The organism is Rathayibacter sp. AY1C2, assembly GCF_002931195.1.
Classification (GTDB): Bacteria; Actinomycetota; Actinomycetes; order Actinomycetales; family Microbacteriaceae; genus Rathayibacter.
Genome location: NZ_PSWG01000012.1, coordinates 1 through 54689, shown reverse-complemented (window position 1 = coordinate 54689; position 54689 = coordinate 1). Strand labels below are relative to the sequence as shown.

Below are 54689 nucleotides of genomic sequence, written 5' to 3'. Positions count from 1 at the left end.
GGCGCTGGTGCCGTGGCTGCTCGACTCGTCCGAGCTGATCTACGGACGCCGCTCGCGGCCGATCCCCGGCCAGACGCGCCGCGGCGAGCCGGTGCGCCCGGTGACCCGCCGCCCGATCCCGCCCGCGTCCTCGCTCCCCCAGGGTGCCGCCGGCGAGGGCGCTCCGCGCATCCCGCAGCGCCCGGCCGCGCAGAACCGGCCGCGCTCGAAGCGGCGCTGAGGCGGCGGCCCGGAAACGGGTAGAGGGCCCGCGGCGTGTGCCGCGAGCCCCCGATTTCCCCTTAGTGCCTTCCCCCGAAGGCGGCCCGCCCCAACGGGCCGTGTCCGACGCTATCGGTGGGCTATGCACCGGCGCATCCTCCTCGCGACGGATGCCCGTGCTCCCTTCAGACGACAGGCTCGTCCTCCGTCGTCTCAGACGACGGCCCCGCGCACCCCTCGGCCGGTGAGCCACCAGACCGCCGCGACGGCGACCGCGGCCGCCGCACCGCCTCCCACGAGCAGGATCGCCGCCCGCACCACGTGCGCCCGGTAGGCGGCGTCGAGCGGATCGATGCCCGCCCCCGCCAGCACGATCCCGGCGGGAACCACCGCGGCCGCGAGCACCACGGCCGCGGCCGCGATGCGCACCGGCTGCCGGCCGTCGGAGCGGAGCTTCCGGGGACGGCGGCCGACGTACCAGACCACCGCGCCGATCCCGAGCCCGAGCAGCCCGAGCACGCCGCTCGCGTACTGCGCCCACCGGAAGCCGGGGAAGGGCCCGAGCTCCTGCTGCAGCAGCGGGATCGCCGAGACGAAGAGGCCGCCCCGGTGGGTGAAGCCGTCCCACATCACGTGGCTGGCGGCTCCGATGGCGATGCCGGCGGCCGCGAAGACGAGCACGCGGATCCACGCGGCGGCCCCGCGGGGCGGCGAGCGCCGGGGACGCAGGCGCGAGCGGACCAGCGCGGGCGCGAGGTCGCGCCAGGCCGGAGCGACGACCGAGCTCCACAGCGCGAGGCCGAGCATCCCGAGCAGCAGGTCGACGGTGACGACGCCGAGGAGGGAGTGGGTGGACTCGCGGGCGACGGCGATCGGGAGGTACATGCCGATGTCCGGGACCATCGCGCCGATGGCCACGGCCGCGGCGGGGATCCGGCCGTTCGAGAACGCGAGCGCGACGACGGCGTGGCTCGGCGTGAAGGGCATGACACGCACGCTATCCCGGCAACGCGGCCGGCGAGTGTCCGCGTCGCGAAGCGCGCGTCACCGATCGCGGTCCGGCTCCTGGGCTCCGCTCCGGCGCGTCGGCCTCCCGGGGCCGGCGGTCAGCCCGAGGAACGTGATCCCCAGGACGAGGAACACCGGCCAGACCGGATTCCCGAGGACCGCGAAGACCGCTCCCGCCGCGAGGAACAGCGGACCCGTGACCGCGTTCCAGCGCCGGGACGCCTCCTCCGACGACATCCGACCCGAACCCTTCCCGTCCTGTGCGCGCGCCATCCCTCCACGCTAGATCGCCTCCGCGGGGCCCGCCTCCCCCGTCCGGCGGAGCCGCGCGCTCGGGGAGCTCCGAGCGCGGCGACCGTAGAATCGTCCGGAAGTCCGGCCCTCCGGGCCCAGCGGCGACGGATCGGAGCGGGTGTGCGGAAGGCGTTCGCGATCCTCCGCCTGGCCCTCGCCGGGCTGGGCGCGGTCGGACTCGTCGGCGACTTCTTCTACACACTGGGCTTCCGCGCGTTCCAGATCGACAACTTCTTCGCCTACTTCACGACGCAGTCGAACATGGCCGGGGTCGTGGTGCTGGGCCTGTCCGGCCTGGTCGCCCTCGCGCGCGAGCGGGAGCCGCGCTGGCTCAGCACGGTGCGGGCGCTCGTGCTCACCTACATGGTCGTGTCGGGGATCGTCTTCGGGCTGATCGCGGTCGAGGCCAACAACCGCGGCGTGCGGGTCGACGTGCCCTGGTCGAGCGCGCTCCTGCACTTCGTGATCCCGACGCTCGCGATCCTCGACTGGATCCTCGGACCCGGCCGCCGCCCGGTCGCCTGGCGCGGGGCGCTGACCGTGCTCGGCTTCCCGATCGTCTGGGGCGTCATCACCCTGGTCCGCGGGGCCCTCATCGGCTGGTACCCGTACTTCTTCCTCGACCCCGGCCAGGTCGACGGACCCGTGATGTTCGTGCTCTACGACGTGATCGTGCTGAGCCTGATCTCCGGCATCGCCGCGTTCGTCCTCGCGCTCAGCCGGGTGCGGCCGCTCGGGGCGGCGCACGCGTCGGAGTGGCGGGGGCCGCTGGCGCGGCTCCGGGAGCTCGTCAGCCGGGGACGACGGCGAACGGCTCGAGCGCCGTCTGCGCGAGGGTGACCAGCTCGTCGTCGCTGAGGTCCTGCAGCGAGAGGGCCTGATCCGCTCCGACCAGCCCGACGAGCACCGCCTCGCCGGTCGACGGCTGGAGGTTGAGCCACTCGGTGATGCCCGCCTCGGAGCCGACGAGCGACCAGCGCGCGGGGGCGTCGGCCTCCCAGAACGCCTCGTCGAAGCGCAGCCACAGCGTCTCGACGACGCCGGAGCCGAGGGCCGCGACGGCCGCGCGCTGCGCGAACGGGAGCGGCGGGTCGAAGGCGATCGCGTCGGTCTGGAGCACCCCGATCGGCACGGTGACCAGCACCCGGTCGGCTGTGAACGACTCGCCGGTGCCCAGGCGGATGCTGACGCCGGTCTCCGTGTAGCCGATGCCGCTCACCACGGCGCGCAGCGAGACCTCGACGTCAGCGAGCAAGGTGTCGACCAGGGGCGCGAGCCCGTCGGTCAGCAGCGCGTCGCCGGAGTCGTCGCCCAGCTCCTCCGCGGTCGTGGCGGCGGAGGCGTCGCCCAGTCCGTACCAGGAGGAGAGCTCCTCGGGAGCGGCGCCGGTGCGCAGCGCAGTCGTCCCGGCGAGGTGCGCCGCCACGCGGGCGGCGTCGCCGTCGCCGGAGCCCGGCTCGGCCTCGGCGGGGTCGGGCGCTCCGGAGCCGGCGAACGACTCGGCGAGCGCCGGGTCCTCCGGCTGCTCCGCTCCCCACTCGAGAGCACGGGTCAGGGCGTCGGCGCCCGTGGTGCCGGTGTCGAGGGCCGCGCCGTCGGCGTCGCTCGAGCGGACGTCGGCGAGGTCGACCGCGGTCGTGACGACGCCCGCGTCCGCGATGCTCTCGCGCAGGGCGGCTCCCGCGCCGGTGAGGGCCCAGGCTCCGGTCTCGACGGCGATCGGCCAGCCGTCCGGAGTCGCGGTGGCGATGCGGCCGCCGGTGCGCTCGCGCGCCTCCACCACGGTGACGTCGAAGCCCGCGTCGGACAGGCGCCGTGCGGCGACCGCTCCGGCGAGGCCGGCCCCGACGATCGCGATCCGCTCGCCCTCGTCGGCGACGGCGCTGATCTCGGCGGCCGCGCGCACCCCGGAGTTCCAGGCGCCCTGGAGCGTGCCGGGCGCCTCCGTGTCGGTGGCCTCGCCCGCGAGGAAGACGCGGTCGAGGACCGCGGTGCCCAGGTCGGTGCGGTGCTGCGGCGTCGCGCCGACGGGCAGGTACGAGACGGAGCCGAGCGCGTACGGATCCTCGGCCCAGGCGGAGCGCACGAAGGCGGCCGGCGCGGGGACGGCGGTGGTGCTCGGCGTGGGCACGGGGGCCTTCGTGACCGAGCGGGTCGGCGTCGGACGCGACGGCGTGCAGCCCGCGAGGGCCAGGAGCCCGACTCCCGTGGCGGCTCCCGAGAGGAAGAGGCGGCGTCCGATCGTCATCCCGGACATCCTACGTTCTCGGCGTTCGGCCGGGGCGGCGCGGGCGGCGTGGTGCTGACGCCACCCTGGCACGCGGCCCGCTTCGAGGTGCGGGGTGACGGCGGGACGGCGAGCGGATAGCGTCGGGGCAGCGCGGACCGGGCCTCGGCGACGGGGGACGCGGCATGGACACGACTCGGACGCGGACCGCGACGACGACGACCGGGGCCCCTCCCCGCAGTCACCTCCATGCGGTGCTGCTCGGCGCACTGGGGATGATCGTGGCCCCGCTGCTCATCGTCCTCGCGACCACGGCCTGGTCCTCCCCCGGACCGGAGGAGTACGTCCGCATGGCGCTCGGCTCGGTGGTCGCGGCGTGCGTCTCGGTGGTCGGCGCCTGGTGGCTCGCCTTCGAGCGGCGCAGCGCCGGGGCACCCGGTCGCACCTGGTTCTGGGGAATCGCCTGCCTCGTCACGGTCAATGCGGTCTCGACCGTCGGAGCCGCCGCCGACCGCCTCACCGGCCTGATCACGGGCTGAGCGGGTGGACGTCCAGGCGCGGTCACCGCGCTCGCCTCACTCCTCGGCGACCGCCCCGATGGCCCCGAGTCCCGCCTCGAGCGAGCGGCAGCAGCATCGGCGCCGGTGATCGCCCCGACGAGACGACCGAGCGGCTCCGGCTGTTCCGTCCCGCCGAGAGCGATCTGGACGAGCTGTGGCGGCTGTACTCCGACGAGCGGATCGCGGCGGGCGACCCCCTCCTCCGACACGGCTCCGTCGAGCAGACCCGGGCGGTGCTCGCCCGCCGGACGGCGCAGTGGGAACGGGACGACCTCAGCAGCTAGGTCGTCCGGCTGCGGAGTCCCGAGGGCGGCGCGGACGGTGCGATCGGGATCGGCGGATGCACCCTCCTCACCGACACGGCCTGGAACGTCGCGTTCACCGTCCATCCGGACCACTGGGGCAGGGGGTACGCCCAGGAGGTCGCCTCCGCAGGGATCGCTCGGGCGCGGCGGCTCCGGCCGGAGCTCCCCGTGACCGCGGTCGTCACGGAACGGAACGAGCGATCGCACCGCACGGTCGCTCGACTCGGTCTCGAACGGAGGTGGGCGGGCCCCGATGCGCACAGCCCCGACCCCGCGGCTCGCATCGTGCTCTACTCCGACCGCCTCCTCTCCGAGGACGAGATCGGCCGCCTCACGAGCTGAAGGAGCCGTGTGTCGCGGATCGCCGCTGGCAGCAGCGGAGCCGAGACGCCTGCGCGAGACCGCGACGTCACGTTCCAATGCGCCTCCCGGCCCCATCTTTCTTCCCGGCGGGCGGCGCTGCGCACGAGTGGGTGGCTGGGCGGCGCGGCACTCGCGCCGACCCCTCTCGCGATCGCGCTCAGCGGCCGCCCGCGAGTCGGGGCAGGAGGGCGCGGAGGTACTCGCCGGACGGAGCATTCGAAGCCCGCGAGGGGCGTTAGCGTCGTCGGATGGCGAGCATCACGTACCCCGCGCCCCTCCGCGCCGGAGGCCGGGTGGAGGTGCCCGCGCCCTCGATGGGAGTCCCCGCGCACCTGCACGACCGGCTGCAGGACGCCGCGCGCCGACTCGGCTCGGCGGGCTACGACGTTCGGCTCAGGCCGCACGCCCTCCTCGGCGGACTCGCTCCGGCGTCCGCCGCGGATCGGGCGGCCGACCTGCACGACGCCTTCCGGAGCGGGGACGCGGTCCTTCCTCCATGGGGCGGCGAGCTCGCCGTCGAGCTGCTGGAGAGGCTCGACTGGCACGCCCTCGCGGAGGCCCGGCCCTGGTTCGTCGGCTGGTCGGACGTCTCGACGCTGCTCCTGCCCCTGACGACGACGACCGGGCTCGCGACGATCCACGGCGCCAACCTGATGGACGAGCCGTGGGAGCTGCCGGTCGGGTTCCACCGCTGGACGGAGGTCGCCGGCCTCGAGCCCGGAGCCGCGTTCACGCAGCACGCCGCGCCGCGACGCCGGAGCCGTCCGTGGGGTGCGTGGGCGGACGAGCCGCTCGACCGCGATCGGGCCTACGAGGAGCCGACCCGCTGGCGCTCGCTCGACGGGTCAGCGGACGCGGCGATGTCCGGCCGCTTGATCGGCGGATGCCTCGAGACGGTGTCCCTGCTCGCGGGCACGCCCTACGGCGACGTTCCGGGCTTCGCGCGCCGGCACGCGCCGGAGGGCACCGTCGTCTACCTGGAGGCGGCCGGGTCCGACTCCGTCTCGGTGCTCCGGATGCTCACCTCCCTCCGCCTCGCGGGGTGGTTCGAGCAGGCGACCGGCGTCCTGATCGGCCGGACCGAGGGCGCGTCCCTGCCCGAGCTGAGCCAGGAGGACGCGGTGCGGCGCGCTCTCGGCGACCTCGGTGTGCCGGTGATCCTCGACGTCGACACCGGGCACCAGCCGCCGCAGATGCCCCTGGTCAACGGCGCGCTCGCCGAGATCGCGCTGAGCGGGCCGACGGCCTCGATCACGCAGCAGCTCGTGCCCTGACGGCGCGTGCGGAGAGATCCCGTCGAGCAGTGCCACCTCGCGGCACGGCCGCCGCCGCTCCCGGCCCTCCTCCGCCCGCCGAGCGCAAGGCCGAGCGGCGGGGAGGCGCCGAGTGGTAGACCTGGGGGCATGAGCAACGACATCCGCGCACTCGCCGAGGGCGAGAGCTACCTCGCCTTCTTCCAGGGTGGGCCGTTCGACGGCCAGACCGAGAACCGCGTCAGCACCGAGGGGGGCTACGAGAAGGAGGTCGACGTCTACGCCGCCGTCGACGGCCAGGAGACGCACCTCGTGTACAACGCCGTCTCCGCCAAGGAGGTCGGCGAGGCGGTCCACGTGACCTACTCGATCGACACTCCCGACTCCGACCCGATCGAGGACCCGGAGGACCGCGGCGGCGGATTCCAGTAGTCCGCACCACCCTTCGGATGCCGCTCCGGCGTCGCGCTCAGCGCGGCCGGGGCGGCATCGGCATGTGAGGACGCGCCACTCCGGGGACGACGCCTCCCGCCGCTCCTAGGATGATGGTTCCTCACTGTCTCGGCCGATTCAGGTCCGCGTTCCTCGGGAGCCGCCGTGTCCGATCCGCTGATCCACCCGATGCCCCTCCGCGGCGACTCCGCCCGGCACTGGCTGCGGGCCCGCCACGCCGAGGCCGGGCCCGACCCCGCCCTCGCCGTCACTGGGCAGGAAGCGGCCGCCGAGGGCGTGCTCCTTCGCCGGATCTGGCACACGGCCGGCACGATCGACTTCCGCCCGAGCCCCCGCGCCGACCCGGGGTCGGTGGTGCTCCTGCTCCCGCTCGAGGGCGCGTTCACCGTCGCCAGTCGGGAGGAACGCGAGTTCGTCGGCCGCGGCACCCTCGCGGTGCTGCCCGCCCGATCGGGAGCGACGATCAGCACGAGCGCTCCCAGCTCCCGGCTCGTCCTGGTCGTGCGGCCCTCGGGCGACACGGATCCGCCCGCCGGCCTCACCGTGGTCTCCTCCCCCGCGGCACCGGTGCTGGTCGCCGCCGCGAACGCCGTGCTCGACGCCGGGCTGCCCATGAGCCCCGGGCTGCACACCGCGCTGCGGGGCCTCGCCGCGGCCGTCGTCGCGGAGTGACGGGAGCTGTCAACCCTCCCCGCCCCGGCCATCCGCTCGCAGGGACGTCCTCGAACATCATGTGACGCCGATCGTCGGCGCCGGAAGGAGCACTCGCCATGGCCGAGATCACCGCCCACCACGGACTCTTCAAGGACACGGACCTGCACGTCGACGACACCGGCGGATCGGGCCGCCCCGTGGTCCTCATCCACGGCTGGCCCCTCTCGGGCGAGTCGTGGAAGGAGCAGGTCCCCGCGTTCGCCGAGGCCGGCTACCGCGTCGTCACCTACGACCGCCGCGGCTTCGGGCGCAGCGACAAGCCGCTCACCGGCTACAGCTACGACACGCTCACCGAGGACCTGCACACCCTCCTCACCGAGCTCGACCTGCAGGACGTCACCCTGGTCGGCTTCTCGATGGGCGGCGGCGAGGTCGCCCGCTACTTCACGAAGTACGGCGCCGATCGCCTGCACAGCGTCGTCTTCGCCTCGGCCGTCCCGCCGTACCTGATGAAGACGGACGACAACCCGGACGGCCCGCTCGAGAAGGCGCAGGCCGCGCAGATGACCGCGGGCCTCACGAAGAGCGAGGACGACTTCTACGACCGGTTCACCACCGACTTCTTCTCGGTCGACGGCGTGCTGAAGGTGACGGAGGAGCAGCGCCAGGAGGCGATCGCTCTGGCGAAGCAGTCGGCCAAGCACGCGGCCCTCGCCTGCATGACGGCGTTCGCGACCACCGACTTCCGCGAGGACCTGCCCAACGTGTCGGTGCCCGCGCTCGTCATCCACGGCGACGGCGACGGCACGGTTCCGTTCGAGGGCTCCGGCGCCCGCACCCACGCGGCGATCCCAGGCTCCGAGCTGCACGTCGTCCACGGCGCCCCGCACGGAGTGACCGTGAGCCACCCGGAGGAGTGGAACCGCGTCGTCCTGGAGTTCCTCGCGAAGTAGCGGCGGCACTCCCGCATGCTGGTCGAGCAGCCCCGCAGGGGCGTATCGAGGCCCGTCGCACGGACACGGATCTCGATACGCGCCCTGTGCGCTGCTCGATCAGCAGGAACCGGTCACCCACGCGCGATGCTCGCTCAGCAGGAGCCGGAGCCCCCGCGTCAGCCCTTCTCCGCGCCCCCGGTTGTGTTCATGATCCGCCGCTGGAAGACGAAGAACAGCACGGCCACCGGGATCGACATCAGCACCGCGGCCGCGAGCTGCAGCGGGTACTGGTTGCCGGTGCCCAGCTGCTGCCCGCTCTGGAGGCGGCGCTGCGCTGGCTCCGCGACGACGGCGACCCGGACGGCGACGGGTTCCTCGAGTACGTCGACACCACGGGGCACGGGCTCGCCAACCAGGGCTGGAAGGAATCGGGCGACTCGATCCAGTGGCGCGACGGCACGCTCGCCGAGGGTCCGATCGCGCTCTGCGAGGTGCAGGCCTACGCCCACGAGACCATGGCAGGCGGAGCGGCGCTGCTCGAGCACCTCGGCCGTGACGGCTCGGAGTGGCGCGAGGCGGCGTCGACGCTGAAGGCGCGCTTCGCGGAGGCGTTCTGGATCGACGACGCCGACGGCGGCTACCCGGCGATCGCGCTCGACGCGGCCGGGCGCCCGGTCGACACGATCACCAGCAACCTCGGCCACCTCCTCGGCACCGGCATCCTCTCCCCCGAGCACGCCGCCCGGGTCGCCGAGCTGCTGGTCTCCCCCGGGCTCGACTCGGGCTTCGGCCTGCGCACCCTGGACACCGGCTCGGGCGGCTACTGGCCGCTGTCGTACCACGGCGGCTCCGTCTGGGCCCACGACACCGCGATCGCCGTCACCGGGCTCGCCCGGGAGGGCTTCGGGGCGGAGGCGACGACCCTCTCGCGCGGACTGATCGCCGCGGCCGAGAGCTTCGGCTACCGGATGCCCGAGCTGCACTCGGGCGACCCCGCCGCCGAGGTGCACGCGCCGGTGCCGTACCCGGCGGCCTGCCGACCGCAGGCCTGGTCGGCGGCCGCCTCCGTCGCCGTGCTGTCGGTGGCGCTGGGGCTCGCTCCCGGAGGCGACACCCTGGTCGTCGCGCCGCTCTCGCCCGCGCTCGCCGGGCGGATCCGCGTGGACGGGATCCGCTACCGCGGCTCGGTAGTGCCGGTGGACTGGGACGGCAGGATCTGAGGCGCCGCGCCGCTCAGGGCGGACCGGCTCAGATCAGGCCGGCTCAGGGCAGGCGCGCGCTCAGGGCAGACGCGCCACGACCGCGCGCGCGATGCGCCGGCCCGAGCGGTTCGCCCCGATGGTGGAGGCCGTCGGGCCGTAGCCGGCGAAGAAGACGCGCGGATCCGTCAGCGAGGCTCCGTCGGCGACCGCGATGCCGCCCTCGCGCTCGCGCAGCCCGAGTGGAGCGAGGTGGCGCAGCTCCGGCCGGAAGCCCGTCGCCCAGATGATCGCGTCGGCGCGCGTGAAGGAGCCGTCCGGCCAGCGCACGCCCTCCTCCTCGATCGACGAGAACATCCCCCGCTCGTGCAGGAGCCCGCGCTCGATCCCGGCGACCACCCGGCGGGTGCGCTGCACGCCCGTGCCGCCGACGATGCTCGGGAGGGGCAGCCCGGCGCGGGCGGCGCGGTCCTGCTCGGCCACCGCCTCCACCGCCGACTCCATCGCCAGCTGCTCGCCGTCGTGGTAGACCACCGGTCGCCGCGTCGCCCACGTCAGCGAGCGCGCCACCCGCTCGAGCTCCAGCAGGAAGCCGATCGCCGAGGTGCCGCCGCCGACCACGAGCACCTGCTTCCCGGCGAAGTCCTCGGCGCGGACGTACTCGGTCGGGTCGATCTGCACGCCGCGGAAGCGGTCGCGCCCGGGGTAGTGCGGGACGAAGGGCGATCCCCAGGTGCCGGTCGCGTTGACGAGCAGACTCGCGCGCTCGACCGCGCGGTCGGACTCGACGACGAGCGGCGACCCCGTGTCGTGCGGCGTCGCACTCGTGACGCGCCGCACCGACTCCGGACGGCGGATCTCGAGACCGAGCTCCTCCTCGTAGCGCCCGTAGTACTCGCGGACCACGTCCCGTGCCGGTCGCCGGTGATCGGCCGTGCGGAACGAGAACCCCATCCGCTCCATGCCCGGGAGATCGTGCACGCGGTGCGCGGAGCCGAGCCGCAGGGCCTCCCAGCGGAACTGCCAGGCCCCGCCGGGCTCCGGACCGCGGTCGAGGACGATCAGGTCGCGCCCTGGGACGAGGCCGAGACGGCGCAGGTAGTAGGCCACGGACAGACCCGCCTGGCCCGCGCCGATCACCACGACGGGACGCGGTGGGGCGACGCTGTCCACGGTGCTCCTGACGCGGTCGAGGATGGGCGGCCGTCCGGCAGATCGAGGCCCGGGGTGGCGTGTCCCCCGTCTGCTAAACTACCGCGTAGATTTCAACTTTCCCTGTCTGCTCTTTTCCCCAGCCGGCTCACTGCCCGTCTGGCCTGTCATCGTGAGGGGGTCACCCATGGGGCGCGGCCGTCAGAAGGCGAAGAACACCAAGATCGCCCGTGAGCTGAAGTCGTTCAGCCCGGCGGTCGATTACAGCGCGCTCGAGCGCGAGCTCAGCCACCCGGACGAGCCGGACTACTCGAAGTGGATCGACGCCGAGGACGACGGCGACGACACGGACCTCGTCGAGGAGCCGCACCAGAAGCGTGCGTGACTCCTCCCGTGAATCGGGGCCGCTCCCTCGGGGCGGCCCCGTTTCGCGTGCGGGCGGCGATCCGGCGGGTGAGGGACCCGACCTGGAGCGCGGGTCGCTCGGCTGAGCACGTTCTCCCGCTTTCCGCCACTGAGTGCAGAATGTCGGTGCCCCCTGGGACACTGACCCGATGAGCACTTCCCCGCCCGCACGGCTGCCCGTGTGGCAGTCGGAGCGTCGCGGGAGCGACCTCGACGAGGCGCGCGACTTCTACGCCGGCTCGTACAACGGCTCCGGCTTCCGGGCCGAGCGCTCGGTCGTGCCGTTCGCGTTCCGCTACACGACGACCGGGCCCGGGCCCGTCAGCCTCCACTCCGCCTCCTTCCTGGGCCGGGTGCGCGGCACGGTGGCCCCGAGCGACGTCTACGTCGCCCTCTGGCTGACCGCGGGGCGCGCCTCCCTCGACCTGGGGCGCGACGAGCACCGCCTCGTCGTCGGACGCCCGGCCATGTTCCCGAGCGGCCGGCCCTTCGGCTTCGAGGCCCTCGAGTACCGCGACGCGCTCGTGCACTTCGAGGCCGCCCACCTCGAGGCGATCGCCGCGGAGCTGCACGGCACCGAGCCCGGCCCGCTGCGGTTCGCCCCCGTGGCGCGCGACACGACCGCCTGGTGGGCCGCGATCCGGCTCCTGCGCGACACCCTCGCCTCCGCGCACACGCCCACCGCCCTGCAGCGCGACGGCGTCGCCCGCATCGCCGCGCTCGCCGCCCTGCAGACCTTCGCCCACCGCATCGCCCCGCTGCCGGCCGTGCCGCCCTCGGTCAGCGCTCGGCGCCTCCGACGGGCCGTGGAGTTCGTGCAGGCCAACGCCGATCTGCCCCTCGGAGTGGCCGACATCGCCGACGCGGCCGGGCTCACGGTCCGCGGCGTGCAGCTGGCGTTCCAGCGCGCCTTCGGCGAGACCCCGCGGCACTACCTGCGCGACGTCCGCCTCGAGCGCGCGCACGAGGAGCTCTCGGCCGGATCGATCGGCTCGCTGGTGGTCGGCGACGTCGCCGCACGCTGGGGGTTCATCAGCGGCGGCCGCTTCGCCCAGCACTACGCGACGCGGTTCGGCGAGCTCCCGAGCGAGACCCTCCGGCGCTAGCCCCGCCGATCCCCGACGACGGTTCCGCCGAGGGGCGTTCGGGCGTACTGTCCGAGGACCGCCCGCTGCCCCGCGGGCCGCGTCGATGGAGCCGCGAATGTTCGAACCCGGAGGATCCGCGCGGCCTGTCGCGCGGGTCGGCTACGTCACCGCCGCCCTGCTGGTCGGCGCGATCCTGGTGGGCGGCGCGGTCGGCGCCGCCGTCGCCCTGGTCCTCTACCTGCCCGGCGTCCTCGCCGCCGACGGACCGCCCGGGCTGGTGAGCTTCGGCCTGCTCATGGGAGCGGCCTCCGGCGCGGGCATCGGAGTCGTCGGAGGCGCGGGAGCGGTCGCCGGCATGGTCGCGGTGCGCGTCGCGAGCCGCCGCGACGGCCCGTTCGTGCTCGGCACCAGCGTGGGCGCCGGCCTCGGCGTGCTGGTCGCCTCCGCGAACCTGCTCGTCAGCCGCGACGCCCCGACCTGGGCGACCGCCCTGCTCGCCACCGCGGCCGCCTGCGCGCTCTGCGCGGCGGGCTCGTGGCTGCTGACCCGGCACGAGCACTCCTGGGAGCGCGCGCACGCCGTACCGCGCTGATCCGCGGCGCCTCCGGGGATCAGCCCGCGTAGGACCCGACCAGGCGGACCGCTCCGCCGTCGACGCCCTTCGCGCCCTGCTCGAAGCCCTCGAATGCGCGCGCGGCGGTCGAGACGCGGCCCGCGACCCACGACGGGACGCCCGAGCGCTCGAGGCGCGCGATCACGCCATCAGCCGCCTCCGCCGCGACGACGGCGAACATGCCGATGCCGAGATTCCAGGTGCCCTCGGTGCTCTCGAGCGTCGCGCCGGACATCCCGGCGAGCGCGCGGAACACGTCGGACGGGCTCCAGCTCGCCCGCTCGACCTCGACCCAGGAGCCGCGCGGCAGCACCCGGGCGAGGTTCGCCGCGATCCCGCCGCCGGTGACGTGGCTGATGGAGTGGACGGCCGGGCCGAGCTCGGCGTCGTCGAGCAGATCGAGGAGGGGCCGGGTGTAGAGGCGGGTCGGCTCCAGCAGCACCTCGCCGACCACTCCGCCCAGTTCCTCGGAACGGTCGGTGAAGCCGATACCTCGCTCGGCGAGGATGTGGCGCACGAGCGAGTAGCCGTTCGAGTGCAGTCCGGAGGAGGCCATCGCCACCACGACGTCGCCGTCGCGCACGCGGTCGGCGCCGCGCACCTGGTCCGCCTCGATCGCGCCGACCGCCGCGCCCGCCACGTCGTAGTCGTCGGGTCCGAGCAGGCCCGGGTGCTCGGCCGTCTCGCCGCCGACGAGCGCGGTGCCCGTCTCGGAGCAGGCGCGCGCGATGCCGGCGACGATGTCGGCGACGCGGGCCGGGACCACCTTGCCGCACGCGATGTAGTCGGTCATGAAGAACGGGCGGGCGCCGACCACGACGATGTCGTCGACGACCATGCCGACGAGGTCCTGCCCGATGGTGTCGTGCTTGTCGATCGCCTGGGCGAGCGCGACCTTGGTGCCGACGCCGTCGGTCGAGGTCGCGAGGAGGGGGGCGCGGAAGTCGCGGAGGAAGGAGACGTCGTACAGGCCCGCGAAGCCGCCGACCCCGCCGAGGACCCGGCTGTCGTGCGTCGCCGACACCGCCGACTTCATCAGCTCGACGGCGAGGTCCCCCGCCGCCGTGTCGACTCCTGCGCGGGCGTAGCTGCTCGTCTCATCACTCACGCGACGACCCTACCGACTGCCCTCTCCCGCCGCGGCGCGGATCCGGGTCCGCCGCACCGGCGGCTCCCGCTCCGCGCCCGCGGTCACGCGTCCCAGGCCACGTAGTGCAGCTCGGCGCGGTCGCGGCTGCGGTGGAGGTCGAGGTAGGACCGGGCGATGACCTCGGCCGCCGCGTCCGGGTGGCCGCCGTCGATGAGCGCGGTGATCGCCACGTGGGCGGCGTAGACGCCCCGGGGCTCGAGCGCGGAGTGGAGGTTGAGGACCCAGTTCCGCAGGCCCGCGGCGGCGATGTTGATGTTCGCCAGCGCCGCGTGCGGGGAGACGGAGCCGCCGCCGGTGGTGACGAGGATCGTCCCGCTGCCGGCGGCGATCATGTCCGGAACCACCTCGCCGACGGCGCGGAGCGCGCCCCCGAGGTAGAAGTCGATCTGCGGCTGCAGGTTCTCGGGCGTGACGTCCAGGACGCCGACCGGGGTGAGAGCGGAGTCGGCGGGGGAGAACTCGAGGACGTCGATCGAACCGAGGTCGGCACGGATCGCCCGCAGCACGGCGGTCAGGGTCTCGGGCTGCGCGATGTCGGCGGCGAACCCCGTCGCCTCGATGCCCTCCTCGGCGAGGCGGGCGGCCAGGCCGTCCAGCTTCTCCTGGTTCCGCGAGACGAGGGCGACGGTGAAGCCGGCCCGGCCGAAGACGCGGGCGATCTCGAGGCCGAGGCCGGGGCCCGCGCCGATGACGGTGAGAAGGGGCATGGGAGGTCCTGTCGTCGTGTGTCCCGGGGCGCGATGAGCGGGGCTGCTAAGTTGAGGTCAGCCTCAACACTCATCGGATCATAAGTTGAGTGGCACCTCAAGATCATCGGGAGGATCACGTGGACGAGCAGAAGGTCCTGCGCCGGGACGCGCAGCGGAACGTCGAGAAGCTGCACGCCGCCGCCCTCGAGGTCTTCGGCTCCCGCGGCCTGGCCGCCCCCCTCGAGGACATCGCCCGTCACGCCGGCGTGAGCATCGGCACCCTCTACAACCGCGTCGGCTCCCGTGAGGAGCTCATCGACGCCGTCGTCCCGGCCGTCGCCGGCGAGAAGCTGAAGGGCCTGACCGAGCGCGCTCTCGCCGAGCGGTCCTCCCGCGGACGCCTGGAGCGCTTCGTCTCCGGGATGATCGACCTCCAGCTGGAGGACCCCGCCCTCAACGACGCGATGCTGCGCCGCTTCCCCGACGCGGTCGCCCTCATCGAGGCCTGCGACCGCTCGATCGAGCTCGGCCGGGATCTCGTCGAGGCCGCCCACCGCGACGGATCCCTCTCCCCCGACTTCACCCACGACGACCTGATGGCCCTGCTCTGGATGGCGGGCACGACCAGCCGCGAGTCCGCGGCTCCGCAGGGCTGGCGCCGCGTCCTGGACCGCAGCCTCGCGGGAGCCTGGACGGCTCCGAGCAGCTGAGGGGCCGCGCGGCGCCCCGACCGTCCGCCCGGCCGATCCGCCGGTCGACGCCGCCCCGAGCACTCCCGCGACCACGGATCCGCCCACGGCGAACCATTAGGGGATGAGTCCCCCGCGTGCCAGGATGGACCGTCAAACCCCCCTGCTATCCCCTTGGGAGCCCCTCCGGCATGTGCGGAATCGTTGGGATCGTGTCCTCCGGACCGGTCAACCAGTCCATCTACGACAGCCTCTCCCTCCTGCAGCACCGCGGCCAGGACTCGACCGGCATCGCGACCGCCGACGGCAGCACCCTGCACATCAAGAAGGCCGCGGGACAGGTCCGCGAGGCGTTCCGCACCCGCGACATGCGCTCGCTGCTCGGATCCATGGGCCTCGGCCACGTGCGCTACGCGACGAAGGGCAACGCCGAGCGCGAGGAGGAGGCCCAGCCGTTCTACGTGAACGCGCCGTACGGCATCATCCTCGTCCACAACGGCAACCTCACGAACACGCGCGAGCTCACCGAGGAGCTCTTCCGCATCGACCGCCGCCACCTCAACACCACCTCCGACACGGAGCTGCTGGTCAACGTGCTGGCGAACGAGCTGCAGGCCTCGATGTCGGGCCGCGACCTCGACGCCGACGAGGTGTTCGACGCCGTCGCCCGCGTGCACGAGCGCGTCGAGGGCTCCTACGCCACCATCGCGCTGATCGCCGGCGTCGGGCTGCTGGCGTTCCGCGACCCCTTCGGCATCCGCCCGCTCATCGTCGGCCGCCGCAGCAACACCGGCGCGCCGGACGACTGGGTCGTCGCCTCCGAGTCGCTCGTGCTCGAGGCGCAGGGCTTCGAGATCGTCCGCGACGTCGCTCCCGGCGAGGCGGTCTTCATCACTCCCGACGGCCGGATGGCCAGCCGCCAGTGCGCGAAGGACCCGCGACTCATCCCGTGCTCGTTCGAGTACGTCTACCTCGCCCGCCCCGACTCCGTGATGTCGGGCATCTCGGTCTACGAGGCGCGCCTGCGCCTGGGCGACCGCCTCGCCGACACCATCGCGCAGTACACCCCGGGCGGAGCGATCGACGTCGTCATGCCGATCCCCGACTCCTCCCGCCCCGCCGCGATGCAGGTCGCGCAGAAGCTCGGGATCGAGTACCGCGAGGGCTTCTACAAGAACCGCTACGTCGGCCGGACGTTCATCATGCCCGGGCAGGCGGTCCGCAAGAAGTCGGTGCGGCAGAAGCTCAACGCGATGTCGAGCGAGTTCAAGGGCAAGAACGTCCTGATCGTCGACGACTCGATCGTCCGCGGCACCACCTCCAAGGAGATTGTCGACATGGCCCGCGCGGCCGGCGCGAACACGGTCACCTTCGCGTCCGCCGCGCCTCCCGTGCGCTACCCGCACGTGTACGGGATCAACATGCCCTCGCGCCAGGAGCTCGTGGCCCACAACCGCCGCATCCCCGAGATCTCGGAGGCGATCGGCGCCGACCAGCTGATCTACCAGGAGGTCGCCGACATGAAGGCGGCGATCCTCGAGGGCTCGGACGTCACCGACCTCGAGACCAGCTGCTTCACCGGCGAGTACGTCACGGGCACCGTCACCCCGGAGTACCTCGACTGGGTGGAGCGCACTCAGCTGAGCTGAGCTCTGCACAGCGCCGGGCGCGGCGCAACGGGTGCCGCGGATCCGTGCGCCGCTCCATGATCGGAGGGTGCGCGGCCCCGCGCGCATGCACCCGAGGAGTCCCCCGTGATCTACCGAATCCTGCCGTTCCTGCTCACCTTCGTGGCCAAGAAGATCTCGAAGTCGCAGAAGGCCAAGCGCGCCGCCGCCAAGCGCCCGACGTCCACCCCGAGCAGCAGCCGCCGCTCCTCGTCGCGCCGGGGACGCTGACGCCGCGGTCCCGTCCGCGAGCGCGAGCCGCGGGCGGGACCTTCAGCGCAGGGCGGAGTGCCGCGGCCGCAATGCGGCCCGCCTCCGCCGGCTAGACCCGGTCGGACCCCGTCCGCGGGTCGTCCTCGTCGGACGTCGTGCGCACGTCGGGCAGGGCCTCCTCGGCCACGGGCTCCTCGGCCGCGTCCTCGCGCTCGACGATCCGCTCGGCGGTGGTCCGGACGACCTTCCGGCCGACGACCCGGTCGAGCAGCACCACGACGAGCCCCGCGAGAGCGCCGAACAGCGTCACGAAGAGCAGCAGGCTGAAGCCGAAGACCTGCCCGCGGGAGAAGCCCTGCGTCTCGGGCAGCGCGAAGGTCAGCACGAAGGCCGCGATCGCTCCGAGCCCGACGCCGAGGGTCAGGATGCGCCAGACGCGCGGGGAGCGGCGGACGTCGACCTCTTCGCGGGTGACCTCGGGGCGGGCGGGATCGCTCATGCCTCCATTCTCCCCCGCGCGGGCGAGGGCGAGGCACCGTGATCGCTCAGAGCGCGTGCACGAGCCGGCCCGCCTGGGCGCGCAGCTCGCGGACGACGGTGCGGACCGAGAGCCGCTCCGCCCGGTCGGGCCGCATCAGCGCGACGATGTGCCGCACGGAGTTCATCCCGCGGAGCGGCTTCACCACCACTCCCGCGCCGCCCGCCGTGTAGCGCGGGAGCACCGCGATGCCCAGGCCCGCCGCGACGAACGCCTCGGTCACGCGGGTCGACGCGAAGCGCTGCTCCACCCGCACCGCCTCGCCGGACGCGGTCTCGATGTCCTGCATCACGCGCTCGAACGGGAACCCGTCCGGGACGCCGATCCAGGTCTCGCCGACCAGGTCCGCCGCCGAGACCGTCGCCCGGTCCGCGAGGCGGTGCCCGACCGGCAGGCCGATGTCGAGGGGCTCGACCATCAGCTCCGCCATCGCGAGGCCGCGGCCGGCCCAGGCGCTTCTGCCGGTGGGCGAGTGGGCGAGCACGATGTCGAAGTCGGCGGTCAGGTCGGCGAACTCGTCGGTGCCGGGGTCCGCGTCCTCGCACTGCACGACGAGTCCCTCGACGCTGCGGAGCGCGACCAGCGCGTTCGGGAGGAGCATCTGGCCCGCAGTGGGGAAGGTCGCGATGGTGACCTCGCCGATCGGGTTGTTCTTGAACGTCTGCCAGACGGCGTCGGCCCGCTCGAGCGCGATCGCGATCTCGGTGGCGCTCCGGGCGAGCTCGCGTCCCGCCGCCGTGAGCACCACACCGCGGCCGGAGCGCTCGATCAGCGGCACGCCGGCCTCGCGCTCGAGCACCTTGAGCTGCTGCGAGACCGCGGAGGGCGTGCGGTGCGTCGCCTCCGCCACGGCCGTGATCGAGCGGCGCATCGAGAGCTCGCGGAGCAGTTCCAGCCGTCGCACGTCCATGTAGAGAAACTACACGTCAGGGCAAGAACAGTTCGATTGTCCTACGGAACACGGGGCCGGACACTGGACGTTGTACACAGCATCCCGGCGGATGGATCACAAGCCGCCGCAACGAAAGGCAGAACACTCATGAGCATCGCAATCCTCGTCGTCCTCAGTGGCCTCGCCGCATGGGGCACGGTGTCGACGGTGCTCGTCGCCAGCCGCGACGGCTACCGTCAGGTCCCCGCGCAGCACTGAGCCCCGCCGCTCCGCGACAGCACCTCATCGCGTTCCGACGCCGTCTCCCGATCGGGAGGCGGCGTTCTCGCGTCTCCGGGGGCTGGTGCCGCTCCTCGGGAGCGCCTCCCCGCCGCGGCTCCCGGGGGTCGACCATCGGCTCGCCCCGCACACGACGACGGGCCCCCGACCGGAGTCGAGGGCCCGTCGTGCGCGCGGTGCGGCTACTTCGCGGCGGTGCGGCGGCGCAGGCGCGCGACCGTCATGCCCAGACCGAGCAGCAGAGCGGCGATCCCGGCGGCGAACGCGGGGGTCGCGTCCACTCCGGTCTCGGCGAGGTGGTGCGAGCCGGCGACCGGAGCAGTGGTCGGCGTCGGCGCGGGGCCCGTGGTGGGCGGCGTGGTCGGCGCGGGCGTCGGCTCCGTGGTCGGTCCGGGAGTCGGGGTGCCCGCTCCGGCGCCGGCCGCGACGGCGAAGCCGACGCTGATCTCGGTGCCGGTGGTGTCGAGCGCGAACGTCGCGGTGTGCGCGCCGCCCGCCAGACTCTCGTCGATCGGGACCGAGAACGAGGCGCGACCGGTCGAGTCGTCGGTGACGGCCCGGGTCGGATCGATCGTCGCGGTGCCGACGACGGTGCCGTCGACGCTCGCGGTCACGGTGGTGTCGGCCGCGGCTCCGGTGCTGAACAGGAGCGAGGAGAGGTCGACGGTCATCGTGTCGCCGACCGCGTACTCGCCCGAGTCCGGGACGTTGTCGGTCAGGCCGATCGTGCGCTGCACGGGGTCGGGGCTGACGGTGCCGAGGTCCTGGATGTAGCCGACGAAGGCGTCCAGGTCGATGCGGCCGGAGTCGGCCGTGCCGGTGCCCTCGGTGAAGGTGCTGAAGCCGTCGCCGCCGCTCGCGAGGAAGCTGCTGGTCACGACGGTGAAGGTCGCGGCCGGGTCGATCGGCTCGTTCTGGAAGAACACCTGCGAGATGCGCGAGCCCTCGGGCGCCGTGGCGTCGAAGACGTAGGTGAGGTCCTTCGAGGTGGAGAGGTTCAGCTGCGGGTGGCTGGAGCTGCCCACCCACTGCTCCTCGAGCAGGTCGGAGATCTGCTCGCCGGTCAGCTGCAGGGTCACCAGGGTGTTCGCGAAGGGCTGGGCGTCGGAGGCCTCGGCGTAGGTGACCACGCCGTCCGCGTCGCCGGGCTGGTCCGGAGTCGCGGTGTAGGAGAGGTCGTCGCGCAGGCCGCCCGCGTTCGAGAAGGCGATCTGCGTGCCGAGCTCACGGGTGGCCCAGAGCTGGGCGTCCGAGACGAGGTTGCCGAGGGTCGACTCCGAGCCGCGGTTGGTCGTGGTGCCGTCCGGGCGGTAGGCGCGCGAGATGTCCTCGGTGATGGTGCCGACCTTCACGCTGCCCTCGCGGACGGCGACGGCCTGGGCGTCGGCGACGATGGTCTCGACCTCGGGGTCGGGCTCGAAGGCGCCGACGACGATCGTCTTGGCCGGGTCGTCGGAGGTCGGGTCGTCGACGACCTTCGTCAGCGGCACGACCTCGCTGGTGAGCGACGTGAGCTGCTTGGTCGCCGGGTCGACGGTCAGGGACATGCGGCCGATGTTCTCGGCGTAGCTGCCGGTCTGCGACACGACGGTCGGGAAGGCCCGGCCCGCGTCGATGCCCGCGTCGTACTCCTGGTGGCTGTGGCCCGAGACGATCGCGTCGACGTTCGGGGCGACCGAGTCGACGATCGAGCCGAACTTGGGGTCCGCCTCCGGAGTGTTCAGCTCGGCCGCGTCGGCGTCGGCTCCCTCGTGCAGGAGCAGGACGACCACGTCGGCCTCGTCGTTGGCGGCGTCGCCGTCCTGGAGCTGCGCGGCGACCTCGTTGACGTTCTCGGCGATCGGCTCGACGGAGAGCGTCGAGATCGTGGCGGGGCTGACGAGCTTGCCGAGGTCCTCGGTGATCGCGCCGATGAAGGCGACGGAGACGCCGTCCTGCTCGGTGATCACGTACGGGGAGTAGGCGCGCTCGCCGGTCGCGGTGTCGTAGAGGTTCGCGTTCAAGTAGGGGAACGCCGAGGCGTCCACGACGCGGCCGTCGACATCGGCGCGGCCCTGGTCGAACTCGTGGTTGCCCAGCGTGCTGACGTCGAGGCCCATCGCGTTGAGCGAGTCGAGCGTGGGGATGTCGCCCTGCACCTTCGACACGAAGGTCGAGGCGCCGATGTTGTCGCCGGCCGAGACGAACAGCGTGTTCGGGTTGGCGGCGCGGTAGGAGTCGACGGCACCGGCGAGCACTGCGGCTCCGGCGACGGCGCGGTCGGCGGCGAGCCGCCCGTGGAAGTCGTTGATCGAGAGGATGTCGATGGCGACATCGCCCTCGGCCGCCGCGGCGGGCGTGGCGCCGAGGAGGGCCGCTCCGGCGACGGCGCCGACGGCGGTCGCGGAGAGGAGTCGGGTGAGGCCGCGTCGGCCCGGGGAAGTACTGCGCATCGTGAAGGGGACTCCAAGCATCGAGCGGTGGATCCGGAGAGGATTCGTGCCGCGTGAGGGGGTTATTCCCAGACAACCCGACGGCGGAGCCCAGGTCAAACGTTCTGACGACGGCTCGCCGCCGCGTTTACGAGAAGTTAACTCGCCGACGCTCAGCCGACGCGCAGGATGGGGAGGAACGGCGTGAGGTCCGCGCGCACTCCGGAGGCGTGGATCCGCCCGCTCGCGAGGCCCTCGCTCCACGGCAGGGAGCCGGTCGCGAGCGGCAGCCAGGTCGCCGCGTCCATCTCGATCACGTTCGGCGGAGTCCCGCGGGTGTGGCCCGGGCCCTCGACGCACTGGGCCGCGCCGAACGGCGGAACGCGCACCTCGACGCTGCGTCCGGGGACGTTCGTCTCGATGATCTGCAGGAGGAACCGCACCGCCGTCGCCGTCGTGTTCCGGTCCGCTCCTCCGGCGAGCGCCGCCCGCACCGCGGACTGCCCGCTCGCCTCGTCGATCCTGCCCTTGGCCATCCACCCATCCTGCCGCCGCCGCTCGCTCCCGGAGGCCTCCGCGGGGCTCCGCCCGGCGTGTCGGCGTCCGCAGCGCCGCCCTGCGGAGGAGGACGTCACAGGGACCAGCCCCGGCGCGGGGCGCCCTATCCTGTCAAGGTGAAGATCCTCGTCCTCGGTTCGGGTGCCCGTGAGCACGCCATCATCACGGCTCTCCTCGCGGAGGAGGAGCACCACGAGATCATCGCGGCGCCCGGCAACGCCGGCATCGCGCGCGACGTCGAGGTCATCCACTTCGACACGAACAGCCCCCGGCTGGTCAGCGACTTCGCGGTGGAGCAGGGCATCGAGCTCGTCGTCATCGGCCCCGAGGCGCCCCTGGTCGCCGGAGTCGCCGACGCGCTCCGCAAGCGCCGCATCCCCACCTTCGGCCCCGACCGGGCCGCCGCCGCACTCGAGGGCTCGAAGACCTTCGCGAAGCGCGTGATGGACATGGCCCGCGTGCCCACCGGCCGCGCGACCCGCGTCTCCACCCTGGTCGACGCCACCCGCGCCATCGACGAGTACGGACTCCCCTCGGTCGTCAAGGCCGACGGCCTCGCCGCGGGCAAGGGCGTCCTGGTGACGGAGTCGCGCAGCGCCGCGATCGCGCACGCCGAGTTCTGGCTGCAGTCCGGCGACGTCCTCATCGAGGAGTTCCTCGCCGGCCAGGAGGTCTCCCTCTTCCTCCTCTCCGACGGCCACGACGTCGTCCCCCTCTCCCCCGCGCAGGACTTCAAGCGCCTGAGCGACGGCGACGAGGGGCCGAACACCGGCGGCATGGGCGCCTACTCCCCGCTCCCCTGGCTCGCCGACCGCTGGGAGAGCGAGCGCGCCTTCGTCGACGAGGTGATCGACACGGTCGCCATCCCGACCATCCGGCAGCTCGAGCGCGAGCGCACCCCCTTCGTCGGACTCCTCTACTGCGGCCTCATCGTGACCGACGCGGGCCTGCGCGTGATCGAGTTCAACGCCCGCTTCGGAGACCCCGAGACCCAGGTCGTCCTCCCCCGCCTCGCCTCCCCGCTGTCCGCGCTGCTGCACGCGGCGGCCACCGGCGCGCTCGCCTCCGTCCCGTGGCCCGCGTTCACGGACGAGGTCGCCGTCACCGTCGTCCTCGCGAGCGAGGGCTACCCCGAGAACGCCGTCACCGGACGGACCATCACCGGACTCGACGCGGCGGCGGACGTCCCCGGCGTCACCATCGCCCACGCGGCGACCCAGCTGGTCGACGGGAGCTTCGTCGCCACCGGCGGCCGCGTGCTCAACGTCGTCGCACGCGGTGCCGACTTCGCCGAGGCGCGGGAGCGGGCGTACCGCGCGCTCGACCTGATCCACCTCGACGGCGGGCTGTATCGGAGCGACATCGCGGCGAAGGTCGCGAAGTAGAGCGACCTCAGCGTGATGTCAGCCACGCCGCTCCCCGCGCGGCGTGGCGCGGTCGACTCAGAGACCGGCCGGGTACTCGGAGAGCGGGGCGCGGTCGGCGCGTCCAGAACGCTCGGCACGCGTTCCGGTCGACGCCTCGAGGGTGGCCGGGGGTCGGTTGGATCCGCACTCGGACTCGGACCTCCGCGACACGGGCTCGCGGCGGAGGTCGGTCGCCTCGCGGGGGGGCGGGTCAGGCCAGGGTGCGGAGGGCCTCGGCGAGGTGGGGGTGCGCGAAGGTGAAGCCGGCGTCCTCGAGGCGGGCGGGCACGACCCAGCGGGACTTGAGCAGGAGCTCGGACTCGGTGCGGAGCAGGAGCGTCGCGGGTTCGAGGACGAAGCGCGGAGCCGGCACGCCGATCCGGCGGCCCACGGCGGCGCGGAGCAGCCGGGAGAGCTCGGTGTTGTCGCTCGGATTCGGCGACGCGAGGTTCACCGGCCCGTCGAGGGTCGACTCCTCGAGGAAGCAGATCGACCGGTGGACGTCCTCCACGTGGATCCAGCTGAAGTGCTGACGGCCGCGGGTGCGCCGGTTCTCGTGGTGCACACCGGCCTCGCGGCGCGCGCGCGTCGAGGGCCACGGCCCGTCGAACTGCGGACCGCCGAGGCCGAGCCGCGCCAGCCGCAGCAGGATCGCCGTCGCCGGACCGTCTCCGAGCACGATGGACATCCGCAGCGCCACGCGCCGCACGCCGGGCGTCTCCCCGGCGAAGAACTCCGACTCCCACGCCCGCGCCACGTCGACCGAGAAGCCCTCGCCGAGCACGCCCTCGTCCTCGGTGTTCGCCCGCTCCTCCTCGTGCCGGTAGATCGTGGCCGTGCTCGCGTTCATCCAGACCGGCGGAGGAGTCGCGGCCGCCGCGACCGCGCGGTGCAGCTCCGCGGTGGTCGCCACGCGCGAGCGGAGGATCTCGGCGCGGTTCGCCGCGGTGTACCGGCAGTCGACGCTCTTGCCGGCCAGGTTCACCAGGAGGCGCGCACCGTCGACGACCCGGGTGATGCCGGCGGTGTCGCCCCAGCGCGCGTCCGGCCCGGAGCGGCCGATCCTCCGCACCGTCCAGCCGTCTGCCGTGAAGCGGCGGGTGAGGTCCTTCCCGAGGAATCCGCTCGCACCGGCGAGGACGACGACGGGGTCAGCGGTGCTGCTCATCGCCCCATCGTGCCGCACGGCGCCGGAGTCACGGGGAGGACTCGTCGCAGGCGCGCTGCCGGTATGCGAGGTGGGTGGAGGCGGGTCTCGATCAGCCGCCGAGCGACCCCGCACCGCGGAGCAGCCGCGCCGCGGCGAGCGCCCCGGCCAGCCGCTCGGCGAACCCCGGCGGCACCTCGGCGGGCAGCGCGTCGACCGGCCACCAGGCCACGTCGTCGCTCTCGTCGCTGACCGTCACGGGAGCGTCCGGATCGGCGATCGCGCCGTAGCCCACGTCCCAGTGTCGGGAGCAGCGGCCGAAGCCGTCGCCGAGCGCGTGCCGGTCGAGGTCGAGGGGCAGGACGCCGAGCGGCTGCAGCCGTGCCGCTCCGCTCTCCTCCCGCGCCTCGCGGAGGGCCGCGTCGGCCGTGGAGTCGTCGCCGGGCTCGACATGACCGCCGAGCTGCACCCAGAACCGGCCCTTGCGGTGGAAGCAGAGCAGCACCTGCGCCAGATTCGGCGAGAGCACGAAGCAGCTCGCCGTGACGTGCTCGGGTCCGCCGTCGCGCTCGAGCGCCGACTCGCCGCGCTGCTCGAGGAACGCCAGGTACTCGTCCCGCAGGTCCGCGAGCGCGCCCGCGTCCCACTCCCGCAGCTCGCCCGCCAGCCGCGTCCCTCGCTCCCCCGTCACGCGAAGGACCCTACCTCCCCTCCGCGAGCTGCCCCTCCGGTGCGCGGCACGGCGTGCGTGGCGTACCGGAGCGGCGTCTCGCGGAGGGAGGAGGGACGGGAGCGTCAGACGGAGAGGCCGGAGAGGCCCTCGCGGTCGACGCGGCGGTGGAAGCGCATGCCGGCGAGACCGCCGAGCACGGCGCCGACCAGCGCGACGACCAGGGCGGCGAGCGCCGTCACGACCGCCGCGGCCGTGGCGTCGCCGGCGTCCAGGGGGATCGTCGGGAAGCCGCTCACCGCGGAGAGCGCCTGGCTGCCGCCGGTGATCGCCGAGACGATGCCCACGACGATCGCGACGACGACCGCCCAGGCCCACACTCCGACGCCCTGCTTCGCTCCGCTGAAGCGGGCCATGCGGCCGGCCACGTAGCCGCCGCAGTAGTAGGCGACGAGGAGGATGACCAGCAGGGCGATCGCGCCCGCCCAGCCGAACGCGGCGGGGTCGGCCGCGAGGTCGCCGGTGACGTCCTGGGTGCCGATGACGGCGGCGCCGATCGCGGTGACGAGGGCGGTCAGGAGGACGGCGAGTCCGGTGGCGGCGAGCCAGCCGAAGAAGGCGCAGCCGATCTTGAAGCCGCCGAAGCGGTCGCGCTCGCGCTGATGGATGTCCTTGCGCGCGGCCGCACGGGCCTGCTTCGCCTCGGCGGAGTCGGGGTCGACGGCCGCGCGGTGCTCGGGGGCCGAATGCGCGGAGTCGGAGCGGTCCGTCGAAGCGGAACGGTCCGGAGTCGCGGAGCGGTCCGTCGCCGCAGCCGCTCCCGTATCCCCCGCGGAGTCGATGCGCGCCGTGCCGCCCGCCGCCGAGCCCTCTGCCCGTCGCGGCAGTCCGCCGTCAGCCGGATCCCTGTCTGTCGTGCTCATGTCGAACCTCCTGGCCGAGCGCCCCGAAGAAGGGCGACACGCTCAGTCAAGACCCAGGGAGCCCTCGGTGTCGCGGGCTTGACGACACGACGGAGCGGTCCGGGCGTCAACCCCCTGCGCCCCCTCCCTCCCACCCGCTTGCATGGAGACACCGACCGACGACACGAGAGGGAGAGTCATGACTCCGGAATCCCCCGAGCAGACACCGCCCGGCACCGAGGCCGAGCTGACGCCGAAGGCCGACCACGGCGAGACCACCTACCGCGGCACCGGCCGCCTCAGCGGCAAGGTCGCCCTCATCACGGGCGGCGACAGCGGCATCGGCAAGGCCGTCGCGATCGCGTTCGCGCGCGAGGGCGCCGACGTGGCGATCTCGTACCTCGACGAGCACGACGACGCCGAGGACACCGCCAAGTGGGTCCGGGAGGCCGGCCGCGAGGCGCTGCTCCTCCCCGGCGACCTGCAGGACCCGGCGCACTGCCGCGCCGTCGTCACCGAGACCGTCGAGCGCTTCGGCCACCTCGAGGTGCTCGTCAGCAACGCCGCCTTCCAGATGAGCCGCGAGAGCGTCACCGACATCCCGGACGAGGAGTGGGACCGCACGATCGCGACGAACATCAGCGCCTACTTCCACCTCGTGAAGTCGGCGCTGCCCCACCTGAAGGAGGGCGCATCGATCATCGCGACGAGCTCGGTGCAGTCCGACCAGCCGTCGTACCAGCTGCTCCCCTACGCCGCCACGAAGTCGGCGATCCTCAGCCTCACCGCCTCGTTCGCGCAGGCGCTCGGCGAGAAGGGCATCCGCGCCAATTCCGTCGCGCCCGGCCCGATCTGGACGCCGCTGATCCCCTCGACCATGCCGGAGGAGGCCGTCGCGGAGTTCGGCGAGCAGGTCCCGCTGGGCCGCCCCGGGCAGCCGGCCGAGGTGGCTCCCGCCTACGTCCTCCTCGCCTCCGACGAGGCGAGCTACATCAGCGGGTCGACGATCGCCGTCACCGGCGGGAAGCCGATCCTCTGATCACGCTCCAGGGCACCGCTCACCCGCAGGATTCCGCGATAGGTTCCTGCGGGTGAGCGTCCACATCCGCAGCATCGAGACGGCGGTGCCGACCACGGTCCTGCGCCAGTCCGAGGTGCGCGACCTCTTCGCGTCCCAGCCCGCGATGACCCGGCTCGGATCCCGCCTGATCGGCGCGGCCTTCGACGCGTCCGGGATCGACACCCGCAGCACGGTGGTCGACGAGCTCAACCGGGTCGAGCGGGAGGGTGCGAGCGTCTTCTACGACGCGGGGAGCGGCCTGGTGCTCGACCCGGGGACCGCCGCGCGCAACGCCGTCTACACCGAGCGCGCTCCCGAGCTCTTCACGGAGGCGGCCCGCCGCGCCCTCGCATCCGCGTCGATGACGGCCGAGGACGTCACCCACGTGGTGACCGTCTCCTGCACCGGCTTCTACGCTCCGGGGCCCGACTACCAGCTGGTCCGCCGCCTCGGCCTCGCGCCCTCGACGCAGCGCTTCCACCTCGGCTTCATGGGCTGCTACGGCGCCTTCCCCGGCCTGCGCGCCGCCCGCCAGTTCTGCGAGGCCGACCCGGAGGCGGTCGTCCTCGTCGTCGCGGTCGAGCTGTGCACCATCCACCTCACGAGCTCCAGCGACCCGGAGCAGATCGTCGCGACCTCCGTCTTCGCCGACGGCGGTGCGGCGGCCGTGGTCACCGCCCGCGAGGCCGCGCCAGGCGCCCCGGTGCTCGAGCTCGACGCGCTCGCCACGACGCTCACCGACGAGGGCGAGACCGAGATGGCGTGGACGATCGGCGACCACGGCTTCTCGATGCGGCTGAGCACCTACGTGCCCTCGATCATCGGAGCGAACATCGAGGCGGCCGTCGCCCCGCTGCTGGCCGGCGCCGAGGTCGAGCGGAGCGACGTGCAGCGCTGGGCGATCCACCCCGGCGGCCGCAGCATCCTCGACAAGGTGCAGGCCTCGCTCGCCCTCAGCGACGAGCAGCTGGCCCCGTCGCGCGAGGTGCTGCGGACCAACGGCAACATGTCGAGCGCGACCGTCCTCTTCATCCTGCGGCGCCTGCTGCACGGCGAGGCGGCCGGCGGCGAGCGGATCGGCGCGATGGCGTTCGGCCCCGGCCTCACCGTCGAGCTCGCGCTGCTCACCAAGCGGGGCGGGGAGTGACTCCGCGAGCCCCTCTCGCGCCGGACCTGCGCCACCGCGAGGTCTCCGAGCAGGAGCTGATGGACGACCCGGACTGCGACCGCACCCTGCTCGACGCCACCTACGCCCGCTTCGGCACCGTGAACCGGCTGGTCTCGGGGTGGCGCGGCCTCTACCGCTCGCGCCTCCGTCCGCTGCTGCGGCCCGACGAGCCGTTCCGCCTGCTCGACATCGGATCGGGAGGCGGCGACGTCGCCCGGTCCCTCGCCGGCTGGGCCCGCGAGGACGGCCTCCGCCTGGCGATCACCGCCGTCGATCCGGACGAGCGCGCCTCCGCCTTCGCCACGTCGACGCCCGCGCCGCCCGGAGTCGAGTTCCGCCGCGCGAGCAGCGCCGACCTGGTCGCCGAGGGCGAGCACTTCGACCTGGTGACCTCCAACCACGTGCTGCACCACCTGTCGCCGGAATCACTCGCCGACCTGCTCGCCGACAGCGAGCGCCTGGCCCCGCGCGCCCTCCACAACGACATCGAGCGCTCGCGGCTGGCCTACACGGCCTACCTGCTGGCCACGCGACCGATCGCGGCCGGCTCGTTCCTCCACTACGACGGGTCGCTGTCTGTGCGGCGCAGCTTCACCGCCGCCGAGCTGCGGGCTGTGGCGCCCGAGGGGTGGCGGGTCGAGCGCGCGGCGCCCTACCGGCTGCTGCTCGCGCGGGGCGAGGTGTGAGGACGCGGCGGAGGGTGAGCGCTTCCGGTCCGCTCTGGCTGCGCGCCGCCGCCGTCAGCTACTCCGCCAACTGCGCCCTCGGCACCGCCGTCGCCACCGGCGCTCTCCGCACGGGCCGCTGGCACTGGATCCATCACGCGCTCTTCATCTGCACGTCGACGCTCACCGCTCTGGCCTGGGCGACGCTGCGGCGGTCGGACACCCGCGCCGCGTCCGCGCTGGCTCCCGCCGCCGTCCCCCTGACGGTGATCCCCTTCGCGGGGACGCACGGACGCCGGCACCCGGCGATCGCGCTGGCGGCGGCTCCGTTCGTGCTCGCCGCTCTCGGGCGGACGCGGCGGCCGGCGCGGCGCCGAGGCGTGCTCCAGCGTCTCAGGGCCGGGTCAGCCCTGCGTTGACGCGCCCCGGCTTCTAGCGCGGGGGCTCGACGTCGCGGTCGGGGTCGGAGCGGTACGAGCGCAGCGCCTGCCAGCCGGCGATCGCGAGGATCAGCGCGCCGCAGAGCATCGTCAGCAGGTTCGGCACCGAGAAGCCGCTGCCCACGACCGAGTTGATGCCCGCGCCGAGCACGAACACACCTCCGAGAAGGTAGAAGATGACCCTCGTCTTCACCGTTCCACCGCTTCCCTCGAGCCTGCACAGGACCCTCGATGCTACCGCGCGCGCCCCGGGCCGCCGCCGCTCCCCCCTCTGCGAGATCGATCGGGGCAGGATCGAGGCATGGAGTTCCTCGATGTCGTCCGGCGCCGGAAGACCACCAACGGCGCGTTCCTGCCCGACCCCGTCTCCGAGGAGCACCAGCGGCTCCTGATGGAGGTGGCCGGCCGGGCGCCCTCGCAGCTCAACAGCCAGCCGTGGCGGTTCGTGCTCGTCGAGGAGCGCGAGACGATCGACCGGATCGCCGCGATCAGCGGCGAGAGCATGACCACCGCGATGTCGAACGGCACGTTCTTCGAGCGCTACAAGCCCTACTTCCGCTTCAGCAGCGAGGAGATGGAGCGGCGGCGCGACGGGATGCTGTTCGACAAGCTGCCGGCTCCGCTCCGCCCCTTCACGAAGCAGGTCTTCACGAAGCGCGGGCAGTTCCTGATGAACTCCCTCCGCGTCCCGCAGACGCTCGGCGAGGAGAACCGCCGGCTCGTCGCGGGATCGCCGCTGCTGCTCGGGGTGATGCTCGACCGCTCCGAGTACCGGCCGGGCGAGCTCTCCTCCTTCTACTCGGTGTTCAGCATGGGCGCCGCGATGGAGAACGTCTGGCTGAGCACGGTCGAGCTGGGGATGGGCATCCAGTTCGTGTCGTTCCCGATGGAGGTGCCGGGAGCGTGGGCGCGGATCGAGTCGCTGCTCGCCGTGCCCGACGAGCTCGAGCTGATGGCGGTGTACCGGCTCGGCTACCTGCCTCCGGAGCAGCGGCGGCCGGCGATCGACTGGTCCTCGCACCAGCGGAAGCTGCCGTCGCAGTACGTCTTCCGCGGCACCTGCGCGACTCCGCAGGAGGGGTGGGACGCGCCGGCCGGGCCGTGACGGGGATCCGGAGCGGCGCGGCCGGCAGCCGGAGGTGCCCGTGCTCGCTCCCGGGCCGGCCCCGGCCGACGGGAGATCCGCGACGGAGCATCGACTCCGCCGTCACGCGTCGGCTATCGTGGCGCCCAGCACGCCCGGCAGTGATACGTCCCGCCCGCGGGACTGTCAATGGGGGTCCGGCGTGTCTCCCGCCCGATTCCCCGCACCGGGGTCCGAGCGGATACCGTCCCCCGAGGAGCCGTCCGCCAGGGCCGGCCCGATGAACGAAGGGGGCCCGTGGCCACGCTCATCTACGGACCGCAGAACCTCGAGATCGAATTCGAGGAGCGCGTCCTCGCGCACCTGAAGGTCGCCGTCCTCTCGAAGCTGCGCCGCAACGAAGCCTTCTCGCTCTCGTGGATGGAGGACGCCTCCACCGGACACGGCCGGAGCTCCGTCTGGCTGCACCCGTCGGTGCCGCTGCACTTCCGCTTCACCGAGGCGCACCAGCCCAAGCTCAACCGCGCGTGGATCGAGCAGATGCTCAGCGTCGCCAGCATGCACGGCGAGCTCTCGGTCCTGCCGGAGCCCGAGGAGCAGCGCCAGGGCTCCTGAGCTCCGCCGCTCCTGGGCCCCGCTGCCCCCTGATCGCACGGCCGTCAACCCCGTCCCCTCTGCGGGGGACGCGAAGTACCGTCGAGAAGACGTCCCCGGAACCATCGGCGGACGTCGACGGACGGAGACGACCATGACGGACACCGCGCGAGCGACCGGCCTGCCCACCCTCACCCCGGTGCGGACGCTCCGCAAGGAGCAGCCGATCGAGCCGCGCCGCGTGCCGGACTCCGTCTCCGTCGGCTCCCAGCCGGTCATCGGCTGCCGGATCGACGTGAGCGGCCGCTCCTTCGTCGTCGAGCTCGACATGGCCGGCATCTTCCTGCGCCAGGTGCGCCGGAGCCTGCGCGAGGGCGAGGGCGGCCTCGTGCTGCTGCGCCACGTCGACGGGATCGAGATGATCCCGTTCTCGCGCGCGACGCCGTTCGACGTCTCGGACATCGTCTGCCCCGAGGGCGTCGAGCCCGCGGACGCCCGCTCGGCCCTGGGGCTCCGCGACCGCTGATCCGCGACGGGCGGGGTGCTCCGCCCCGCGCCCGCCGCTGAGCGGGATCAGGCGGGGAGCGACGCCTCGATCAGGTCGACGATCCGAGGGTCGTCGGGCTCGACCGTCGGGCGGAACCGGTGGACCGTGCCGTCGGCCGTGATCAGAAACTTCTCGAAGTTCCACTTCACCCGGCCGGCCTTGCCGTTCTCGTCCTCCGCCTTGGTGAGCTCCGCGTAGAGCGGGTGCGCCGAGCGGCCGTTGACGCGGACCTTCTCGAACATCGGGAAGGTGACCCCCCAGGTCGTCGAGCAGTACGCCTTGATCTTGTCCTCGTCGCTCAGCTCCTGGAGGAACTGGTTGCTCGGGAAGCCGAGGACCGTGAATCCGCGCTCCCCGTAGCTCTTCTGCAGGGCCTCGAGCTTCTCGTACTGCGGGGCGAGGCCGCAGCGGGAGGCGACGTTGACGATCAGCCGCACGGGCGGGTAGTCGGCGAGGGTCGACGTGGTGCCGTCGATCGTGGTGAGGGGGATGTCGGCGATCGTGTCGGGCACGGAGGGCTCCTTCGGACGTGGTGCGTCGACGCTACTCCCCGCCGCCGAGGGAACCCCGAGTCGTGGAGGCGGCTCGCTGCGGGTTCCCGCGACGGTCCGGGGTTCCCTCGGCGCGCGCCTGCCTCCACCATGGGGGGATGGCCGCCTCGCAGCAGATCGTCTCGGTCGGCGGGCGGAGGCTGCGGCTGACGAACCTCGACAAGGTCGTCTACCCGGAGACGGGCTTCACCAAGGCCGATGTGCTCTCCTACTACGCCTCCGTCGCCTCCGCGATGCTGCCCCATCTCGCGCGCCGCCCGATCACCCGGAAGCGCTGGGTCGACGGAGTGGGCACCGCCGAGCATCCGGGCGAGGTCTTCTTCGAGAAGAACCTCCCCTCCTCCGCCCCCTACTGGCTGAGCCGGACCCGGCTCGCGCACTCGTCGCGCGACGTCGAGTACCCGCTGGTCGACGACGTCGCCGGGCTCACCTGGCTGGCGCAGCAGGCGGCGCTCGAGCTGCACGTCCCGCAGTGGCGGGTGGGCTCCGACGGCGAGCGCCGTCCGCCCGACCGCCTCGTGCTCGACCTCGACCCGGGCGAGGGGGCGGGCCTCGCCGAGTGCGCCGAGGTCGCGTTCCTCGCCCGCGACCTGCTGGAGGGGATGGGGCTGGCTCCGCTGCCGGTGACCAGCGGGAGCAAGGGGATCCACCTCTACTGCCCGCTGGACGCCTCCGCCTCCAGCGACCAGATCTCGGCGGTCGCGCACGAGCTGGCGCGCGTGCTCGAGTCGGACCACCGCGACCTCGTCGTCTCGGACATGAAGAAGACCCTGCGCGAGGGCAAGGTCCTCGTCGACTGGAGCCAGAACAGCGCGGCGAAGACGACCATCGCCCCCTACTCCCTCCGGGGGCGCCTCCGGCCGGCCGCCGCCGCGCCCCGCATGTGGGAGGAGCTGGGTGCCGACAACCTGCGCCACCTGTCGCCCGACGAGGTGGTGGAGCGGCTGCGGAGCGACGGCGACCTCCTCCGCCCGCTGCTCGCCGCCCGGGGTGCCGGGCTCGAGCCGACCCCGGAGCGGATGGCGGGCTTCGCCGCGACGGACGCCTCCTCCGACCGCCTGGCGACCTACCGCAGCATGCGCGACGCGTCGAGGACGCCGGAGCCGGTGCCCGAGGCGGGGTCCGCGGGCTCCTCCTCGGGCGACTCCTTCGTCATCCAGGAGCACCACGCGCGGCGCCTGCACTACGACTTCCGGCTCGAGCACGACGGCGTCCTGGTCAGCTGGGCGGTGCCGAAGGGCCCGCCGCTGGAGGGCGACCCGAACCGGCTCGCGGTGCAGACCGAGGACCACCCCCTCGAGTACGCGACCTTCGAGGGCACGATCCCGGCCGGCGAGTACGGCGGCGGCGAGGTGCGCATCTGGGACGAGGGCACCTACGCGCTCGAGAAGTGGCGCGAGGGGAAGGAGGTGATCGCGGTGCTGACCGGCCGCCCCGACGGCGGGCTCGGCGGCGAGCCCCGTCGCTACGCCCTGCTGCACACGGGCTCGAGGGAGGGCGCCGAGAAGAACTGGCTCCTGCACCTGATGGCGCCGGGTCCCGCTCACGGGCACGGGACGCAGCGACGGGGCCGGGCGGCCGCGTCCGCCGCGTCGCCCGCTCCCCGCCCCGCACCCTCCGCAGACCGCCCAGCCGAGGACTCCGCTCCGCGCCGCCACCGCCCCATGCTCGCCACGGCCGGACGCCGCGGCGACGTGGACCCCGGGGCCGCGATCGAGATGAAGTGGGACGGCTACCGCGCTCTCGTGCGGGTGCAGGGCGGCACCGCGACCCTCACGAGCCGCAACGGCAACGACCTGACCGCGGCGTTCCCCGACCTGCTCGCCCCGCTCGCCGAGGCCGCCGCCGACGCCGTGCTCGACGGCGAGATCGTCGCCCTCGACGCTCGCGGGCGCCCCGACTTCGGCGCCCTGCAGACCCGCGGCGGGCTGACGAAGCCGCGCGAGATCGAGGCGGCCGCCCGGTCCACTCCGGTGCACCTGATGGTCTTCGACCTGCTCGAGCGCGCAGGAGAGGACCTGACCGGGAGCGATTACGACACCCGTCGCTCGGCACTGGTCGAGCTCGTCGCCGAGAACGAGCGCGTGCACGTCCCGTCCGTGTTCGACGGCGACCTGGAGGAGGCGATGGCCACCAGCCGCACCCTCGGCCTCGAGGGCGTGGTCGCCAAGCGCCGCGACTCGCGCTACCAGGAGGGCAGCCGCTCGCGCGACTGGATCAAGCTCACCCACCACCGGCTGCAGGAGGTCGTGATCGTGGGCTGGCGCGAGGGCGAGGGCGGCCTCCAGGGGTCGGTCGGGGCGCTGCTGACCGCGATCCCCGGCGAGGACGGGCTCGCGTACTCCGGCCGTGTGGGCACCGGCTTCAGCGACCGCGAGCGCCGCGGCCTGGTCGACCGCCTGGCCGAGCACGCCACCGAGGAGCCCGCCGTCTCCGTCCCTCCGCTCGAGTCGCGCGGCGTGCACTGGGTGTCGCCCGTCCTGGTCGGCGAGGTCCGCTACCGCGAGCGCACCGCCTCCGGCACCCTCCGCCAGCCGGTCTGGCGCGGCTGGCGGGCCGACAAGGCCGCCGAGGACGTCCGCGTGGAGGAGCCGGGCAGCTGACCCTCCGGTCTTCCGACTGCGAGGCCCGGCATCGCCGCTCGCGCCGCCGATCCGCTGCGGCCCCGGGTACCTCAGTCCAGGCGCACCCCGCGCAGCAGGAGGAGGGTCGCGCCGACCGCGGCACCGGTGCCGATGAGGACACCGCCCGCTCCGGCCGCCGCCGCGAGGACGCCGAGGAGGCTGGGCAGGGCGATCAGCCCGAGGCGGTTCCCGGCCAGGCGCAGCGCGAGGGCGCGGCCGTGGCGGTCGGCGGGGGTGCGCTCGATCAGCCACGACATCGTGATGGGCTGGCCGATCCCGAGGCCCAGGCCGAGGGCGGCGACCGCGACGAAGAGGAGCACGGTCGGCGCGGGCAGGGCGACCAGCACCAGGCAGAGCGCCGAGATCAGGATGCCGCCCACCATCACCCGAGTGCGCCCGAGCCGGGCGGTGGCCGCACCGAGGAGGAGCCGCGAGGCCATCGACGCGAGCGCGCGCACGGTGAGGAGGGCCCCGACGACGCCGGCCGGGAGCCCTCGCTCGGCGCCGAGGGCGGGGAGGTAGACGACGGTCAGGTCGACGGCGGCGACGACGGTCGCGCTGGTCAGCAGGGCGCGCGCGAGGCCCGGCACCCGGAGGAGACCGAGCGTCGAGCCCGGAGCCGCCGCCCCCTCCGCCGCGGGTCCTCGCGGGGACGGGCTGCGGATCCCCGCCGTCGAGACGAGCAGCAGCACCGCGAGGATCCCGCCCACGAGGAACAGCGGCGCCGGGTCGGGCCGCACCGAGCCGCCCGCGAGCACCGGGATGAACGCGGGCCCGATCGCCTGCCCGAGCGACGCGGCGAACGTGTAGTAGCCGAAGCGGCTGTCGAGACGCGTCCCTCCGGTGCCGCCCGCGACGACGGTCTGCTGCCCGACCACGCAGCCCAGGTGCCCCGCGCCGAGCAGGGCGATGCCGAGGAGCAGCCCCGCGACGCTCCCGCCCGCCAGGAGCAGCACCGCGGCCGCTCCCACCGCGACGAGCGAGCCGACGGCCATCACGGCCCGGGCGCCGACCCGATCGACCAGCCCGCCCACCGGCAGCGCGATCAGCAGCGGCACCAGCGCGAACGAGGCGCCGAGCGCCCCGAGCGCCCAGGCCGGCACGTCGAGCCGGATCGCCTGGTAGACGGCGGCCGGCCGGAGCAGGAACGCGACGGCCTGGATGAGCACGGCGTGCGCGAGCAGGGACGGAGTCGCCGGGCGGTTCCGCACGCGCGCTCCTCCCCGCGGCGCTCGGCCGAGCACCCACTCCCCCATCCTCCTCCCGGTGCCGCCGCCGAGTCGCCCGGGAAGGATCGTCCTGCCCCCTCGAGAACGGGCCTTCTCGTGAGACTCAGCCCTGCGGCGGCGGCGAGGGGAGCGCGTGCGCGGGCAGGGTGCCGAGGCGGTGCCGGCCGCGGAGGAGGAACCAGGCCAGGCCGATCCCGACGACCGCGGCGATCACGACGACCGCGCTCCAGCGCAGCTCCTCCCCGTAGACCTCGACGCGCGGCCACGCGAGGTCGACCGTCATCGCCGCGCCCCAGAGCACCGCGACGACGTTCACCGGCAGGCCCGCGCGGCCGAGCGAGAAGCGCCCGGGCGCGGCTGCGGGCCACCGGCCGCGGAGCCGGGCGATCAGCAGCGGCACCGTCACCAGCAGGTAGGCGAGGTAGATCAGGATGACCGCCACGCTCGTCACGGCCGTGAAGATCGCCGGCGTCCCGATGTTCACGACCAGGATCAGCACCGCGAGCACCCCCACGACCAGCGCCGGCGCCACCGGTGTCCCGCGCCGCGGGTCGACGCGGGCGAGCACGCGGCTGCCGGGCAGGGCGTTGTCGCGGGCCATCGCGAAGATCAGTCGGATGCCCGCCGTGTGCACCGCCAGCGCGCACACCGTGATCGCGACGACCACGCAGAGCAGGAGGACCGTTCCGAGGGGGCCGCCGAGCACCTGCAGCACGATCCGCTGCAGCCCGCCCGACGCCTGCCCGAGCGCCGGGTCGGCGAGGTCGGGCGCCGAGAGGATGCCCAGGAGCAGGATGAGGCCGCCGAGGACGAAGGAGGCGGTCACCGCCCGCAGGATCGCCGTCGGCGCGGTCCGGCGCGGGTCGACCGTCTCCTCGCCGAGCGAACCCGCGGTGTCGAACCCGTACATCACGTACGCCGACGCGATCGCGGCGATGAGGAACGCGCCGGCGTACCCGCCCGGCGTGCTCCCGCCGTAGTCGCTGGTGTCGAGCAGCACGGTCGGCGGATGCACCACGTTCACCGCGAGCACCGCCACCAGCAGCACCGCCGCGACGAGCTCGATCAGCACGCCGACGCTGTTGATCCGGGCCATCAGGCGCACGCCGCGCGCGTTGACCGCGGTGGTGAACGCGATCAGCAGCGCTCCCCAGACCACCGCGCTCACCCCCGCGGAGCCGCCGAGCTGGAACCCGCTCCAGATCTGCGGGAGCGTCGCCTGGTACGCCAGCACGACGGCCGCGAGCGTGACCACGGACGCGGTGGCCATCAGCCAGCCCGCCAGCCAGCTCACCGTCGGCCCGGCCAGGCGCTTGCTCCAGTTGTAGACGGAGCCGGCGACCGGGTAGCGGGCGGCGAGCTCGGCGAAGCACAGCGCGACCATGAGCTGCCCGGTGAACACGATCGGCCAGGACCACCAGTAGGCGGGACCGCCGAGCGCGAAGCCGAAGGAGAAGAGCTGGAACGTGCCGGTCAGGATCGAGATGTAGCTCACGCCCGCGGCGAAGCTGCCGAAGCGGCCGATGCCGCGGGTGAGGGAGGGGCGGTACCCGAACTCAGCGGTCCCGTCGTCGACGTCCTCGGTGGTGCTCATCGGGCTCCCCCTCGCGGGCGCGCTCGTCGCACCGAGGTCAGGATGCCAGCCGCCGCCCGGCCGCACGACTCCCCCGTCCCGGGCGTCCGTCAGCGGGTGCTCAGCGCTCGCCCCGCTCCCGGTGCACAGGACTCGGGCGGCCCCCGCGGACGGGAGCGGCGTCAGCCGTGCGCCGCGAGCCGGGTGCGCTGGGGCACCAGGAGCTCGAGCAGCTCCTCGACCCCGTCGACCCGCTGCGGCTCGACCGGGTGCCCGGGTCCGCACGGCTTGTAGGCGGGCGGATCCACGTTCAGGACGTGCCCGACGGGCCGCCCCTTCTCCCAGACCGTGAGGAGGAAGGCGCCGTCCCGCTCGTCGGGGGCGCCGATCTCGAAGACCCGGCCGCGCACGATGGCGCACTGCGGCTCCTTGCGCGCGAGGCGCACCCAGAAGGGATGGTCTCCGGTCATGGTGTCCGTCCTCCCCGGCCGACCCGCGGCCGTGCCCGTAGCGGTCGACCGGTGATCGTGTCGTCGGCGACCCGCAGGGCCACGGTACGTCCGCCTCCCCTCAGCCGATCAGGGGGTTCACTGCGGAGCCTCGCAGTGGTAGCGGACGCCGGTCGCATCCGGGTCCGCACCACGGGGAACCACTCACTGCTCGTAGGAGTCCTCGTAGTCGGCACCACTGGTCAGCTCGCCGTCGCCGGGCTGCACGGGATGCTCGCCGGTGAGCGCGTCGATCCGCTCGCGCAGCCGTACCACCTCCGCCGCGTTGTCCGGCTCGGGCAGGTCGCTCGGCGTGGTCTCGACGATGAGGGCGGCCGCGGCGTTCACGAGGAAGGTGGCGTCGACCGTCCCGCCGTCCGCGCCGATCCCCGTGTACTCGACGGTGTCGGCCGCGCCCTTCGAGGCGAGGGCGACGGCGTACTCGACGAGCGCGTCGGCCGCCTCGTCCCCCACCAGGATCGTCTTGTCGGCGAAGAGGATGTGCTTCATGCCGCCCATGCTCGGCAGCGCCGGCTGCGTGGAGGGAGGAGGTTGACAGAGGACCGCCGCTGACGGAAGACCTGGACAGATCGAGCAGAGAATGGCGGACCGGGTTGTCGGATCCGTCCGGTCTGCGGAAGGGTGGAGGCAACGGCGGGCGTCTGCCGGCCGGAGATCAGGGGCTGGAGACGCTGATGGGGAAGCTGCACTACGACGGGACCGTCGAGATCGACTTCGAGGACCGCGTGCTCGCGCACTTGCAGATCGTCATCACCGCGAAGCTGCGCCGCAACGAGTCGTTCCTGCTCAGCTGGCGCGACGACCACAGCATGGGCGACGGCCGCAGCGCGATCTGGATCCACCCCTCCCACTCGCTCCGCTACAAGTACTTCGGCGGCCGGATGCCCCGCATCAACCCCGCCTGGATCTCCGCGCTCACCGACCTCGCGAACTCCGCAGGCGGGCTGTACGTGATCTCGGAGCCCGCCGAACCGGTGCGTCCCCCGGCGAAGGGCGACCAGCTGTGAAGCGCATCGACCTGATCTACAACGGCACCGCCTACACCGTCAACAACAGGAGCCTCGACGAGTTCCGCGCCGAGGTCGAGGCCGCCCTGGCCTCCCCGACCCCGCAGTGGCTGACCGTCAACTACGGCGAGGGTCGCGCGAACCCGGCGCTCCTCCTCGTCACGCCGTACACCCCGCTGTCGATCATCACGAACGACTTCGACGAGCTCAACGCAGAGTACGAGTAGCGGCGGACCTCCGAGAGGTCAACCACGTCGTCCGGTCGATCCGCGCCCCGTACCGTCGGGCAGGACCTCGTCGACGTCGTGCGCGGACCCCGCACGGCGACACCCGATCGACACCTCCCGCGCCTCGGCGCACGACAACGGCCGCGGACACCCGGCCAGGAGCCGGGATGACAGATCCCGCCTTCGCCGTCCTCGACGACCTCATCGCCGCCCTCGAGCGTCCCGGCTCGATCGACCCCGGCCTGAGCCGCTCCGTCGCCGTGCAGGCCGCCGTCCTCCGGCTCCCGTCGCCCCGCACCATGCACCGTCCGCGCCCGACGAGCCGCTTCACGGGCCGTCGCCTCGTGCGCCCGGGCAGCGCAGCCAGGCGGGCCCCCGCGCGTCACCGCGTCGTGGTCCCCGCCGGTCCGGCGGAGCGTCGCTCCGAGCGGAGCCGACGGCTGAAATGGGCGCGGTGACCGACTCCGACGCTCTCTGCGACCCGTATCTGCGCGGGTATCCGATCGACGGCGTCGCGATCTCCACGCTCGGCAGCCCCTTCGGCGGCGAGACCGTCGCCGCGAGCGACAGCACCGCGAGCCGGCTGGACGAGATCCAGATCTACCTCGGCGAGGGCCCGTGCTGGGAGGCGATCCGCGCTGCCGGCCCCGTCTCGGTGCCGGACACCGGCGCGGAGGAGCGCTGGCCGCTCTTCACCGAGGCGATCGGCCCCACGGCGGTGCGCGCGGTCTTCGCCTTCCCGCTCTCGATCGCGGGGCTCTCGATCGGCGCGGTCGACCTCTACTCCCGCCGCCCCACGTCGCTCAGCGACTCCCTCCTCGGCCGGATCAGCGCCTCGACCACCGCGACGGCGCTGCTGGTGCTGGCCGCGGTGCTGCGCGACAACGAGGTCGAGGAGAGCACGAATCCGCGCTCGCGACGCGTGGTGCACCAGGCGACCGGCATGATCATCGCGCGCTACGGCAGCACGGCCGAGGAGGCGCAGCTGCTGCTGCGCGCCCACGCCTTCGCCCAGCAGCGCTCCGTCGTCGATGTCGCCTCCGGCATCGTGGCCCGGCACGACGGGTTCCCCGACCGCCCTCTCACCGCCCAGGACGACACATGGTGACGAACTCCCGCGAGCGCAGCGTCATCCAGACGTTCGTCGCCCTCTCCGACACACTGGTCGACGACTACGACGTCGTCGACTTCACCCAGACCCTCGTGGAGAGCAGCGCGACCCTCTTCGACGCCGTCTCGGCGGGGCTCGTCCTCGCCGACTCCACCGGCTCCCTCGAGGTGCTCGCCTCCACGGACGAGGACACCCGGCTGATCGAGCTGCTTCAGCTCGACAGCGGGTCGGGCCCGTGCATCCAGTGCTTCGAGACCGGGCGGCCGGTGATCGTCGAGGACGCCCGCGCCGTGGGCGAGGAGTGGGCGGAGTTCCGGACGCTGGCGGTCGAGCTCGACGTGCTCTCGGCGCACTGCGTGCCGATGCGGTCGGCGGGGACGACGATCGGCTCCCTCAACCTCTTCCAGGCCCGGCCGGGGCGGCTCGATCCGGACGACATCGCGGTCGTGCAGGCGTTCGCCGACGTCGCGACGATCAAGATCCTCCATCAGCGCGCGCTCCAGCAGAGCACGGTCACCCAGGAGCAGCTGCAGCACGCCCTCGACAGCCGGGTGCTGATCGAGCAGGCGAAGGGGATCCTCGCCTACGCCCACCGCACCACGGTCGAGCAGGCCTTCCAGGTGCTGCGGGTCCGCGCGCGAGCGACGTCGACTCCGATCACGACGCTCGCCCAGGAGATCATCCGCGACTACCGGCGCTGACGCTCCGCGCGCGCGGAGCAGGAGCGGGGCGGATCCGCGCCGGCGGCGCCGCGGCTCAGAGCTCAGTACTCGTTCTCGAGCTCCCACGTCGCGCGGGGGTCGACGTCCGAGGCGGGCACCGGACCACCCTCACTGTCGAGCGCGTCGAGGCGCTCGAGGATCTCGGCGCTCGACTCCGCCGCTGCGCTACCGGCCCCTGCGACCACCAGGGGGACGCCGAGCCCGACGGTGAGCGTCACGACGGAGGAGGGAGCCGAGTCGTCGGCGACGCTGACCGTGCTCATCCGGTGCCGCTGCGCGAGCGCGAGCGAGTAGCGGACGACGGCGTCGGCGGTCGCGTCGTCGAGGGAGAGGGAGCCACCGGTGTGGAAGAGCGTCGTCATGGTCAAGTCCTCGCAGGGCAGGCGGATGGGCATGGTTCCGTCACCGGGGGCCAGGATGCGGTGCGCTCACGCTACGCCCTGGGCGCTCGGGGGTGCAGGTCTTGCGCCGAAGCGCTCCCCTGTCGCATGGTTCGCTCTCGCCGCCGGAGCAATTCCCCCATGGCTCTGAGGCGGCTCACATGTTAACGTGAACACACGCGTCGGTCCCCTCGGCTCGACGCATCCCTCCCCCGAAGGAAAGGTCTCGACGATGAGACGACGCTCCCCGGAGCCCCCTGCCGCCGCGCCTCGGCGCCGCGTGCGATCCCTCTTCCTCTCCGCTCTCGCCTGCACGAGCGTCGCCCTCACCGGCGCTCTCGTCCCCGTCTCGGCGCAGGCCGTCGACGTCCCGGCGCCCACCGCGCACTACGACATGTCGCACGCCGGCTCGGCCCTGCTCGACATCTCGGGCAACGGACGCAACGCCACCCTGACCGGCCTCACCGACGCGTCCTTCGCGAACGCCGGCGGCGACCAGGTCGCCCGGTTCAAGAACGACGGCTACGCGAGCCTCCCCCAGGGCCTGGTCACCGGAGCCGACAACGCCTTCGCCGTCGAGTACACGGTGAAGACGCAGACCACCGCCAACCAGTTCGGCTGGGTCATCGGCGACGGCGTCGGCCCGTGGAACACCACACAGCTCGGCAACCACGTCTTCGTGAACCCGCGCAACCCCGACGGCTCGCCCAGCGGACAGGTCCTCGCGGGCATCCGCGTCAAGGAGCCCACCAGCAACGGCGAGACCCGCATGCCGTTCGGCGGCACGCTCAATCCCGGATTCACGACGCTCACGCTCGTCGGCACCGGCACCGGCTCGAACACCGTCCTCACGCTCTACCGCGACGGCACGCAGATCTCGACGGCGAACACGGCGAAGTCGATGGCGAGCATCGTCCCGACCGGATCCACGCTCGGCTACCTCGGGCGCTCGCTCTACACCGGAGACGCCCTGGTGACCGCCGACGTCACCGACGTGAAGTTCTGGGACACCTCCCTCACCGCCGAGCAGGTCGCCTCGAGCATGCCGACCGCCGACGCGAAGGCGTCCGCGACCTCCGCCCTGCTGCGCTCGGACATCCAGCCCGTCCTGCTGGCCGGCAACCCGTCGCTGACCCAGGTCTCCTCGAACCTGACGCTGCCCGCCTCCAGCAGCGGCGTCCCGCTCACCTGGACCTCCTCGAACAGCGCGGTCGTCTCGACCACCGGCGTCGTCTCGCGCACGATCGCGCAGAACACCCCGGTGACTCTGACGGCGACCACCGCTCAGGGCGCGACGATCGCCTTCGACGTCGTCGTGCTCGCCCCGAGCATCAACGACGACCTCGACGCGCTGAAGCTCGCCACGCGCACGACCGAGAACCTCCCCCTCGCGGTGAAGGGCGCCAAGAACGGCACCGACATCACCTGGACCTCGTCCGACCCGGCGCTCGTCACCCCGACGAACACGTCCTACGCCGCTCCGGCGGTCGGCGCGGCCGACCCGTACCGCGGCGGCGGCGTCGTCACCCGGCCGGCCTACGGCTCCGGCGACAGGACCGTCACCCTCACCGCGAAGGCGACGCTCAACGGAGTCACCGAGACGCGCGCCTTCACCCTGACCGTCGCCGAGCTCGGCCGCACCGCTCCCGACGCGGGCTACGCCTCGGCGTACTTCAAGTCGGACGGCGACGAGAAGATCTACCAGGCCGCGACCTCGGGCAACGACTTCTTCACCTTCTCGCCGGTCAACGGCGGCAAGGCGGTCATCACCTCGACGACCGACACGAAGGGCCTGCGCGACCCGTTCATCCTCCGCTCGCACAACGGCGACAAGTACTACATGGTCGCCACCGATCTCTGCATCTCCTGCGGCACGAACTGGGGCGACGCCCAGTCCACGGGCAGCCTGAAGATCGAGGTCTGGGAGTCGACCGACCTGGTGCAGTGGACCCGCACCAACGGCGCCGACACCGGCATCACGGTCAACCAGCCGGCCGCCGGCATGACCTGGGCGCCCGAGGCGTACTGGGACGACGCGCTGCAGTCCTACGTCGTGTTCTTCTCCTCGCGCCTGTACTCCGACGCGACGAAGACCAACAACGACAAGCTCTACTCCCGTGTCTTCTCGGTGATCACCCGCGACTTCCGCACCTTCACCGCTCCCCCCGCCACCTGGCAGGACACGGGCTACGCGCGGATCGACTCCACGATCACGAAGATCGGCGACTACTACTACCGCTTCACCAAGAACGAGGAGGGCGGCGCCGCCGGCATCCTGGAGGCCGGGAAGGACATCTTCCTCGAGAAGTCGAAGGTCCTGACCGCCGGGACGACCTCCTCCAACTGGAGCGCCGACCCGAACACCACGTGGCAGCTCACCGACACCCGGATGACCTCGCTCGAGACCGGCCAGGCCGGCGAGGGACCCGAGATCATCAAGCTGAACGCGGGCGACCCGAACGACACCACCGGCACGGGCGACGGCTACGCCTTCCTCGTCGACAACTACGGCGACGGCGGCTACAAGGCCTTCCTCACCTCCGGAGCGGCGATTGCCGGCAGCTCGCAGACGAACCGCCTCTCGCAGTCGGCCGACTGGAACGTCTCGCCCAAGAGCCGCGCCGGCCTCCCGACCAGCCCGCGGCACGGCGCGTTCGTGAGCGTCCCGCAGACGGTCCTCACCGCCATGAAGAACTGGACCGGCGTCACCGCCGTCGACTCCACCACGACCCTCGCCGCCGACGGCCGCACGGTCACGGCGACGGTCGCGGCGGCCGACAAGGGCGACGTCGTCGGCTCGGTCACCTTCACCGGCGGCTCGTGGACCTCGACCGTCCCGCTCTCCGGCGGCTCCGCGAGCGTCTCGGTCCCGGCGGGCGTGACCGGCGTCACGGCCTCCTACACCGGGTACGCGGACAAGCTGGTGCGCACGTCGGTCTCGGCCGCCGTCCCGCTGGACACCCTCGAGCTCGTCCCCGCCGTCGCCACGCGCTGCGTCGCCGGCAAGATCGTGCTCACCGCGACCGTGAAGAACACCGACACCGCTGCCGCGGACGTCACGATCGCCTCGGCCTACGGCTCGAAGTCGTTCACCGCGGTCGCACCCGGATCGTCCGCCTCCGCCGCCTTCACCACCCGCCTGGCCTCGATGCCGGCCGGCACGGTGACGGTGACCGGATCGGCGACCGGCCAGCCCGCGTTCACCGCGACGGTCCCCGTGGCCGCCGCGCGCTGCTGACGCACTGACGACGAAGGGCCCCCTCCTGCGCTCGCGCGGGTGGGGGCCCTTCGTCGTTCCCGGGTCAGACTGTGGGAGCGAGCAGGTCCGCGTGGTGGGCGGCCGCCACGTTCGGGTGGGCCCGGAGCCGGTAGCGCAGCGCGTTCTCGCCGTAGGTCTCGAGGATCGGCGCGTTCGTCGGGTCGACCGAGAGGCCGGACTTGAGCTCCTCGGGCAGCGGGAGCGAGGGCATGGTGGCCGAGAGCGCGGGATTGAAGAAGAACGGGATCGAGATCCGGTCCGTTCCGATCAGCGGCGAGATCACGCGGTGCAGCGTGGCCTTGAGGTAGCCGCCCGTGGCGAGCTCCAGCATCTCGCCGATGTTGACGACGAACGCGCCCTCCATCGCGGGTGCCTCGATCCACGAGCCGTCGTGCTCGACCTGCAGGCCGCCCTTGCCGGGCTCGACCAGCAGCAGCGTCAGCACGCCGCCGTCGCGGTGCGCGCCCACGCCCTGCTTGGGCTCCGGGTCGGAGGTGCCCGGGTAGCGGACGACCTTCACCAGCGAGAACGGCCGCTCGGCGAACGCCTCGTCGAACACGTCCTCCGGAGCGTCGAGCGCGACGGCCCAGGTGCGCAGCAGCCGGATCGCGACCGCGGCGAGCTCCGCGTGCCAGCGCTCGAAGACCTCGCGGAACTCCGGCAGCGCCTCGGGCCAGAGGTTCGGCCCCTCGAGGCGCTCGTAGTCGGCGACGCCGGGCCCGGCGGGAACGGCCGGTCGGTCGATGCCGATGTCGACCTGCTCGCGGTAGTCGACGTCGCCGTTGGTGAGCTCGGCGCCGAAGCGGGTGTAGCCGCGGAACTGCGGGCTGAGGGTGTTCTCGATCGCGAGCTTCTCCTCCTCCGGCAGGTCGAAGAAGCGGCGGGAGACGGCGACGACGTCGTCGAGGAGGTCCTGGGGCACGCCGTGGCCGACGAGGTAGAAGAAGCCCACGTCGTGCGTGGTCTCCCGGAGGTCGCGGCGGAAGGCGGCGGCCTCCGCCTCCCCCCGGTCGAGGCGGGACAGGTCGAGGATCGGCAGGGAATCGGTCATGCACCGACTCTCGCGCACGAACCTGCACAGCAGTCGATTGTTACGACAACCAAAACGGCGGGCCCCGCCACGGCGCGGAAGAGGTTCCTCCGCTCCGCGACCGGGCCCGCCGTGAGCGCCGAGTGTTACGGCGTGGGCATGCCGCCGTTGACGTGCAGCGTCTCGCCGACGACGTAGCTCGACTCCGGGGAGGCGAGGAACACGTAGGCGGGAGCGAGCTCGGCCGGCTGACCCCAGCGTCCGAGCGGCGTCTGCGAGCCGACCTCGGGCAGCTTGTCGGACGGCTGGCCGCCCGCGGTCTGCAGCGGCGTCCAGATCGGGCCCGGGGCGACGACGTTCACGCGGATCCCCTTGGGCGCGAGCTGCTGCGCGAGCGCCTTCGAGAACGTGTTGATCGTGGCCTTCGTGCTGGCGTAGTCGACCAGCATCGGCGACGGCTGGTAGGCCTGGATCGATGAGGTGCTGATGATCGCGGAGCCCGGGGCGAGGTGCGGCACGGCCGCCTTCGTCATCCAGAACATCGCGTAGACGTTGGTCTTGAAGGTCTCGTCGAACTGCTCGTCCGAGAGCTCGAGGAAGTCCTCGACGTGCTGCTGCTTGCCCGCGTTGTTGACGAGGATGTCGAGTCCGCCCAGGCCCTCGACGGCCTTCGCGACGGCGCCCACCGCGAAGTCGTGGTCGGTGATGTCACCGGGGATGGCGACGGCGGTGCGGCCGGCCTCCTCGATCAGCGCGACGACCTTCTTCGCGTCCGACTCCTCCTCGGGGAGGTAGACGATCGCGACGTCGGCGCCCTCGCGGGCGTAGGCGATGGCGACGGCCGCGCCGATGCCCGAGTCGCCTCCGGTGACGAGCGCCCTGCGCCCGGTCAGGCGGCCGGAGCCGCGGTAGGTCGACTCGCCGCGGTCGGCGGGGTCGTCCATCTTCGAGTCGAGGCCGGAGCCCTCCTGGTACTGGGCCTCCGTGTCGATGTCGGCGAACATCGCGGTCGGGTCTTGGAACGTGTACTGGTCGTTCTGCGGAGTCTGGTCGTTCTGCGAAGTCATGTCTCGACGCTAGGCGCGCGGGATCGGCGGCCGCGCGTGCTTGACAGCCTCGATCCGCCAGGACACAGGAGGTCTTCAGGAGCCGCGGAGCCCCCCGGATCGGGGAGAATGGTGCGGTGACCCGCGACGACTCCCTGTCCTTCGACACCACGGCGCCGCTGCCCGGCTGGCAGCACGCCTACTCCGGCAAGGTGCGCGACCTCTACACCCCCGACGACGCCGACCCCGTGCTCGGCGCCGACCGCATGCTCGTCGTCGCCAGCGACCGGGTCAGCGCGTACGACGCCGTCCTCGAGCCCGGGATCCCCGGCAAGGGCGAGCTGCTGACCACGCTCTCCCTCTGGTGGTTCGCGCAGCTCTCCGACGTCCCCAACCACCTGATCCCGGGCGCGATCCCCGAGGCGGTCCGCGGCCGGTCGATGCTGGTGAAGACGCTCGACATGTTCCCGATCGAGTGCGTCGTCCGCGGCTACCTCTCCGGCAGCGGCTGGAAGGAATACCGGGAGACGGGCTCCGTCTGCGGCGTCCCGCTCCCCGAGGGCCTCCAGGACGGCGACCCGCTCCCCGAGCCGATCTACACCCCGGCGTGGAAGGCCCCGCAGGGCGAGCACGACGAGAACATCACCTTCGAGCGCACCGTCGAGATCGTCGGCGAGGAGGCCGCGGAGGCGCTGCGCACCCTCTCGCTCGCCGTCTTCCGCGAGGCGTCCACCATCGCCCTGGCCCGCGGCGTGCTGCTGGCCGACACGAAGTTCGAGTTCGGGGTCGACCGCGGGACCGGAGTCGTCACCCTCGGCGATGAGGTCCTCACGAGCGACTCCTCCCGCTACTGGGACGCCGACGACTACGACGCCGGCATCCGCGGCCGCTCGTTCGACAAGCAGATCGTGCGCGACTGGCTCTCCGACAACTGGGACGGCCAGGGCCTCCCGCCGACCCTCCCGTCCGAGATCGTCGAGCGCACGGCCGCGCGCTACCGCGAGCTCATCGAGCGCCTCACGCGCTGAGGCACCGGAACGACCTGTGGACGATCACCACCCTCGCGTCCGACTGGAGGCCCGCGGCGAGGATCCGGACGAGGCGCGGCACAGCCTCGCGCGGCTCTACAACGGCGACGAGTGGCGCGCCGCCACCACCGCGGCCGACTTCAGCTACCGCTACGCCGCCATCGGCGACGGCGGGATGACCCTCCGCACCTCGCGGATGTCCGGGCGCCTCGCGGGCGGCGTGGGCGACTCGGACGACGTCGTCGTGCAGTGGATCGTGGGCGGCTCCGGCCGGATCGACGTCGGCCGCGCCTCGATCGCGATGGAGGAGAACCGTCCCGTCCTCTTCCCCGTCGGCCGGCCGTTCGCCTTCGACTACGTCGACTTCGACCAGCGCCTGGTGCACCTCGACCGGGGAGTGGTCGACCGGGTCGCCGCCGAGCGCGGCCTCGTCGGCTCCCTCGTCTTCGACTCCGAGCACCGCCCTGACGCCGCGGCGATCCGCCGCTGGCGCACGGCCGTCGCCGACTCCGCCCGCGCGCTGCGCAGCGAGCGCGTCGAGCCGCTGCTCTGGGACGAGCTCACCCGTGCCACGGCCTCCGCGCTGCTCGACCTCTACCCTCCGGAGTCCGCTCCGGTCCCGCCTGAGCTCCTCGCCCCCCGGAACGCACGGATCCGCACGGCCGTCGAGTACGTGCACGCCCACTGCAGCGAGCCGATCGGCCCCGCCGAGATGGCGGCGGCGTCGGGCCTGACCGTCCGGGGCCTGCAGTCCGCGTTCCAGCGGGTGCTCGGGATGCGCCCGATCGCCTACCTGCGCCTGGTGCGGCTCGACCGCGCCCGGGAGGAGCTCGCCGTGAGTCCGCCCCTCGGGACGACGGTCGCCGCCGTCGCCCGGCACTGGGGCTTCGGGAACGCGGGCCGCTTCAGCGCGGCCTACGCGGAGCGATTCGGCGAGTCGCCGAGCGCCACGCTGCAGCGCTGATCAGTCGACGAGCTCGGGCGGCGGCTGCCCCTCGAGGATGCGGCTGAGGCCGTCGAGCAGCACCGCGACGGTCGCGGCCTCCGATTCGGGCACCTTCGCGACCATCGCGCGGATCTGCTCGTAGGTCGGGTCGTCGGTGCCGACGATGGCCTTCTGCGCGCGCTCCGTCAGGCAGAGGATGCGGCCGCGGCCGTCGGACGGGTCGGGAGTGCGGTTCACGTAGCCGGCGCGGGCGAGGCGGTCGACGAGGAGGGAGACGGCCGCCGTCGTGATCGACAGGGCCGCGGACAGGTCGACGGCGCGGACGATCTCGTCGCGCCGCTCCCCGACCCCGATCAGCCGCAGGGCCGCGAGATCCGTGGCGCCTATGCCCAGGCGGCGCTCCACGCGACCGTCGTAGTCGCGCTCCGCCGTGCGCAATCGCGTGAGCAGAGCGAACAGGTCTGGCCGAGCGTCCATCGAGGTGCACCTTCCGAGCGGCAGGCGCCCCGGACGGGAACTCGCTGCCCCCATCGAACCACTTCTCCGGCGATCGGACGGCGTGTGTCCCGAAAGCGCAGTCGGCGCCGAGACTGTTAGTCAACCGACTTAGCAATACCTAGTGTCGACGGTGCGGCACGCCTTCCGTGCGCCGCCGACGGTGAGGAGGTGCGCGCGATGGGACGACTGCTCTACGGCGCACCCGCCAGCTCGCACTCCTTCGAGGACCGCGCCCTGGCCCACCTCCAGACCGTGATCACCTCGCGGTTCCGCCGCGGCGAGGGCTTCCTCCTGACGATCGAGGACGCCGAGGGCCGCCGGTCCGAACTGTGGCTCCACCCCGGCATCCCCACCCGCTACGAGTACGACGGCACCGCCGCGATCGAGCTGAACCCGCACTGGCTGCGCGAGCTCTCGAACGCCTCGAACGGCCGCCTCGGCCTCCACCTCCTCCCCGAAACCTCGTCGCCCGACGACCTCTCCGTGAAGAAGATCCCCGCATGAGCGACCACAACGGCACACTGTTCCGGCGCGGAGGCACCGTCCGCTTCGTCCGCTGGATCTCCTCCCGCGACGGCGGCTGGGCCCCCGAGATCGTGCAGGGGCGCTACCTCGAGCGCGACGACCGCGGCTGGCTGGTCGAGATCGAGGGCACCCCGACGGTGCTCGCGAAGGACGACTGGGCCGTCTACCGCTGACCGGCTCTGCGCTCGGCGTACTGTTGAGCAGGTGCGTTCTCGTGATCGCCGCGGCATCACCTCGGCTCCCCTCCTCCTGACGACCATCGGAACGACGAGCCTCGTCTTCCTCTGCGCGTTCGAGTCGCTCGCCGTGACGACGATCATGCCGATCGTCAGCGCCGACCTCGACGGTCGCGCCCTCTACCCCCTGGCCTTCGCGGCGACGCTCGCCGCCGCCGTGGTCGGGATGGTCGCGGCCGGCTCCTCGGCCGACCGCCGCGGCCCGACGCCGTCGCTCGTGGTCGCGATCCTGCTCTTCACCCTGGGTCTCGTCGCCGCGGGTGCCGCGCAGTCGATGCCGGTCTTCGTGGCGGCCCGCCTGCTGCAGGGGCTGGGCAGCGGAGGGATCACCGTCACCCTCTACGTGCTCGTCGCGCGGGTCTACCCGAGCGAGCTGCATCCGAGGATCTTCGGCGCCTTCGCCGCGGCCTGGGTCGTGCCGTCGCTGGTGGGGCCGCTGGTGGCCGGAGTCGTCGCCGAGCTCGCGAGCTGGCACTGGGTCTTCTTCGGAGTCGTCGCCCTGGTGGCCCTCGCGAGCGCCGCGATCGCGCCGACGCTCCGCTCGCTCGAGCCGCGCGAGCGCCTCCCCTTCGATCGCCGGGCAGTGGGCCGCATCGCCCGCGCCGTGGTCGTCTCGGCCGGAGTCGTCGTGCTGAGCACGAGCGCCGAGCTCGCGCCCGATCTCGCCGGGCTCCTGGCCGCGGCCGCCGTGGTGGTCGTGGTCGTGGCGGTTCGCGCGCTCCTGCCCGACGGCACGCTGCGCGCTCGGGGCGTCCTGCCGTCGGTGATCCTCCTCCGCGCCCTCGTCGCCGCGGCGTTCTTCGGCACCGAGGTCTACCTGCCGCTGCTGCTCTCGGAGCAGTACGGCCTGCCGCCCTGGCTCTCGGGCGCCATGCTCACCGCGGGCGCCGTCTCCTGGGCTCTCGGCTCGAACATCCAGGGGCGCCCGGGCACCCGCCTCAGCCACGGCGGAGCGATGCGGCTCGGCTCGTCGCTCGTGCTCGCCGGCATCGGAGTCGTGCTGCTCGTCACGGTGCTCGCCCTCAGCCCGATCGTCGCGGGCGTGGGCTGGTTCCTGGCCGGCGGCGGCATGGGCACGATGTTCCCGCGGATGGGGACGATGACGCTCGCGCTCTCCGCTCCGGGCCGGGAGGGCTTCAACAGCTCGGCCCTGCAGATCGCCGACTCGACCGGCGCCTCGGTCTCCCTGGCGCTGACGGGCCTTCTGGCGGCGGCGGTCACCGGGCTGATCGGGGCCGGGACCGGGGTCTTCGCCGCGACCTTCTCGTACGCCGCGCTGATCGCGATCGTCGCGGTCGGTCTGGCCGGCCGGCTCGACGGGCTCCTGCGCCGCGAGGGACGCCGGGAGCCCGCCGAGCAGGCTCAGCTGTAGAGCGACTCCGGCACGTCGAGGCCGTAGATCGCGCGGCCGGACGACCAGATCACCGAGCAGGCGGCCCGGAGCAGATCGGTCGCGTCGTCGCCGGCGTCCACGATCACCACGGAGTCGCCGTCGAGGCGGACCTTGGCGCCGCGGACGGCGTGCGTGCCGTTCCGCGAGACCGTCGTCGCCGGGTAGGGCAGGTGCAGCTCGCGAAGGTCGCCGAGGATGTACGTCGGCCGGAGCTTGGGCTCCGCGGCGAGGAGCTGCTTGGCCCGGTCGATCCCGGTGAGCACGTGGGCGCTCTCCATGTCGGCGCCGTTCGCGCCGGCGATGTCGGTGTCGAGCCGGTCGCCGAGGAACAGCGGGTTCGTCGAGCCGAAGCGCGCGGTCGCCGCGTCGAAGATGGCCCGCTCGGGCTTGCCCGCGACGACCGGGAGCCGGCCGACCGCGGTGTGCACGGCCGAGACGAGGGTCCCGTTGCCCGGGGCGATGCCGCGCGCGACGGGGATCGTCCAGTCGGTGTTCGTCGCGACCCACGGGATCCCCGTGTGGAGCGCGAACGAGGCCTCGGCCAGCTGCTCCCAGCCGACCGTGGGCGCGAAGCCCTGGATGACCGCCGCCGGCGAGTCCTCCGCGCCGCGCGTCACGGTGAACCCGGCGCGCTCGACCTCGGAGGTGAGGCCCTCCGCCCCGACGACGAGGATCGTCGAGCCGGCCGGGACCAGGTCGGCGAGCAGCACGACCGCCGCCTGCGGGGAGGTGACGACGTCCTCGGGCCGGACGCTCAGCCCCAGCTCGGAGAGGTGCCCGGCGACGGAGGCGTCCGTGCGGGAGGCGTTGTTGGTGATGTAGCCGACCCGCAGCGTCTCGGCCGCTCGGTTGAGGCTCTCCACCGCGAAGGGGATCGCGTCGGCACCCTTGTAGACGACTCCGTCGAGGTCGGCCAGGACGGAGTCGCGGCCGTCGAGCGGGGTGGGCTCAGTCCTGCTGCTGCGGAACATCGGCGTCCTCCTCGATGGTGTCGGCGGGTTCGACCGACTGGTCGGCGGTCGGCTCAGCCGAGTCGAGAGCCTCGTCCGCGTCCGTCTCGGCGAGATCATCGGACTCGAGGGACTCGTCTGCGAAGGTCGGCTCGTCCGTGTCGACGAGGTCGGCGTCGGCGTCAGGGCTCGTGTCGGCGTCGTCCGCGTCGTCTTCGTCGGCGATCTCCTCGGAGACGGTCCGCCGGGCGTCGTCCTCGTCCGCGTCGTCGACGGCGGTCGGGCCTTCCTCGTCGTCCAGGTAGTCGTCCGCGTCGTCGACCGCGATCCCTTCCTCGGCGCGATCGGGAGCAGACGCTGCGTCGGCCGACTCGTGCTCCTCCTCGATCACCTCGATCGTCTCGTCGTCACCGCCGCCCTCGGCCGCGAAGACGGCCTGCGCCGCGATGTCGGCGCGACGCTGCCACTCCGCGGCCTCGTCGGAACGGCCGACCTCGTCGAGGACGAGTGCGTAGGCAGCGAAGAGATCCGGGCTGTACGAGAACGCGCGGTCCGGGTCGAGCTGCGGGATCTCGAGCTCCATGAGAGCGAGCTCCGCCTGCCCGAGGTCGAGGCGGGCGCCGGACATGGCGATCGCCAGCGACACCTGCGCGCCGGGGCTCAGCGTGGTGCGGTCGATCGACCGTCCCAGCTCGAGCGCCTTGTCGGGTCGGCCGACGCCGCGCTCGGAGTCGACCATCAGCGGCACCTGCTCGTCCGAGCCGGAGATCCTGCGGAACGTGCGCAGCTCGCGCAGCGCCAGGGCGAAGTCGCCCGTCGCGTACGCCGAGATGGCCAGCGACTCGCGGACCACGGCGATGCGTCCCGCGCGGCGGGCCGCCGAGAGCACGTGGCGGTGCGCCAGCTCGGGGTCCTCCTCGAGGAGGCGGCCGGCCATCACCAGGTGACGGGCGACCCATTCGGCGTTGTCCTTCGAGAGCGTGCGCAGCTCGTTGCGGGCGACCTTGTCGAGGTCCTTGGCCTGCACGTCGTCCGGAAGGTCCGGGTCGTCGTGGCGCGGGCGCACCGGCTGGAGGGAGCGCCGCTCGCGCTCCTCCTCGGTGAGCTCCGGCTCCTCGCGGGGGCCGCCGCGTCCGCCGCCGAAGCCCTCGCGTCCGCGTCCGCCGCCCTGGCGGTCTCCGCCGCCCCGACGATCGTCCGACCACGGCCGGCTTCCCCCGTCGCGCGATCCACCGCGGAACGGAGGACGGGAGTCCCCGTCACGCTGCGGACGGGAGTCGCCGCCACCACGGTAGGGAGGGCGGGAGTCACCATCCCGCTGCGGACGCGAGTCCCCACCTCCACGGTAAGGAGGCCGGGAGTCCCCGTCACGCTGGGGACGCGAGTCGCCACCGCGATAGGGAGGCCGAGAGTCACCGTCCCGCTGCGGACGCGAGTCGCCACCGCGATAGGGAGGACGCGAGTCACCGTCCCGCTGCGGACGGGAGTCCCCACCTCCACGGTAAGGAGGACGGGGGTCCCCATCCCGCTGAGGACGGGAATCCCCACCCCCGCGGTAAGGAGGACGAGAGCCATTGTCACGCTGCGGACGAGAGTCGCCACCACCGCGGTACGGAGGACGCGAGTCACCATCACGCTGCGGACGCGAGTCGTCGCCACCGCGATAAGGAGGACGAGAGTCCCCATCGCGCTGCGGACGGGAATCCCCACCACCACGGTAAGGAGGACGAGAGTCACCATCACGCTGCGGACGCGAATCCCCACCGCCACGGTAAGGAGGACGGGAGTCCCCGTCGCGCTGCGGACGGGAATCGCCACCACCGCGGTACGGAGGACGAGAGTCACCATCACGCTGCGGACGCGAATCCCCACCGCCACGGTAAGGAGGACGGGAGTCCCCATCACGCTGCGGTCGGGAGTCCCCACCACCACGGTACGGAGGACGAGAGTCACCATCACGCTGCGGACGGGAGTCGCCACCGCCGCGATAGGGCGGGCGAACATCACCGTCGCGGCGGGGGCGGGAATCGCCCGAGCCGCCGCGATCGTTCGAGGAGCGGCCGGGGCCGCCGGCGCGAGGCGGCCGCTCGTCACGACGTCCGGAGTCCCGGTCGTTGCGGTCGGATCCTGAGTCGTCCATGCGTTCCTCGCCTGTCGTGGTGATGCTCTGTGGAGTTGACCCGCCCGAGGACGGGGAGGACGGCCGTAACCGTCGCACCACCCTAACCCGCACCGCGCTCCAGTGAGCAGCGGGGATCCGAGGTGGTGGTTAAACAGCGATGGCCACCCATTTCTGGGTGGCCATCGTGAATGGTGTCCGGCGGTGTCCTACTCTCCCACAGGGTCCCCCCTGCAGTACCATCGGC

General features: G+C 73.1%; 61 protein-coding genes and 1 pseudogene (1 of these 62 running past the window's edge). 36 read left to right on the top strand and 26 right to left on the bottom strand.

Features of this window, described 5'->3' with window-relative positions; genetic code table 11:
• On the top strand, positions 1-220 hold the 3' end of the coding sequence (locus C5C55_RS10240; protein WP_374954237.1) for an APC family permease. Its footprint begins 1919 nt before the window's first position; 220 of the gene's 2139 nt are visible here — the last part of the coding sequence; its start codon lies off the left edge, out of view; the stop codon is at positions 218-220.
• A gap of 194 nt (positions 221-414) precedes the next feature.
• Here the strand turns inward: C5C55_RS10240 and C5C55_RS10235 are convergent, their stop codons facing one another.
• Together C5C55_RS10235 and C5C55_RS10230 are read right to left on the bottom strand one after the other, a co-directional pair.
• Positions 415-1188, bottom strand: coding sequence for a DUF4184 family protein (locus tag C5C55_RS10235; protein ID WP_104233847.1), 774 nt, complete (start codon positions 1186-1188; stop codon positions 415-417).
• Positions 1189-1245: 57 nt separating this feature from the next.
• Positions 1246-1482, bottom strand: coding sequence for a hypothetical protein (locus C5C55_RS10230; protein WP_146080930.1), 237 nt, complete (start codon positions 1480-1482; stop codon positions 1246-1248).
• Positions 1483-1623: 141 nt separating this feature from the next.
• Between C5C55_RS10230 and C5C55_RS10225 the strand changes: the two genes are divergently transcribed.
• Positions 1624-2343, top strand: coding sequence for a Pr6Pr family membrane protein (locus tag C5C55_RS10225; protein WP_104233845.1), 720 nt, complete (start codon positions 1624-1626; stop codon positions 2341-2343).
• Here the strand turns inward: C5C55_RS10225 and C5C55_RS10220 are convergent.
• On the bottom strand, positions 2294-3751 hold the full coding sequence (locus C5C55_RS10220) for an NAD(P)/FAD-dependent oxidoreductase (protein ID WP_181067836.1): 1458 nt from the start codon (positions 3749-3751) through the stop codon (positions 2294-2296). The genes C5C55_RS10225 and C5C55_RS10220 overlap by 50 nt on opposite strands.
• A 233-nt stretch (positions 3752-3984) precedes the next feature.
• Between C5C55_RS10220 and C5C55_RS10215 the strand changes: the two genes are divergently transcribed.
• The 6 genes from C5C55_RS10215 to C5C55_RS10190 all read left to right on the top strand — a co-directional run bounded on the left by C5C55_RS10215 (position 3985) and on the right by C5C55_RS10190 (position 8271).
• Positions 3985-4269, top strand: a complete 285-nt coding sequence (locus tag C5C55_RS10215; RefSeq protein WP_104233843.1) for a hypothetical protein — start codon at positions 3985-3987, stop codon at positions 4267-4269.
• 314 nt (positions 4270-4583) lie between these two features.
• Positions 4584-4937, top strand: a complete 354-nt coding sequence (locus C5C55_RS17020) for a GNAT family N-acetyltransferase (protein WP_104233842.1) — start codon at positions 4584-4586, stop codon at positions 4935-4937.
• 269 nt (positions 4938-5206) lie between these two features.
• Positions 5207-6232 carry an LD-carboxypeptidase gene (locus C5C55_RS10205; RefSeq protein ID WP_104233841.1) on the top strand — a complete coding sequence of 342 codons (1026 nt, stop codon included), beginning with the start codon at positions 5207-5209 and terminating at the stop codon, positions 6230-6232.
• Between the two features lie 129 nt (positions 6233-6361).
• Positions 6362-6643: an oligoribonuclease gene (locus C5C55_RS10200; protein ID WP_104223758.1), complete on the top strand. Its 282-nt coding sequence runs from the start codon at positions 6362-6364 to the stop codon at positions 6641-6643.
• Between the two features lie 165 nt (positions 6644-6808).
• Positions 6809-7336, top strand: coding sequence for a hypothetical protein (locus tag C5C55_RS10195; protein ID WP_104233840.1), 528 nt, complete (start codon positions 6809-6811; stop codon positions 7334-7336).
• A gap of 98 nt (positions 7337-7434) precedes the next feature.
• Positions 7435-8271 (top strand): alpha/beta fold hydrolase, encoded by an 837-nt coding sequence (locus C5C55_RS10190; RefSeq protein ID WP_104233839.1) that lies wholly within the window; start codon positions 7435-7437, stop codon positions 8269-8271.
• Between the two features lie 158 nt (positions 8272-8429).
• Here C5C55_RS10190 and C5C55_RS10185 read toward each other — a convergent pair.
• Positions 8430-8576 (bottom strand): annotated as a pseudogene (locus C5C55_RS10185) (carbohydrate ABC transporter permease); the annotation flags it as partial.
• Between C5C55_RS10185 and C5C55_RS10180 the strand changes: the two are divergent.
• Positions 8529-9473 carry an amylo-alpha-1,6-glucosidase gene (locus C5C55_RS10180; RefSeq protein ID WP_374954239.1) on the top strand — a complete coding sequence of 315 codons (945 nt, stop codon included), beginning with the start codon at positions 8529-8531 and terminating at the stop codon, positions 9471-9473. The pseudogene C5C55_RS10185 and the gene C5C55_RS10180 sit on opposite strands and share 48 nt — an antisense overlap.
• Before the next feature lie 60 nt (positions 9474-9533).
• On the opposite strand, the gene C5C55_RS10175 is transcribed toward C5C55_RS10180, so the two are convergent.
• Positions 9534-10625: an FAD-dependent oxidoreductase gene (locus C5C55_RS10175; protein ID WP_104233838.1), complete on the bottom strand. Its 1092-nt coding sequence runs from the start codon at positions 10623-10625 to the stop codon at positions 9534-9536.
• A gap of 166 nt (positions 10626-10791) precedes the next feature.
• Between C5C55_RS10175 and C5C55_RS10170 the strand changes: the two genes are divergently transcribed.
• From C5C55_RS10170 to C5C55_RS10160, 3 genes are all read left to right on the top strand, one after another.
• Positions 10792-10989 (top strand): DUF3073 domain-containing protein, encoded by a 198-nt coding sequence (locus C5C55_RS10170; protein ID WP_097167615.1) that lies wholly within the window; start codon positions 10792-10794, stop codon positions 10987-10989.
• 169 nt (positions 10990-11158) lie between these two features.
• Entirely contained in the window at positions 11159-12115 is a 957-nt protein-coding gene (locus tag C5C55_RS10165; protein WP_146080929.1) for a helix-turn-helix transcriptional regulator, read from the top strand.
• Between the two features lie 97 nt (positions 12116-12212).
• Positions 12213-12689 carry a hypothetical protein gene (locus C5C55_RS10160; RefSeq protein ID WP_104233836.1) on the top strand — a complete coding sequence of 159 codons (477 nt, stop codon included), beginning with the start codon at positions 12213-12215 and terminating at the stop codon, positions 12687-12689.
• Positions 12690-12708: 19 nt separating this feature from the next.
• Here C5C55_RS10160 and purM read toward each other — a convergent pair whose 3' ends face one another.
• Complete coding sequence (purM, locus tag C5C55_RS10155; protein ID WP_104233835.1) at positions 12709-13818, bottom strand: phosphoribosylformylglycinamidine cyclo-ligase; 1110 nt, start codon at positions 13816-13818, stop codon at positions 12709-12711.
• A gap of 83 nt (positions 13819-13901) precedes the next feature.
• Entirely contained in the window at positions 13902-14567 is a 666-nt protein-coding gene (locus tag C5C55_RS10150) for an SDR family NAD(P)-dependent oxidoreductase (RefSeq protein ID WP_104233834.1), read from the bottom strand.
• A 119-nt stretch (positions 14568-14686) separates the two neighbouring features.
• Here C5C55_RS10150 and C5C55_RS10145 point away from each other — a divergent pair, with 119 nt between their 5' ends.
• The 3 genes from C5C55_RS10145 to C5C55_RS16610 all read left to right on the top strand — a co-directional run bounded on the left by C5C55_RS10145 (position 14687) and on the right by C5C55_RS16610 (position 17136).
• Positions 14687-15259, top strand: coding sequence for a TetR/AcrR family transcriptional regulator (locus C5C55_RS10145; RefSeq protein ID WP_104233833.1), 573 nt, complete (start codon positions 14687-14689; stop codon positions 15257-15259).
• Positions 15260-15429: 170 nt separating this feature from the next.
• Positions 15430-16887 carry an amidophosphoribosyltransferase gene (gene purF, locus C5C55_RS10140; RefSeq protein ID WP_104223766.1) on the top strand — a complete coding sequence of 486 codons (1458 nt, stop codon included), beginning with the start codon at positions 15430-15432 and terminating at the stop codon, positions 16885-16887.
• Between the two features lie 105 nt (positions 16888-16992).
• Positions 16993-17136: a hypothetical protein gene (locus C5C55_RS16610; RefSeq protein ID WP_159940146.1), complete on the top strand. Its 144-nt coding sequence runs from the start codon at positions 16993-16995 to the stop codon at positions 17134-17136.
• Between the two features lie 91 nt (positions 17137-17227).
• Here the strand turns inward: C5C55_RS16610 and C5C55_RS10135 are convergent, their stop codons facing one another.
• The 4 genes from C5C55_RS10135 to C5C55_RS10120 all read right to left on the bottom strand — a co-directional run bounded on the left by C5C55_RS10135 (position 17228) and on the right by C5C55_RS10120 (position 21774).
• Complete coding sequence (locus C5C55_RS10135; RefSeq protein WP_104233832.1) at positions 17228-17617, bottom strand: hypothetical protein; 390 nt, start codon at positions 17615-17617, stop codon at positions 17228-17230.
• Between the two features lie 46 nt (positions 17618-17663).
• Positions 17664-18566 (bottom strand): LysR family transcriptional regulator, encoded by a 903-nt coding sequence (locus tag C5C55_RS10130; protein ID WP_104233831.1) that lies wholly within the window; start codon positions 18564-18566, stop codon positions 17664-17666.
• Between the two features lie 443 nt (positions 18567-19009).
• Entirely contained in the window at positions 19010-21259 is a 2250-nt protein-coding gene (locus C5C55_RS10125) for a bifunctional UDP-sugar hydrolase/5'-nucleotidase (protein WP_104233830.1), read from the bottom strand.
• A 152-nt stretch (positions 21260-21411) separates the two neighbouring features.
• Entirely contained in the window at positions 21412-21774 is a 363-nt protein-coding gene (locus C5C55_RS10120; protein WP_104223770.1) for a sterol carrier family protein, read from the bottom strand.
• 138 nt (positions 21775-21912) lie between these two features.
• On the opposite strand from C5C55_RS10120, the gene purD reads away from it, so the two are divergent.
• Complete coding sequence (gene purD, locus C5C55_RS10115; protein WP_104233829.1) at positions 21913-23181, top strand: phosphoribosylamine--glycine ligase; 1269 nt, start codon at positions 21913-21915, stop codon at positions 23179-23181.
• A gap of 232 nt (positions 23182-23413) precedes the next feature.
• Here the strand turns inward: purD and C5C55_RS10110 are convergent, their stop codons facing one another.
• The 3 genes from C5C55_RS10110 to C5C55_RS10100 form a co-directional block, all read right to left on the bottom strand.
• A complete protein-coding gene (locus C5C55_RS10110; protein ID WP_104233828.1) occupies positions 23414-24370 on the bottom strand; it encodes an epimerase in 957 nt (318 codons plus the stop codon).
• Between the two features lie 91 nt (positions 24371-24461).
• Positions 24462-25040 carry an NUDIX hydrolase gene (locus tag C5C55_RS10105; protein WP_258069411.1) on the bottom strand — a complete coding sequence of 193 codons (579 nt, stop codon included), beginning with the start codon at positions 25038-25040 and terminating at the stop codon, positions 24462-24464.
• 104 nt (positions 25041-25144) lie between these two features.
• The gene (locus tag C5C55_RS10100; protein WP_104233827.1) at positions 25145-25942 is read right to left on the bottom strand and encodes a hypothetical protein; all 798 of its coding nucleotides are present in this window, start codon (positions 25940-25942) and stop codon (positions 25145-25147) included.
• A 178-nt stretch (positions 25943-26120) separates the two neighbouring features.
• Between C5C55_RS10100 and C5C55_RS10095 the strand changes: the two genes are divergently transcribed.
• From C5C55_RS10095 to C5C55_RS10080, 4 genes are read left to right on the top strand one after another with little or no spacing between them, the layout of a single operon-like run.
• Complete coding sequence (locus C5C55_RS10095) at positions 26121-26960, top strand: SDR family oxidoreductase (RefSeq protein WP_104233826.1); 840 nt, start codon at positions 26121-26123, stop codon at positions 26958-26960.
• A 52-nt stretch (positions 26961-27012) separates the two neighbouring features.
• Complete coding sequence (locus C5C55_RS10090) at positions 27013-28128, top strand: type III polyketide synthase (protein ID WP_104233825.1); 1116 nt, start codon at positions 27013-27015, stop codon at positions 28126-28128.
• Entirely contained in the window at positions 28125-28835 is a 711-nt protein-coding gene (locus tag C5C55_RS10085; protein ID WP_258060494.1) for a class I SAM-dependent methyltransferase, read from the top strand. Before C5C55_RS10090 ends, C5C55_RS10085 begins: the two co-directional genes overlap by 4 nt.
• 14 nt (positions 28836-28849) lie before the next feature.
• Positions 28850-29233, top strand: a complete 384-nt coding sequence (locus tag C5C55_RS10080; protein WP_104233824.1) for a hypothetical protein — start codon at positions 28850-28852, stop codon at positions 29231-29233.
• A gap of 13 nt (positions 29234-29246) precedes the next feature.
• Here the strand turns inward: C5C55_RS10080 and C5C55_RS10075 are convergent, their stop codons facing one another.
• Positions 29247-29447 carry a hypothetical protein gene (locus C5C55_RS10075; RefSeq protein ID WP_104223776.1) on the bottom strand — a complete coding sequence of 67 codons (201 nt, stop codon included), beginning with the start codon at positions 29445-29447 and terminating at the stop codon, positions 29247-29249.
• Positions 29448-29555: 108 nt separating this feature from the next.
• On the opposite strand from C5C55_RS10075, the gene C5C55_RS10070 reads away from it, so the two are divergent.
• The 3 genes from C5C55_RS10070 (at position 29556) to C5C55_RS10060 (ending at position 31458) form a co-directional block, all read left to right on the top strand.
• Positions 29556-30359 carry a nitroreductase family protein gene (locus tag C5C55_RS10070; protein ID WP_104233823.1) on the top strand — a complete coding sequence of 268 codons (804 nt, stop codon included), beginning with the start codon at positions 29556-29558 and terminating at the stop codon, positions 30357-30359.
• A gap of 276 nt (positions 30360-30635) precedes the next feature.
• On the top strand, positions 30636-30953 hold the full coding sequence (locus C5C55_RS10065) for a hypothetical protein (protein WP_244229547.1): 318 nt from the start codon (positions 30636-30638) through the stop codon (positions 30951-30953).
• A 133-nt stretch (positions 30954-31086) separates the two neighbouring features.
• Complete coding sequence (locus C5C55_RS10060; protein WP_104223778.1) at positions 31087-31458, top strand: hypothetical protein; 372 nt, start codon at positions 31087-31089, stop codon at positions 31456-31458.
• Positions 31459-31505: 47 nt separating this feature from the next.
• Here C5C55_RS10060 and C5C55_RS10055 read toward each other — a convergent pair whose 3' ends face one another.
• On the bottom strand, positions 31506-31991 hold the full coding sequence (locus C5C55_RS10055) for a glutathione peroxidase (protein WP_244229546.1): 486 nt from the start codon (positions 31989-31991) through the stop codon (positions 31506-31508).
• Positions 31992-32128: 137 nt separating this feature from the next.
• On the opposite strand from C5C55_RS10055, the gene C5C55_RS10050 reads away from it, so the two are divergent.
• A complete protein-coding gene (locus tag C5C55_RS10050) occupies positions 32129-34633 on the top strand; it encodes an ATP-dependent DNA ligase (RefSeq protein WP_104233822.1) in 2505 nt (834 codons plus the stop codon).
• 71 nt (positions 34634-34704) lie between these two features.
• Here C5C55_RS10050 and C5C55_RS10045 read toward each other — a convergent pair whose 3' ends face one another.
• The 4 genes from C5C55_RS10045 to C5C55_RS10030 form a co-directional block, all read right to left on the bottom strand.
• Positions 34705-35865, bottom strand: coding sequence for an MFS transporter (locus tag C5C55_RS10045; protein WP_258072533.1), 1161 nt, complete (start codon positions 35863-35865; stop codon positions 34705-34707).
• A gap of 121 nt (positions 35866-35986) precedes the next feature.
• Entirely contained in the window at positions 35987-37477 is a 1491-nt protein-coding gene (locus tag C5C55_RS10040) for an APC family permease (protein WP_104233820.1), read from the bottom strand.
• A 161-nt stretch (positions 37478-37638) separates the two neighbouring features.
• A complete protein-coding gene (locus C5C55_RS10035; RefSeq protein ID WP_104223782.1) occupies positions 37639-37926 on the bottom strand; it encodes a hypothetical protein in 288 nt (95 codons plus the stop codon).
• Between the two features lie 183 nt (positions 37927-38109).
• Positions 38110-38454 carry a hypothetical protein gene (locus C5C55_RS10030; protein ID WP_104233819.1) on the bottom strand — a complete coding sequence of 115 codons (345 nt, stop codon included), beginning with the start codon at positions 38452-38454 and terminating at the stop codon, positions 38110-38112.
• A gap of 185 nt (positions 38455-38639) precedes the next feature.
• Between C5C55_RS10030 and C5C55_RS10025 the strand changes: the two genes are divergently transcribed.
• From C5C55_RS10025 to C5C55_RS10005, 5 genes are all read left to right on the top strand, one after another.
• Positions 38640-38972 (top strand): ATP-dependent DNA ligase, encoded by a 333-nt coding sequence (locus C5C55_RS10025; RefSeq protein ID WP_104233818.1) that lies wholly within the window; start codon positions 38640-38642, stop codon positions 38970-38972.
• The gene (locus C5C55_RS10020; RefSeq protein WP_104233817.1) at positions 38969-39199 is read left to right on the top strand and encodes a hypothetical protein; all 231 of its coding nucleotides are present in this window, start codon (positions 38969-38971) and stop codon (positions 39197-39199) included. The genes C5C55_RS10025 and C5C55_RS10020 overlap by 4 nt, the downstream gene beginning before the upstream one ends.
• 167 nt (positions 39200-39366) lie before the next feature.
• A complete protein-coding gene (locus C5C55_RS10015; protein WP_104233816.1) occupies positions 39367-39657 on the top strand; it encodes a hypothetical protein in 291 nt (96 codons plus the stop codon).
• Entirely contained in the window at positions 39654-40307 is a 654-nt protein-coding gene (locus C5C55_RS10010; RefSeq protein ID WP_181067835.1) for a GAF and ANTAR domain-containing protein, read from the top strand. The genes C5C55_RS10015 and C5C55_RS10010 overlap by 4 nt, the downstream gene beginning before the upstream one ends.
• On the top strand, positions 40301-41011 hold the full coding sequence (locus tag C5C55_RS10005) for a GAF and ANTAR domain-containing protein (protein ID WP_104233814.1): 711 nt from the start codon (positions 40301-40303) through the stop codon (positions 41009-41011). The genes C5C55_RS10010 and C5C55_RS10005 overlap by 7 nt, the downstream gene beginning before the upstream one ends.
• Positions 41012-41073: 62 nt before the next feature.
• On the opposite strand, the gene C5C55_RS10000 is transcribed toward C5C55_RS10005, so the two are convergent.
• Complete coding sequence (locus C5C55_RS10000; protein WP_104233813.1) at positions 41074-41394, bottom strand: hypothetical protein; 321 nt, start codon at positions 41392-41394, stop codon at positions 41074-41076.
• Between the two features lie 298 nt (positions 41395-41692).
• Here C5C55_RS10000 and C5C55_RS09995 point away from each other — a divergent pair, with 298 nt between their 5' ends.
• Positions 41693-44650: a glycoside hydrolase family 43 protein gene (locus C5C55_RS09995; protein ID WP_258072532.1), complete on the top strand. Its 2958-nt coding sequence runs from the start codon at positions 41693-41695 to the stop codon at positions 44648-44650.
• Positions 44651-44714: 64 nt separating this feature from the next.
• Here C5C55_RS09995 and C5C55_RS09990 read toward each other — a convergent pair whose 3' ends face one another.
• A complete protein-coding gene (locus C5C55_RS09990; protein ID WP_104233812.1) occupies positions 44715-45722 on the bottom strand; it encodes an isopenicillin N synthase family oxygenase in 1008 nt (335 codons plus the stop codon).
• A 125-nt stretch (positions 45723-45847) separates the two neighbouring features.
• Complete coding sequence (locus C5C55_RS09985; protein ID WP_104233811.1) at positions 45848-46768, bottom strand: glucose 1-dehydrogenase; 921 nt, start codon at positions 46766-46768, stop codon at positions 45848-45850.
• Positions 46769-46884: 116 nt separating this feature from the next.
• Here C5C55_RS09985 and C5C55_RS09980 point away from each other — a divergent pair, with 116 nt between their 5' ends.
• A complete protein-coding gene (locus C5C55_RS09980) occupies positions 46885-47775 on the top strand; it encodes a phosphoribosylaminoimidazolesuccinocarboxamide synthase (RefSeq protein WP_258061329.1) in 891 nt (296 codons plus the stop codon).
• Positions 47776-47791: 16 nt separating this feature from the next.
• Entirely contained in the window at positions 47792-48739 is a 948-nt protein-coding gene (locus tag C5C55_RS09975; protein WP_104233810.1) for a helix-turn-helix domain-containing protein, read from the top strand.
• Here the strand turns inward: C5C55_RS09975 and C5C55_RS09970 are convergent, their stop codons facing one another.
• Positions 48740-49198 carry a MarR family winged helix-turn-helix transcriptional regulator gene (locus tag C5C55_RS09970; protein WP_181067834.1) on the bottom strand — a complete coding sequence of 153 codons (459 nt, stop codon included), beginning with the start codon at positions 49196-49198 and terminating at the stop codon, positions 48740-48742.
• A gap of 198 nt (positions 49199-49396) precedes the next feature.
• Between C5C55_RS09970 and C5C55_RS09965 the strand changes: the two genes are divergently transcribed.
• From C5C55_RS09965 to C5C55_RS09955, 3 genes are read left to right on the top strand one after another with little or no spacing between them, the layout of a single operon-like run.
• Positions 49397-49723: a hypothetical protein gene (locus C5C55_RS09965; RefSeq protein ID WP_104223794.1), complete on the top strand. Its 327-nt coding sequence runs from the start codon at positions 49397-49399 to the stop codon at positions 49721-49723.
• Positions 49720-49917, top strand: coding sequence for a hypothetical protein (locus tag C5C55_RS09960; protein ID WP_068256013.1), 198 nt, complete (start codon positions 49720-49722; stop codon positions 49915-49917). Before C5C55_RS09965 ends, C5C55_RS09960 begins: the two co-directional genes overlap by 4 nt.
• A 31-nt stretch (positions 49918-49948) precedes the next feature.
• Positions 49949-51352, top strand: coding sequence for an MFS transporter (locus C5C55_RS09955; protein ID WP_104233808.1), 1404 nt, complete (start codon positions 49949-49951; stop codon positions 51350-51352).
• Here the strand turns inward: C5C55_RS09955 and C5C55_RS09950 are convergent.
• Positions 51343-52344 (bottom strand): HAD-IIA family hydrolase, encoded by a 1002-nt coding sequence (locus tag C5C55_RS09950; protein WP_104233807.1) that lies wholly within the window; start codon positions 52342-52344, stop codon positions 51343-51345. The genes C5C55_RS09955 and C5C55_RS09950 overlap by 10 nt on opposite strands.
• Positions 52322-53389 (bottom strand): hypothetical protein, encoded by a 1068-nt coding sequence (locus tag C5C55_RS16605; RefSeq protein ID WP_181067833.1) that lies wholly within the window; start codon positions 53387-53389, stop codon positions 52322-52324. Before C5C55_RS16605 ends, C5C55_RS09950 begins: the two co-directional genes overlap by 23 nt.
• On the opposite strand from C5C55_RS16605, the gene C5C55_RS16600 reads away from it, so the two are divergent.
• On the top strand, positions 53375-54454 hold the full coding sequence (locus C5C55_RS16600) for a hypothetical protein (protein WP_181067832.1): 1080 nt from the start codon (positions 53375-53377) through the stop codon (positions 54452-54454). The two genes, C5C55_RS16605 and C5C55_RS16600, sit on opposite strands and share 15 nt — an antisense overlap.
• Positions 54455-54689 lie beyond the last annotated feature (235 nt).

Bases quoted from the DNA above. Each gene is read 5' to 3' on its own strand.
- C5C55_RS10235 (WP_104233847.1), bottom strand. From the start codon at position 1,188: ATGCCCTTCACGCCGAGCCACGCCGTCGTCGCGCTCGCGTTCTCGAAC.
- C5C55_RS10230 (WP_146080930.1), bottom strand. From the start codon at position 1,482: ATGGCGCGCGCACAGGACGGGAAGGGTTCGGGTCGGATGTCGTCGGAG.
- C5C55_RS10220 (WP_181067836.1), bottom strand. From the start codon at position 3,751: ATGACGATCGGACGCCGCCTCTTCCTCTCGGGAGCCGCCACGGGAGTC.
- C5C55_RS10205 (WP_104233841.1), top strand. From the start codon at position 5,207: ATGGCGAGCATCACGTACCCCGCGCCCCTCCGCGCCGGAGGCCGGGTG.
- C5C55_RS10200 (WP_104223758.1), top strand. From the start codon at position 6,362: ATGAGCAACGACATCCGCGCACTCGCCGAGGGCGAGAGCTACCTCGCC.
- C5C55_RS10190 (WP_104233839.1), top strand. From the start codon at position 7,435: ATGGCCGAGATCACCGCCCACCACGGACTCTTCAAGGACACGGACCTG.
- C5C55_RS10170 (WP_097167615.1), top strand. From the start codon at position 10,792: ATGGGGCGCGGCCGTCAGAAGGCGAAGAACACCAAGATCGCCCGTGAG.
- C5C55_RS10165 (WP_146080929.1), top strand. From the start codon at position 11,159: ATGAGCACTTCCCCGCCCGCACGGCTGCCCGTGTGGCAGTCGGAGCGT.
- C5C55_RS10160 (WP_104233836.1), top strand. From the start codon at position 12,213: ATGTTCGAACCCGGAGGATCCGCGCGGCCTGTCGCGCGGGTCGGCTAC.
- C5C55_RS10150 (WP_104233834.1), bottom strand. From the start codon at position 14,567: ATGCCCCTTCTCACCGTCATCGGCGCGGGCCCCGGCCTCGGCCTCGAG.
- purF (WP_104223766.1), top strand. From the start codon at position 15,430: ATGTGCGGAATCGTTGGGATCGTGTCCTCCGGACCGGTCAACCAGTCC.
- C5C55_RS10135 (WP_104233832.1), bottom strand. From the start codon at position 17,617: ATGAGCGATCCCGCCCGCCCCGAGGTCACCCGCGAAGAGGTCGACGTC.
- C5C55_RS10130 (WP_104233831.1), bottom strand. From the start codon at position 18,566: ATGGACGTGCGACGGCTGGAACTGCTCCGCGAGCTCTCGATGCGCCGC.
- C5C55_RS10125 (WP_104233830.1), bottom strand. From the start codon at position 21,259: ATGCGCAGTACTTCCCCGGGCCGACGCGGCCTCACCCGACTCCTCTCC.
- C5C55_RS10120 (WP_104223770.1), bottom strand. From the start codon at position 21,774: ATGGCCAAGGGCAGGATCGACGAGGCGAGCGGGCAGTCCGCGGTGCGG.
- C5C55_RS10110 (WP_104233828.1), bottom strand. From the start codon at position 24,370: ATGAGCAGCACCGCTGACCCCGTCGTCGTCCTCGCCGGTGCGAGCGGA.
- C5C55_RS10100 (WP_104233827.1), bottom strand. From the start codon at position 25,942: ATGAGCACGACAGACAGGGATCCGGCTGACGGCGGACTGCCGCGACGG.
- C5C55_RS10095 (WP_104233826.1), top strand. From the start codon at position 26,121: ATGACTCCGGAATCCCCCGAGCAGACACCGCCCGGCACCGAGGCCGAG.
- C5C55_RS10070 (WP_104233823.1), top strand. From the start codon at position 29,556: ATGGAGTTCCTCGATGTCGTCCGGCGCCGGAAGACCACCAACGGCGCG.
- C5C55_RS10060 (WP_104223778.1), top strand. From the start codon at position 31,087: ATGACGGACACCGCGCGAGCGACCGGCCTGCCCACCCTCACCCCGGTG.
- C5C55_RS10050 (WP_104233822.1), top strand. From the start codon at position 32,129: ATGGCCGCCTCGCAGCAGATCGTCTCGGTCGGCGGGCGGAGGCTGCGG.
- C5C55_RS10040 (WP_104233820.1), bottom strand. From the start codon at position 37,477: ATGAGCACCACCGAGGACGTCGACGACGGGACCGCTGAGTTCGGGTAC.
- C5C55_RS10035 (WP_104223782.1), bottom strand. From the start codon at position 37,926: ATGACCGGAGACCATCCCTTCTGGGTGCGCCTCGCGCGCAAGGAGCCG.
- C5C55_RS10030 (WP_104233819.1), bottom strand. From the start codon at position 38,454: ATGAAGCACATCCTCTTCGCCGACAAGACGATCCTGGTGGGGGACGAG.
- C5C55_RS10025 (WP_104233818.1), top strand. From the start codon at position 38,640: ATGGGGAAGCTGCACTACGACGGGACCGTCGAGATCGACTTCGAGGAC.
- C5C55_RS10015 (WP_104233816.1), top strand. From the start codon at position 39,367: ATGACAGATCCCGCCTTCGCCGTCCTCGACGACCTCATCGCCGCCCTC.
- C5C55_RS10005 (WP_104233814.1), top strand. From the start codon at position 40,301: ATGGTGACGAACTCCCGCGAGCGCAGCGTCATCCAGACGTTCGTCGCC.
- C5C55_RS10000 (WP_104233813.1), bottom strand. From the start codon at position 41,394: ATGACGACGCTCTTCCACACCGGTGGCTCCCTCTCCCTCGACGACGCG.
- C5C55_RS09990 (WP_104233812.1), bottom strand. From the start codon at position 45,722: ATGACCGATTCCCTGCCGATCCTCGACCTGTCCCGCCTCGACCGGGGG.
- C5C55_RS09985 (WP_104233811.1), bottom strand. From the start codon at position 46,768: ATGACTTCGCAGAACGACCAGACTCCGCAGAACGACCAGTACACGTTC.
- C5C55_RS09970 (WP_181067834.1), bottom strand. From the start codon at position 49,198: ATGGACGCTCGGCCAGACCTGTTCGCTCTGCTCACGCGATTGCGCACG.
- C5C55_RS09965 (WP_104223794.1), top strand. From the start codon at position 49,397: ATGGGACGACTGCTCTACGGCGCACCCGCCAGCTCGCACTCCTTCGAG.
- C5C55_RS09960 (WP_068256013.1), top strand. From the start codon at position 49,720: ATGAGCGACCACAACGGCACACTGTTCCGGCGCGGAGGCACCGTCCGC.
- C5C55_RS09950 (WP_104233807.1), bottom strand. From the start codon at position 52,344: ATGTTCCGCAGCAGCAGGACTGAGCCCACCCCGCTCGACGGCCGCGAC.